Below are 42,403 nucleotides of genomic sequence, written 5' to 3'. Positions count from 1 at the left end.
CGAGGCCGCCGGGCCGCAGCCGACCCCTGCCCGTGAGCCGGCCGGGGCGACCGCGATCCGGCCGGTGGCCCCTCCGGCGGACCCGGCCGGTCGACGCCCGCCCCAGCCCCCGGCCGAGGAGGCCGTCCGTGCGGAGCTGGCTACCGATGACGAGGTGGTCCGCGGGGAGCCGGGCCCGCCGCCCGAGCCGGCCCGCGCCACGGCGGCGGGGACCCCACCGGAGCCGTTCGCCGAGCCGTCTGCCGAGGTCCCTGCCGAGCCGGCTGCCCCGATGTCGCCGGCCGCCGACGGGGCTGCTCCGGAGCGGACCTCTCGGCGAGCTGCACACGAGGTCCGCGAGACGCCCGCCTCCGCCATGCCGGCGGGGGAGCCCGCCGAGGAGGACGTCGAGGTCACCGACCTGCTGCTGGTCGTCGACCTGCACGACGAGGTGGTCGTCGTCGACGAGCACCCGCGCTACCACCTGGACGGCTGCCCGTACCTCGCGGGCCGGACGGCCGTCCCGCTGCCCATGTCGGAGGCGCGTATCGACGGGTTCACCCCCTGCGCGACCTGCCGACCGGTGCGACACCTGGCCGAGGTCGAACGCTCCCGCCGGCGGTCCGCGCGCGGCAACTGATGCGCCGGGCCGGCCCTCCTCTCGGCGCCGGCCACCCTCCGTGGCGCCCCCGAGGGCGCGAGGCGGCCCAGGAGGGGGTCCTGTCTCACCTGCCGGCGCGGGCCACCCAGAAGCGCGAGCCGGCCGGACCCTCGATCCCGTCGCCGTCACCGGCGGTGCCGGCGCCCACCCGGACGGCGAGCACCTCGTCGGCGACCTGGTCGCCGTGCTCGGTGAGCGCCTGTGCCATGGCGCCGTCCGCCGTCCACCGGAGCTCGATGCGGTCGCTGACCGCCAGCCCGGCGTTCTTGCGGGACTCCTGCACCAGCCGCACGAACTCACGTACCAGGCCCGCCCGCTCCAGCTCCGGGGTGAGCTCCAGGTCCAGGGCGACGGTCAACCCGCCGCCGCTGGCCACGGTCCAGCCCTCCCGCGGGGTCTCGGTCACCACCAGGTCGCCGTCCTGGAGGGGCACGGTGACGCCGTCCACCTCGACGGTCGCCGTCCCGGCGCGATAGGCGGCCACCAGCGCCGACGCGTCGGCCGCGGCGACGGCCCTGGCCACCGCCTGCACCTGGCCGCCCAGCCGGCGGCCCACCGCGCGGAAGTCGACCTTCACGCTGACGTCGACCAGGTCGCCGCCGACCGCGGAGAGGTCCGACAGCGCAGCCACGTTCAACTCGTCGGCGACCTCTGCCACGAGGTCGCGGGGCAGGTCCGCCCAGCCCGGCGCCGCCACGACCGCGCGGGCCAGCGGCTGGCGGGTGCGCACCTTGGCGGAGGTGCGGGCCGAGCGGCCCAGCTCGACCAGCCGGCGCACCAGCGCCACCTGTTCGACCAGTCCGGCGTCCCGGGCGTCCTCGTCCGTCTGCGGCCAGGAGGCGAGGTGCACGGAGTCGACCGGGTCGGGGAGCCCCGGCGCGACCGCTCGGCCCCACACCTCCTCGGTGACGAACGGCGTGAACGGCGCCATGAGCCGGGTCAGCACGTCGAGCACCTCGTGCAGCGTGGCCAGCGCCGCCGGGTCGCCGTCCCAGAACCGCCGCCTCGAGCGGCGCACGTACCAGTTGGACAGGTCGTCGACGAACTGCGCGATCAGCCGGCCGGCACCGGCGGTGTCGAAGTCCTCCATCGCCGCGGTGACGCCGTCGGTGACCTCGGCGAGGGTGGCCAGCGCCCAGCGGTCCAGCAACGGTCGCTCGGACCGCGGCGGAGCCGGCTCCGCTGTGCTGTCGGCCCGCCCACCCCAGCCGTTGGTCTCGGCGTAGAGGGTGAAGAAGCTGGCGGTGTTCCAGTAGGTGAGCAGCACCTTGCGGACCACCTCGGACAGCGTCTCGTGCCCGACCCGGCGGGCCGACCACGGCGAGCCGCCGGCCAGCATGAACCAGCGGACGGCGTCGGCGCCGTGCCGGTCCATGAGTGGGATGGGTTCGAGGATGTTGCCCAGGTGCTTGCTCATCTTCCGGCCGTCCTCGGCCAGGATGTGGCCCAGGCAGAGCACGTTCTCGTAGGAGCTGCGGCCGAACACGAGCGTGCCGACGGCCATGAGGGAGTAGAACCAGCCGCGGGTCTGGTCGATCGCCTCGCAGATGAACTGCGCCGGGTAGGCGGCCTCGAACTCCGCCTGGTTGCGGTACGGCGCGCCCCACTGGGCGAAGGGCATCGACCCGGAGTCGTACCAGGCGTCGATGACCTGCGGCACCCGGCGGTAGGTGCCCTCCTCACCGGGCAGCGTGAACGTCACCTCGTCGATGAACGGACGGTGCGGGTCGAGGCCGGCGAGGTCGCGGCCGGTGAGTTCCGACAGCTCGGCCAGCGAGCCGACCACGACCATCCGCTGCGGGTCGGCGTCGCTGCGCCAGATCGGCAGCGGTGTGCCCCAGTAGCGGTCGCGGGAGAGCGCCCAGTCGACGTTGTTGCGCAGCCAGTCGCCGTAGCGGCCCCACTGGATGGTCTCCGGGTACCAGTGCGTCCTCTCGTTCTCGGCGAGCAGCTGGTCCTTGACCGCCGACGTGCGGATGTACCAGGACGGCTGCGCGTAGTACATGAGCGGCGTGTGGCAGCGCCAGCAGTGCGGATAGCTGTGCTCGTAGCGCTGCTCGCGCCACAGCACGCCGCGGTTCTCCAGGTCCTCGACCAGCGCGGGGTCGGCCGCCTTGAAGAAGTGGCCACCGACCAGGCCGACCTCGGGCAGGAAGTGCCCGGTCGGGTCGATCGGGTTGACCACCGGCAGGCCGTAGGAACGGCAGACGGCGAGGTCGTCGGCGCCGAACGCGGGGGACTGGTGGACCAGCCCGGTGCCGTCGTCGGTCGTCACGTAATCGGCGAGGACGACGAAATGCGCGTCCTCGCCGGCCGGGAACTCGACCAGCTCGAACGGACGGCGGTAGTGCACCCGCTCCCAGTCCCGCCCGGGCGTGCGGGCCAGGACCTCCACGTCGTCGAGGTCGCCGAAGACGGCGCCGAGCAGGGGCTCGGCCACGACGAGGGTGTCCCCGCCGCGACGGGCCACGACGTAGGTGACGTCGGGGTGGACGGCGACCGCGGTGTTGCTCGGCAGCGTCCACGGCGTCGTCGTCCAGATCAGCAGGTCGGCCTTGCCGGCCCACTCGCCGCTGGTGACCGGCAGCCGGACGTACACCGACGGGTCGGTGATGGACTCGTAGCCCTGGGCGACCTCGTGGTCGGACAGCCCGGTGCCGCAGCGCGGACAGTAGGGCGCCACCCGGTGGTCCTCGACCAGCAGGCCCTTGTCGAAGACCTGCTTGAGCGACCACCAGACGCTCTCGATGTAGGCCGGGTCCATCGTCCAGTAGGCGGTGGACATGTCGACCCAGTAGCCCATCCGGCGGGTGAGGTCGCTGAAGGCGTCGACGTGACGCATCACCGACTCCCGGCAGCGGGCGTTGAACTCCGCGATGCCGTAGCGCTCGATGTCGGGCTTGCCGGCGAAACCCAGCTCCTGCTCGACGGCGATCTCCACCGGCAGGCCGTGGCAGTCCCACCCGGCGCGGCGGGGGACGTGCCAGCCCTGCATGGTCTTGAAGCGGGGGAAGACGTCCTTGAACGCGCGCGCCTCGATGTGGTGGGTCCCCGGGCGGCCGTTGGCGGTGGGGGGGCCCTCGTAGAAGTTCCACTGCGGGCGGCCGGCGGAGGCCTCCAGGGAGCGGGCGAAGACCTTGTCGGCCTCCCAGCGGCCCAGGATCTCCTGCTCCAGGGCGGGCAGGTCGACCTGAGGGGGCAGCGCGCGGAAGGGGCCGGGTGAGCTCACGATCCGATTCTCCCACCCGGCTCACCCTCACCCCCGAGGCCGCCGGCCGGTTCCGGCCGCCCGTCCCGGTGGGTGCCCCGGCCGGGTCGCGGGACGGCTCCGATGTGGCGGTACGGGAGACTGCGGAGGTGGACGGGCGCGCGCGGTGAACACGACGGTCACCCTCGCCCTCGCCGCGGGCGCCCTCGTGGTCCTCGTCGCCGCCGTCGCCCTGCGGCTGGCCGACCGCCTCGGCCTGCCCAGCCTGCTGCTGTACCTCGCCCTCGGGGTCGCGCTGGGGGAGAGCGGCCTGGGAGTGCAGTTCGAGGACGTCAAGCTCACCCAGACCCTCGGCGTCGCCGCGCTCGTGGTGATCCTCGCCGAGGGTGGCCTGACGACCCGCTGGGCCGACGTGCGGCGGGCGATCGGGCCTGGCCTCACCCTGGCCACCGTCGGGGTGCTGGTGAGCGTGGGGGTCACCGCCGCGATCACCGTCTGGCTGCTGGACCTCCCCTGGGGCCTGGCCCTCCTGCTGGCCGCGGTGATCGGTTCGACCGACGCGGCCGCGGTGTTCGCGACCCTGCGCCGGCTGCCCCTGCCCCGCCGGCTGGCCGCATCCATCGAGGCCGAGAGCGGGCTGAACGACGCGCCCGCCATCCTGCTGGTGACCGCGCTGGCGGCTCATCTCACCGAGCCCGAGCAGGGGGCGTGGTGGCTGGTCGGCGTGAACGTCGTCGTCCAGTTGCTGGGCGGGGCGGCGATCGGCGTCGCCGTCGGCTTCGCCGGCGCGGAACTGCTGCGCCGGGTGGCGCTGCCGCTGGCCGGCTTCTACCCGCTGGCGACCCTCGCGCTCTGCGTGCTGGCCTTCGCGACGGCGACCCTGGCCCTCACCTCCGGGATCGTGGCGGTCTACCTGGCCGGCGTGGTGCTCGGCAACGCCGCACTGCCGCACCGCTCGGCGTCCATCGGCTTCGCGGAGGGCATGGCCTCCCTCGCGCAGATCGGTCTGTTCGTCCTGCTGGGGCTCCTGGCCTCGCCCTCGCGGCTGGACGAGGCCCTGCTGCCCGCGCTGGTGGTCGGCGGGGCGCTGCTGCTGGTGGCCCGGCCGCTGTCGGTGCTGCTCAGCCTCGTGTGGTTCCGCATCCCGCCGCGGCAGCAGGCGTTCATCTCCTGGGCCGGGCTGCGCGGCGCCGTCCCGATCGTGCTCGCGACGTTCCCGGTCGCCGCAGGGGTGGCGGACGCGACCCGCGTCTTCGACACGGTCTTCGTGCTGGTCGTCGTCTTCACGCTGATCCAGGGCTGGTCGCTGCCCTGGGTGGCCCGGCGGCTGCGCATCGCCGCGCCGGTCACGCCGCGCGACGTCCAGGTGGAGGCTGCTCCGCTCGAGGAGCTGGGCGCCGAGCTGATGCAGCTGACCGTGCCGCAGGGCTCTCGCCTGCACGGCGTCTACCTGCCGGAGCTGCGGCTGCCCGAGGACGCGGCGGTGGTGCTCATCGTCCGCGACGGCAAGGCGTTCGTCCCCGACCGCACGACCCAGCTCAGGCGAGGCGACCAGGCGCTGCTGGTGTCGGCGCGGAGGTCGCGCACGGAGGCCGAGCGGCGGCTGCGGGCGGTCAGCCGCGCCGGCCGGCTGGCGGCCTGGCGCGGCGAGACCGGTGCCGTCTCCGAGACCGACTGAGCTCTGTGGCCGTGCACTTCCGCGGAAATGCACGGTGCATCTCCGCGGAAGTGCACAGGAAGCCAGGCCACGGGCGCCGTTGTGGACAGTGCCAGCGGGCACGCGCCCCGACCGGCCAGGATCCCCCGGTGCTGCTCAGACCCAGCGCCCCGGAAGGGGTGTTCATCGGCTCCCTCGCCATCGCCGAGGGACGGATCACCCGGCGTCAGCTCGCCGACGGCCCATACGTGCGGGTGCTGCACGGTGTGTACGCCGATGTCTCGCTCCCGCGTGACCACCTCCTGCGCTGCCGAGCAGCCGCCCTGCTCATGCCACCGGAGGCCGCCCTGGGCGGTCGGTCCGCGGCGGCCGTCCTCGGAGCGCCCGCGCCGACGTACGGCGACCCGGTCACCGTCGTGATCCCGTCTCCACACAAGTGGCGGGGACCTGGAGGCGTCCGCGTCCACCGGACGGACGTCAGCCCCTCCGACGTCGTGGACGACCGCCAGGGCATGCGCTGGACGACGTCGGTGCGGACGGCGTGGGACGTGGCCGCGTTGGAGACCACGGCGACTGCCGTCGGTGTCGTCGACGCGTTGCTCCGCAGCGGTCGGGTGCGGCCATCGGACCTGCGCGACCTGCTCCGGGACAGGACCGGCCGCCGCGACTCACGACGCGTCCGCGGCGTGTTCGACCTGACGGACCCGCGCAGTGAGTCCCCACCGGAGTCCTGGGTGCGGGTGGCGTGCGTCCTCGGGGGGCTGCCGACTCCGGTGCCGCAGTACGACGTCGTGGACGGTGGACGCTGGCTCGCCCGCGTCGACCTCGCGTGGCCGGAACACCGCCTGGTCGTCGAGTACGAGGGCGCCCACCACTTCGAGGACCTGCAGATCATGCGGGACGACGTCCGGCTGGCACTGCTGGTGGCTGCCGGCTGGCGTGTCATCCGGCTGGCTGCCACCGACCTGCGGTCCATGGACGCCGTCGTGGAGCGGATCCGCACAGCGCTCGCGGGAGCCCACCAGGGATGAGTGACCAGCTCGTGCACTTCCGCGGATGTGTACGGAGTACTTCCGCGGAAGTGCACGAAACGGCGTGGGTCAGCCGTTGAGCTCCAGGGTCTGCGTGGTCTCGGCGCGGACCTCGGCCAGCAGCGCGGGGTCGTCGTTGAGCCGGCGACCGTAGGAGGGGATCGCCTCCTGCAGCGCCGGGCGCCAGGCGGCGATCCGGTCGGGGAAGCAGCGCTCGAGCACGGTGAGCATCGCCGAGACCGCCGTCGACGCGCCCGGGGAGGCTCCCAGCAGGCCGGCGATGGTGCCCTCGGCGCCGACGACCAGCTCGGTGCCGAACTGCAGGACACCGCGGCCGGTCGCCGGGTCACGCTTGATCACCTGGACCCGCTGACCCGCGGTGATCATGTCCCAGTCCTGCTGCTCGGCCAGCGGCACGAAGTCGGTGAGCGTCCGGTGACGGTCGCCGCGCGACTGGAGCAGCTCGCCGATGAGGTAGCGGGTGAGCGCCATCTCGGTGCGGGCCACGCCGAGCATCGAGCCCAGGTTGCTCGGCTTGACGCTGCGCGGCAGGTCGAACAGCGAGCCTGCCTTGAGGAACTTCGGCGAGAAGCCCGCGTACGGGCCGAACAGCAACGAGTGGTCGCCGTCGATGAGCCGCAGGTCCAGGTGCGGCACCGACATCGGCGGGGCGCCGACGGCGGCCTGGCCGTAGACCTTGGCCTGGTGCGCCGAGACCAGCTCGGGCGAGCGGGTCCGCAGGAACTGGCCGCTCACCGGGAAGCCGCCGAATCCGCGGATCTCGGGGATGCCGGCCCTCTGCAGCAGCGGCAGGGCCCCGCCACCGGCGCCGACGAACAGGAAGCGGGTGCGGACGGTGCGCTCCTCCCCGCTGCGGGTGTCACGCACGGTCACCGCCCACCGGCCGTCGTCCCGGCGCTCGATGTCGGTGACCCGCTGGTTGACGTGCACGTGCACGCCCCGCTCCTCGGCGGCGTCGAGCAGCAGTCGGGTCAGCGACCCGAAGTCGACGTCGGTGCCGGCCGCCGACCGCGTCGCGGCGACCACCTGGTCGGCCGGGCGCCCGGCCATCATCAGCGGCACCCATCCGGCCAGCTCGGCGGCGCTGTCGGTGTACTCCAGCCCGGCGAACACCGGCTGCGCCGCCATGGCCTCGTGGCGGGTGCGCATGTACGAGCGGCCGGCCTCGCCGGTGACGAAGCTGATGTGCGGGACGGGAGTGATGAACTCCTTGGGTGCGCCGGTCAGCCCCGAGCGGACCAGGTGCGACCAGAACTGCCGCGAGACCTGGAACTGCTCGTTGATCGTCACGGCCTTGGTGACGTCGACCGCCCCGTCCGCGGTCGCGGGGGTGTAGTTGAGCTCGCAGAGGGCCGCATGACCGGTCCCGGCGTTGTTCCAGGCGTCGGAGCTCTCGCCGGCCACCGCTGGCGCGGACTCGAAGACGGTGACGCTCCAGTCGGGGGCTACGACGCCGAGCAGCGACGCGAGCGTCGCGCTCATGACGCCGCCGCCCACGAGGACTACGTCGGGGTCGGTGGCTGGGGCGAGATCGGTGGACACGACGGCCTTCCGTGCGAGGAGAGGAGCGGTGCTCCTCCAACTTCGACCACTTTCCGGCCGAACATGTCACTCGGCGTGGTGAGATGTGTCGCACACAGTCATGAGATGGATCACAACGCCTCCGAGTTGCGCGCCGTCCCGGACGGCGGCAGGGACGGTGTGCCCCCGCGGCTATCGTCGGTCGGGACGGCGGGACCGGCCGCCCCGGCACATCCACGCATCGACCGAGGAGCTCTCCTGTCCGAACCGAGCGATCCCCAGGACGGCGCGGTCACGGCCTCCCGCGCCACCGCCGGACGCCGTCCGCGCACCCGGCTGCTGTTCCTGCTCGCGCTGGCGGTGCTGCTGGTCGACCTGGGCACCAAGCTGCTCGTCGTCGCGACGATCGAGCGCGGCGAGAACATCCGGCTGCTCGGCGGGGCGTTGTACCTGACCCACACCCGCAACACCGGCGCGGCGTTCTCCTTCGCCGAGGGCTTCACCATCGTCTTCACCCTCATCGCGGTCGCCGTCGCGGTGGTCATCGTGCGCACCGCACGCCGGCTGTTCTCCACCGGCTGGGCCGTCGCCCTCGGGCTGGTGCTCGGCGGGGCGGTGGGCAACCTGGTCGACCGGGTCTTCCGCGACCCGGGCTTCCTGCGCGGCGGCGTCGTCGACTTCATCTCGGTCTTCGCGCCGAACGGCGAGTTCTACCCGATCTTCAACGTCGCCGACTCCGCCATCGTGTGCGGCGGCGTGCTCGGCGCCGTCCTCGCGCTGCGCGGCATCGAGTTCGACGGCACCCGCAGCTCCGGCAGCCGGAAGGCCGGGGACGACGGCTCCGCGCGCGACTGACGAAGGACCCCGCGTCCCCCCATCCCTCGGAGAAGGACCCCCCGCCACTCGCACGCTCGCGGCGGGACCCTGCAGGGGGCCTGCGGGTCCCGGGAGGGGGCCACGCTCGGGCGGCGGTGCGCCGTCCCGTCGCCGCCGGTGGTCACAATGGGGCCGTGACCAGCTCCGCGGGCCAACGCCGGGCCCTCCCGGTGCCCGACGGGCTGGAGGGCCAGCGCGTCGACCAGGCGCTGTCCCGGCTCTTCGGGCTCTCCCGCGGTGCCGCCGCCGACCTCGCCGACGCCGGTGCCGTGGTCGTCGACGGCCGGGTGCGCGGCAAGGGCGACCGGGTCAGTGGCGGCAGCTGGCTGGAGGTGGAGCTGCCGCCGCTACCGCACGCCCACCCATCCCAGCCCACCGCGCCGGAGCCGGTCGCCGGGCTCACCGTGGTCCACGACGACGACGACGTCGTGGTCGTCGACAAGCCCGTCGGCGTCGCCGCGCACCCCAGCCCCGGCTGGGAGGGGCCCACCGTCGTCGGCGGGCTGGCCGCGGCCGGCTACCGGATCGCCACCTCGGGTGCCGCCGAGCGGCAGGGCGTCGTCCACCGGCTGGACGCCGGGACGACGGGGCTGATGGTCGTGGCCAAGAGCGAGCGGGCCTACACCACGCTCAAGGCGGCGTTCAAGGAGCGGACGGTCGAGAAGGGCTACGCGGCCCTCGTCCAGGGCCACCCCGACCCCTCGCGCGGCACGATCGACGCGCCGATCGACCGGCACCCGAAGCACGACTGGAGGTTCGCCGTCGTCCAGGGCGGGCGCCCGTCGGTGACCCACTACGAGGTCGTCGAGGCATTCCCGGCCGCCAGCCTCGTCGACATCCGGCTGGAGACCGGCCGCACCCACCAGATCCGGGTCCACTTCTCCGCCCTCCGCCACCCCTGCGTCGGCGACACGACCTACGGCGCCGATCCGACCCTGGCCGCGCGGCTCGGCGTCTCGCGGCAGTGGCTGCACGCCGCACGGCTGGGCATCCCGCACCCCGCCGACGGGCGCTGGACGGAGTTCACCAGCCCGTTCCCGCCCGACCTGGCCGGCGCGCTCGACATCCTGCGCGCCGAGGCCTGACGCCGGTGCGAGCCAGCGTGCGAGCTCGGCCATGAGCACCGTCGGGCTGCCCGGCTCGCTCGCCGACTACGGCCCGGCCGCGCTGTCGGCGGTCGTGGTGGCGGGCTACCTGATCGTCGGCGAGCCGCTGGCCGGGCACGTGCTGCACCGCCGCTTCGAGGACCGGCTGCGCACCGACGACGGCGCCCGGCGGTCGTTCTACGGTCGGCTGCTGGTGCTGGAGTGGGGGCTGGCCGGGCTCGCCCTGGTCGTCTGGCTGGCCGCCCCCGGGGTGGACGCCGGGGCCGTGGGCCTGCGCTTGCCGCAGTCGTGGCCCGGCCCGCTGGCCACCGCGGCCACGGTCCTGGTGCTCGGCTTCGTCGCCGTCTCCACGCGGGTCCTGCGATCGGGGGCGCTGGCCCAGGCGGCGGACCAGCTGCACCGGCCGGGTCACTCCCCGCCCGTCCGCGGGCGCCACGCCGAGCCGTCGGTGCACGCGACCCTGGCGCTGCTGCCGCGCACCCGCGCCGAGCGACGGCTGTTCACCGTGGTGGGGATCACCGCCGGCGTGTGCGAGGAGTGGCTGTACCGCGGTTTCCTCCTCGCCGTCGTCGCCGCGGTGGGCGGCGGGCTGCCGACGTCGGTGCTGGTGGCCGTCGGCGCCGTGGCGTTCGGCCTGGCCCACGCCTACCAGGGGGTGGCCGGCATGGTGACCACCGGCGTCCTCGGCGGCGTGCTGGCCGGCCTCTACCTCGACACCGGCTCGCTGCTGCTCCCGGTCCTGCTGCACGCCGTCGTCGACCTGCGCTTCCTGCTCGTGCCGGCCTCCGCGCTGCCCGACGTCGTCCGGAGGCCGGCATGAGGGCCCGGCGTGCCACCGCGGCGGACTGGCCGGAGGTGGCCGCGCTGCGCACCCGCGTCTTCGTCGAGGAGCAGGGCGTGCCGGCCGACGTCGAGCGCGACGAGCACGACGCCACCGCGGTGCACGCCCTGGTTCGCGACGAGCGCGGGCGGGTGGTGGCGACCGGGCGGCTGCTGGTCCGCGACGGCCGCGCCGTCGTCGGCCGGATGGCCGTCGACACGGCGGTACGCGGGCGCGGGTACGGCGCCGCCGTCCTCGCCGAGCTGCACCGGCAGGCCGTCCTGCTAGGGCTGACCGAGGTCGAGCTGCACGCCCAGGTTCCGGCGCGGGGCTTCTACGAGCGGGCCGGCTACACGGCGGTCGGGGACGTCTACGAGGAGGCCGGCATCGCGCACGTCACGATGCGCCGTCCGCTGGCGGACGAGGTGTGACGGAGCGGTCCGCTGTGCCGAGACACATTCCTGTCGGTCCCCCGGAGTAGACCTCTGCGGTGCGAGGATCGGGTTCCCGCCGATCCCGTCCGGAGCACCGCCGCACCGCCCACCGGTCTTCCCCGCCGGTCGCCCGCCGGATCCCCGACGGCCGGGCACGCACGACCCGTGAGGAGCACCGACGCCCGTGAGCAACCCGTCGTCCGATCCGTTCGTGCACCTGCACGTACACACCGAGTACTCGATGCTCGACGGCGCGGCCAAGCTGCCGGAGGTCACCGCGGCCGCCGCCGAGTACGGGATGCCGGCGCTGGCGATGACCGACCACGGCAACGTCTTCGGCGCCTACGACTTCTACAAGCAGGCCAAGGGCGCCGGCGTGAAGCCGATCATCGGCATGGAGGGCTACTACACGCCCGGCTCGCGCTTCGACCGCGCGCCGTTCGACTTCGGCGACAACCTCATCGACGAGGACGGCGAGGGCGGGTCCTCTCGTGGCAAGGCCGCCTACACCCACATGACGCTGCTGGCCCGCACCACGGAGGGGATGCACAACCTCTTCCGCATCTCCTCGATGGCCAGCCTCGAGGGGCAGTACCGCAAGCCGCGGTTCGACCGCGACCTGCTGGAGCGCTACGGCACGGGCCTGATCGCCACCACCGGCTGCCCGTCGGGCGAGGTCAACATGTGGCTGCGCGCCGGCAAGTACGACCGCGCCCGCCAGGCCGCCGCCGACTTCCAGGACATCTTCGGGCGGGAGAACTTCTACGCCGAGCTGATGGACCACGGCCTGGCGATCGAGCAGAAGACCCGCCCGCAGCTGCTGCAGATCGCCGGCGAGCTGGGCATCCCGCTGCTGGCCACCAACGACCTGCACTACACGCACAAGGAGGACGCCGAGGCCCACGACGCACTGCTCTGCATCCAGACCGGATCGCGGCTGGGCGAGACCAACCGCTTCAAGTTCAACGGGGACGGCTACTACCTGAAGAGCGCCGCGGAGATGCGCGCGCTGTTCCCCGGCGAGCTCGCCTCCGCCTGCGACAACACACTGCTGGTCGCCGAGCAGTGCGAGGTGTCGTTCACCGAGGGCGCCGACCTCATGCCGCGCTTCCCGCTGCCGCCGGGGGAGGACGAGACCTCCTGGTTCGTCAAGGAGGTCGAGCGCGGGTTGCACAAGCGCTGGCCTGCCGGCATCCCCGACCACGTGCGCAAGCAGGCCGACTACGAGGTCGGGATCATCACCCAGATGGGCTTCCCGGGGTACTTCCTCGTGGTCGCCGACTTCATCAACTGGGCCAAGGACAACGGCATCCGGGTCGGCCCGGGCCGTGGCTCCGCGGCGGGCTCCCTGGCCGCCTACGCCATGGGCATCACCGACCTCGACCCGCTGGCGCACGGACTGATCTTCGAGCGCTTCCTCAACCCCGAGCGCGTCTCGATGCCCGACGTCGACATCGACTTCGACGACCGCCGCCGCGGTGAGGTCATCCAGTACGTCTCGCAGAAGTACGGCGAGGAGCGGGTCAGCCAGATCGTCACCTACGGCACGATCAAGGCCAAGGCCGCGATCAAGGACGCCGCACGCGTGCTCGACCGGCCCTACTCGGTGGGCGACGAGCTCACCAAGCTCATGCCGCCGTCGGTCATGGGCAAGGACATCCCGCTGTCGGGCATTTTCGACCCGGCCCACCCGCGCTACAAGGAGGCCACGGAGTTCCGCGCCCGCTACGAGGCCGACCCCGGGGCGGCCGAGGTCGTCGACCAGGCGCGCAAGCTCGAGGGGCTCAAGCGGCAGTGGGGCGTGCACGCCGCCGGCGTCATCATCGGCCGCTACCCGTTGATCGATAGCATCCCGATCATGCGCCGCGAGGCCGACGGCGCGGTCATCACGCAGTTCGACTACCCGACCTGCGAGACGCTCGGGCTGCTCAAGATGGACTTCCTGGGCCTGCGCAACCTCACGGTCATCGACGACGCGCTGCGCAACATCGTGACGAACGGCAAGGAACCGATCGACCTCGACGAGATCAGCAAGGACCTCACCGACCCGGCTACCTACGCGCTGCTGGCCCGCGGTGACACCCTCGGGGTCTTCCAGTTCGACGGCGGGCCGATGCGCTCGCTGCTGCGCCTGATGCGGCCGGACAACTTCGAGGACATCTCCGCCGTCGGCGCGCTCTACCGGCCCGGCCCGATGGGTGCCAACTCGCACACCAACTACGCGCTGCGCAAGAACGGCCAGCAGGAGATCACGCCGATCCACCCGGAGCTGGCCGAGCCGCTGGAGGACATCCTCGGCACGACCTACGGCCTGATCGTCTACCAGGAGCAGGTCATGGCGATCGCGCAGAAGGTCGCCGGGTACTCCCTCGGCAAGGCCGACCTGCTGCGCCGGGCGATGGGCAAGAAGAAGAAGTCGGTGCTGGACGCCGAGTTCGTCGGCTTCGAGGCGGGCATGAAGGAGCGCGGCTACTCCGCCGCGGCGATCAAGACGCTCTGGGACATCCTCGTCCCGTTCGCCGACTACGCGTTCAACAAGGCCCACTCGGCCGCCTACGGCCTGGTCTCGTACTGGACGGCGTACCTCAAGGCCAACTACCCGGCCGAGTACATGGCCGCGCTGCTCACCAGCGTCGGCGACGACAAGGACAAGCGGCCGATCTACCTGGCCGAGTGCCGCCGGATGGGCATCAAGGTGCTCCCGCCCGACGTCAACGAGTCGGCGGCGGACTTCACCCCGGTCGGCACCGACATCCGCTTCGGCCTGGCCTCGATCCGCAACGTCGGCCGCAACGTCGTCGACGGGATCGTGCGGTCCCGCGAGGAGCAGGGCGCCTTCCGGGACTTCGCCGACTTCCTGCGCAAGGTCGACGCCCTGGTGTGCAACAAGAAGGTCATCGAGTCGCTGTGCAAGGCCGGCGCCTTCGACTCCCTCGGCCACTCGCGGCAGGGCCTGGTCAGCGTGCACGCCAACGCGGTCGAGATGGCGATGGCGCTCAAGCGCAAGGAGGCCGAGGGGCAGTTCGACCTGTTCGGCGGCTTCGGCGGGGACGGCGCGGAGGAGGACCCGTTCGGCGGCGCGCTCGACGTCGCCATCCCCGCGGCGGACTGGTCGAAGTCCGAGCGGCTGGTCTTCGAGCGCGACATGCTCGGGCTCTACGTCTCCGACCACCCCCTGCACGGCGTCGAGCACGTCCTCACCGCGCACGCCGACACCCCGATCGCCGAGATCAACGCCGGGGGCGTGGAGGACGGCGCCAACGTGACGATCGCGGGCATCCTCACCGCGGTCGGCCCGCGCACCAACAAGCAAGGCGCGCCCTGGGCCATCGCCACCCTGGAGGACCTCGAATCCGGCATCGAGGTGCTGTTCTTCCCGAAGACCTGGCAGCAGGTGGCGGACAAGGTGGCCCGCGACCAGATCGTCGTCGTCAAGGGCCGGATCAGCCGGCGCGACGACCAGCCCTCGTTGTTCGGCGCCGAGGTCACCATCCCCGAGCTCACCGAGGGCCCGCGCGGCCCGGTGCTGGTCTCCATGCCCGCCGCCCGCTGCACCCCGCCGGTGGTCGAGCGGCTGCGCGAGGTGCTGGGCAGCCACCCGGGCACCACCGAGGTGCAGCTGAAGCTGGTCAACGGCAGCCGCGAGACCGTGCTGCGGTTGGACCAGGGGCTGCGGGTCCGGCCCAGCACGGCGCTCATGGGCGACATCAAGGCGCTGCTCGGTCCGACCAGCGTGGCGCTGCTGTGAAGAAGGACCATCCTTCCTTCCCACGCCTCCGGAAAGGACCCCGTCCTCCCCACCCCTCGCAGGCTCGGGACGGTGCCCGGGACGGGGCGGCCCGTGGGGCCCTGAAGGGTGGCCGTTCCAGTACGCCACCGGGCTCGCGGCGGGACCCTGCAGTAGATGGAGCGTCCCCCTCCCCGAGCCCTTCGCAAGCTCGGGGCACGCCAGGAGGGAGCCACGGGACGGGGCCGTGGGAGGAGCGCCGCCCGGCCGTCCGGCCGCCGGGGATGAGCCGCACAGCTGCGCGGGGTTGACTGGAGACGTGGACAGCACTCCCACCTCCGCTCCCGTCGGACCGCCGCCGCCCGTCCGCCCTGCGCGGTGGGGTGCCGGCGCCCCGTGGGCCGGCCGCGCCGAGCTGCGCGCCGACCTGCGCAGCTCGCTGGTGCTGGCCGGGGTGCTGCTGCTCGCCGGAGTGCCCGCCGGGTTGCTGTGGTGGGCGCTGGCGCCGCGGGCCCTCTTCGAGGTCACCGAGGAGGGCCCGATCGTGGTCGGGCGCCCGTCGGCCGAGCTGCTCGTCGCCGACGACGGCGTCTACACCCTCGTGCTGGCCGGCCTGGGGCTCCTGGCCGGGCTGGTCTCCTGGCGGCTGCGCCGCCGGCGCGGGGTCGCCACCGTGCTCGCCCTGGCCGGCGGGATGGTGATGGCCGCCCTCGTCGCCTGGCAACTGGGCGAGCTGCTCGGGGCCGGCCCCTCCGACGTGCAGCTGGCCGACATCGGCACCCGGATCGTCACCCCGCTGGTACTGGGCTCACCGGCAGCGCTGGCGGTCGGCCCGTTCCTCGCCGTCCTGACCTACGTGGTCGCCACGCTGTTCGCCGCCTCCGACGACCTCGACCGGCCTGACCCCGTGCCGGCCCCCACGGGCGCCGCGCCCCCGTCGCCCGGGGTGACGCCGCGCGAGAGCGGCCCCGCTGCAGGGTCCCGCCGCGAGTTCGCGAGTGGTGGGGGGCAGCGGGGTCCTGCTAGTTGACGCTGCGCGGGCCGGCGAAGCGCTGCAGCGGCGCCGGCACCGCGCCGACCGCCTCGAGCAGGGTCAGCTCGCGGCGCAGCAGCCGCGACTCCGTCTGCAGCCGCCGGCGGGTCGCGGACTCGGCGAGCAGCGCCTGCCGGTCCTCGGTGGTCAGCAGCGCCGCCGAGGCCACCAGGTAGGAGAGCGCCCGCGGGTCACCGGAGACCGCCCGGAGGAGGTCCGCGGTGTCGGGCTGCTCGCCGTCGGCCTCACCGGTCAGCGTGGTCACCGCAGCGACGTAGCGCGCGAACAGTCCGCCCACCCCGCGGACGAGCACCTCCATCGAGCCGCGCGCGACCTCGCTGACGAGATCCTCGTGCTCGGCGTCGGGTGCCGCGCCGCCGGGCACGACCAGTCCGTCCTGGTCGCCGGCGGCCTCCTCGGCGGCCTCCTCCTCGGCCAGCCACTCGATCTCGGCCTGCAGGTACGGCGGGTCGTCCGCGACGACGACGTCGAGCAGGCGGAACCGGTCGCCGCCAGCGGTGACGATGCGGAAGCCGCCGTCGGACTGGGGCCGCACGGTCTGCAGGCGCGCGGTGCAGCCCACGTCGTAGAGGGCCTCTGCCGGGGCGACCTCCTCGACCTCCCAGCCCTGCCGGATGGCGACCACACCGAAGCAGCGGGCCCCGCTCTCCGGCAGCTCCAGCAGGTCGCGGACCAGCCGCCGGTAGCGCGGCTCGAAGACCTGCAGCGGCAGGACCACCCCGGGGAACAGCGGTGTCCCCAGCGGGAAGAGTGGGATCAGGTCCACGGCAGGCGAGCCTACGGGTGGCCGTGGTTGCGGACCGGGCAGGACGCCGACCCGCCCACCCCCGGCGGCTATCCTGAGGTGTTCCGTCCCCGCCCCGGAGGTCCGCCCGTGCTCGCCCGCATCGACCTGCGTGGCTCCGCCCTGCCGGGGGTGCGTGAGCTCGCCGGCCTACTGCCCCGCGCCGCCACCGACATCGACTCGGTGCTCGCCACGGTCCGGCCGCTGTGCGAGGACGTCCGGCTGCGCGGCGCCCAGGCCGTCCGCGAGATCACCGCCCGCCTCGACGGCGTCGACCTGGCGGACTTCGCCGTCCCGCAGGAGGCGATCGAGGCCGCGCTCGCCGGGATCGACCCGGCCGTCCGGGCCGCCCTCGAGGAGGCCATCGCCCGCGTCCGCCGGGTGCACGCCGACCAGCGCCGCACCGACGTCACCACCCAGGTGGTCCGCGGCGGCACGGTCACCGAGCGCTGGGTGCCGGTGCGCCGCGTCGGCCTCTACGTGCCCGGCGGCCTGGCTCCCCTGCTGTCCAGCGTGGTCATGAACGTCGTCCCGGCGCAGATCGCCGGGGTGGAGTCGATCGCGGTGGCCTCCCCGCCGCAGCGCGACCACGGCGGGCTACCGGACCCCGGCGTCCTGGCCGCGTGCGCGCTGCTCGGCGTTCGCGAGGTCTACGCCGTCGGCGGGGCGCAGGCCATCGCCGTCTTCGGCTACGGCGCCGGCTCCTGCGAGCCGGTCGACATGGTCACCGGCCCGGGCAACGTCTACGTGACGGCGGCCAAGCGGCTGCTGCGCGGCCTCATCGGCATCGACTCCGAGGCCGGCCCCACCGAGGTGGCGATCCTCGCCGACGAGACCGCCGATGCGGTGCACGTCGCCGCCGACCTGATCAGCCAGGCCGAGCACGACCCGCTGGCCGGCGCGGTGCTGGTCACCACCAGCGAGGCCCTCGCCGACGCCGTCCTCGACCTGATGCCCGGGCAGGTGGCCGCCACCAAGCACTCCGACCGGATCCTCGCCGCGCTGGACGGCAGCCAGTCCGGCGTCGTCCTGGTGGACGACGTCGAGGCCGGCCTGCGGGTGGTCGACGCCTACGCCGCCGAGCACCTGGAGATCCAGACCCGGAACGCCCGCGAGGTCGCGCTGCGGGTGCGCAACGCCGGGGCGGTGTTCGTCGGCGCCTGGTCGCCGGTGTCGCTGGGTGACTACATCGCCGGCTCCAACCACGTGCTTCCCACCGGTGGCTGCGCCCGGCACTCCAGCGGCCTGTCGGTGCAGTCGTTCCTGCGCGGCATCCACGTCGTCGAGTACGACGAGCAGGCCCTCGCCGAGGTCGCCGGGCACATCGACGCCCTGGCCGGCGCGGAGGACCTGCCCGCGCACGCCGCCGCTGTCCGGGCCCGGCAGCGCGCATGACCCACGTCGTCGCCAGCAGCATGGACGAGCTCCCGCTGCGGCCGGAGCTGCGCGGCCGCACGCCCTACGGCGCCCCGCAGCTGCAGGTCAAGCACCGGCTCAACACCAACGAGAACCCGCACCCGCTGCCGGCGGAGCTGCTCGCCGACCTCGGCGCGGCGCTCGGGCACGCGGCGCTGGAGCTGAACCGCTACCCCGACCGGGACGCGCTCGACCTCCGCCGCGACCTGGCCGCCTACCTGACCCGCACCAGCGGGGAGACCGTGCAGCCGGCACAGGTGTGGGCGGCCAACGGGTCCAACGAGGTGCTCCAGCAGATCCTGCAGGCATTCGGTGGAGCGGGGCGGACGGCGCTGGGCTTCACGCCGTCCTACTCGATGCACCCGATCATCGCGGCGGGCACCGGCACCGCCTGGGTCGACGGGCACCGCCGCGACGACTTCACCATCGACGCGGCGCAGGCCGCGGCGCAGGTGCGCGAGGTGCGCCCGGACGTCGTGTTCGTGACCAGCCCCAACAACCCGACCGGCACCGCGGTGGCGCTGGAGACGATCGCCACGGTCTACGACGCCACCACCGGCGTGGTCGTCGTCGACGAGGCCTACACCGAGTTCGCCCGCACCGGCACCCGCTCGGCGCTGACCCTGCTGCCCGGCCGGCCGCGGCTGCTGGTCAGCCGGACGATGAGCAAGGCGTTCGGGATGGCCGGCCTGCGGCTGGGCTACCTGGCCGCCGACCCGGCCGTCGTCGACGCGCTGCAGCTGGTCCGGCTGCCGTACCACCTGTCGTCCCTGACCCAGGCGGCCGCGCGGACGGCGCTGGCGCACACCGACGCGCTGCTGGCGACCGTCGACGCGGTCAAGGCACAGCGGGACCGCATCGTCGCCGCGCTGCCGGGCCTGGGGCTGACCAGCGTGCCCAGCGACGCGAACTTCGTGCTCTTCGGGCACTTCGCCGACGCCCCCGGCGTCTGGAAGGCACTGCTCGAGCACGACGTCCTCGTGCGCGACGTCGGACTGCCCGGTTGGCTGCGGGTGACCGCCGGGACGCCGGAGGAGACCGATGCCTTTCTCACCGCGCTGGGTGAGGTCGTTCGTGAGCAGGGTGCGTCCTGATGGGTCCGTGGCCGGGAACCTCCCGAACCCTCCTGGGTGAGGTCGTCCGGGAGCAGCACCTGGGAGACTCGGGGTCATGAGCCGCACCGCACGCGTCGAGCGCGAGACCAGCGAGACCAAGCTCGTCGTCGAGCTGGACCTCGACGGCACCGGGAAGAGCTCGATCAGTACCGGAGTGGGCTTCTACGACCACATGCTGACCGCCCTGTCCAAGCACAGCGGCATCGACCTCACCGTGCAGGCCGACGGCGACCTGCACATCGACGCCCACCACACCGTGGAGGACGTCGCCATCGCCCTCGGCCAGGCGTTCGCCCAGGCGCTGGGGGACAAGAAGGGGATCACCCGCTACGGCGACGCCACGATCCCCATGGACGAGGTGCTGGCGCAGGCGGCGGTCGACCTCTCCGGTCGGCCGTACTTCGTGCACGCCGAGCCCGAGGACATGACGCCGATGATCGGGCCGGACTACCCGACGTCGCTCACCAAGCACGTGCTGGAGTCCTTCGCCTTCAACGCGCGGATCAGCCTGCACGTGCGGGTGCTCTACGCCGGCCGCGACGCCCACCACATCGTCGAGGGCCAGTTCAAGGCGCTGGCCCGGGCGCTGCGGGCGGCGGTCGCGATCGACCCGCGGGTGACCGACGTCCCCTCCACCAAGGGCGCCCTGTAGGTGGGCTTCGGCGTCGTCCTCCTGGTCCTCGGCGGGTTCCTGCTCGGCGGGGCCTACAGCATCTGGAAGGCCGACTCCGACACCCGCGGGCGGACCGGCCCGCAGGTCGGCTTCGCCGTCGTCCTGCTCGTGGGCGCGGTACTGGCCACCGCGTCAGGCATCCTGCGCCTGGTGTGAGCGACGAGGCCCGCTTCCTGGACGCCGTCCTCGCCGACTCCACGGTGGCGGCGGTTCTGGAACGCGCCCCGGAGCTGGGCGTGGGGGACTTGTGGCTCACCGCCGGTGTGCTGTTCCAGGCGGTGTGGAACGAGTTGACCGGGCGTCCGACGGGCACCGGGGTCCGGGACGCCGACCTGTTCTACTTCGACTCCGACACCTCCTGGGACGCCGAGGACGCCGTCATCCGCCGCGGCGCCGAGCTGTTCGGCGACCTCCCCGTGCCGGTGGAGATCCGCAACGAGGCCCGGGTGCACCTGTGGTACGCCGACCGTTTCGGCACCCCGGCCCCGCCGTTCCGGGACTGCGCCGACGCCATCGACTCGTTCGCCGCCGTGTGCTGCTGCTACGGCGTCACCGTCGACTCCGACGGCCGACCCCGCGTCTACGCGCCGTACGGCTACGACGACCTTTTCGGGCTCGTGGTTCGGCGGAACCGGCGCGGCCCCGCCCCGCGACACGTGTACGAGGCCAAGGCGGCGCGCTGGACGAGCGTCTGGCCGGAGCTCACCGTGCTGCCCTGGGAGGACGGCCACGGGCCCCGGTGATGGGCGGCGGCCCCCGATTCCCGTCCTCGCACACGCGGATAGCCGGCAGCCGACCGAGGCCCGTGGGTGGGCGTCGGTCGACTGCCGGCCCACCGTTGACGCGCGCCGGCGTGCACGCACGCCGAGCCGCACGACCTCGAGGATCGTGCGGCTCGGCGTGGAGTGGGTTCGGGTCAAGCGGCTGTGTCGAGAAATGATGGCCCGGTGATGATCTCGGTGCCGTCGGGTCGCCAGGTCCGCCATCGGCCGTCGGGTTGGCGCTCCACCCGGAACCCGTGGTGGACCTTGGTGTGATGGCGCTCGCACAGCAGAGCGGCGTTGTCCAGGTTGGTCTCGCCGCCGTGGATCCACTCCAGCTGGTGGTGCATGTCGCACCACCAGGTCGGTGCTCCGCAGCCGGCGAACACGCAGCCGCCGTCGCGGACCTCCGCAGCCCGGCGCACGTGCGCCGGGAACAGCCGGACAGTGCGGGAGTAGTCCAGCGGCACCCCGTCGGGCCCCATCACGATCCGGCTGACCTGCCCGTCGCAGGCCACCCACCGGGCCCGGGCGGCGGAGATCGTGGCCCCGAAACCCATGTCCGCCGCCCCGGGGTTGGTGGCCGGGTCGGCCAGGTCCTCGAGGACGACCTTGACGATCACGTGGGGCTTCACGCCGCGCAGGATCGGCAGGTTCCCCGAAGCCAGCTGGTTGTCGCACAGCTGCACCAGCGCGTCGGCCTGCTGCTGGGCGCGGGTGCGCTCATCGCCGGCGCAGCGGCCGGCCTGCACCAGCGACTCCAGCGCCGCCTGCAGCTTCTCCCCACCCACCGCATCCAGGTCGAACTGGCCGGAGATCGACCCGTCGGCGTGCTTGGTGATCACCAGCCGCCGCCCTTCGGTGGGGTCGGGCTCGGGCCCGTCGGCGTCCAGCCGGTCGAGGTAGTGGTGCACCGCCTTGGCCACCTCGGCGTGCGGACAAGTCACCGCCACCTCGGTCAGCACGGCGTCGACCGCGCCCAGGTCCACGCCCTGCTCGGCGGCCATCGCGAGGTGCTCCGGCTCGGCGACCCGGCCGATCACCGCCGCCTGCTCACCGGTCACCTGCCCGGCCGCGAAGGCCGAAGCGAGAGCCGGCAGGTGTTCCAGCGCCCGCCCGGCGCGCACCACCCGCGCCGCTTCCGCGGTCGACAGGTGCCCGTGCCCGCGCAGCCAGGACGGCATGGTCTTCAGCCCGTCGACCTCCGCGGCGCCGGACACCTCGCACGCGCGCACCGTACGGGCGATCTCCGCGGCCAACCGGTTCTGCGCCACCAGCAGCGGGCGCAGCCGGTCGAGCAGCTGCGGACCGAACATCGGCGTGAGGTCGTCAGCGGCGAGGGTGTCCAGAGCGGCCAGCAGCTCCTCCACGACACCTCCCACTTGACTCGAACGTTTGTACGAAGCCTACCGCGGCCGTTGCGACTTGACAACACGTATTGGCAGGTCAGACGCCTGTCCACAGATGTCCCGAGGCCCTTGACGTCGGTGACCGCGCTCGTCGCACCGGCGGCTGCGCCGTCCTCGGTCGGGCGGTGCGACGGCCACCACCGCGCCTGCGGGAATCCGGTCAGGCGCGCGATCGCTCCCACGTACCGTGGCAACCGTGAAGAAGGTCCGTAGGAAGGTGGCGGTCCTCGACTACGGCTCGGGCAACCTCCGCTCGGCCGAACGCGCACTGACCCGCGTCGGTGCCGACGTCACGGTGACCGCCGACCCCCATGCCGCCCTGGAGGCCGACGGCCTCGTCGTCCCCGGGGTCGGTGCCTTCGCCGCGTGCATGGCCGGCCTCAGGGCCGTCGACGGCCCGCGGGTGATCGGCCGCCGGCTGGCCGGCGGCCGTCCGGTGCTGGGGGTCTGCGTGGGCATGCAGGTGCTCTTCGAGCGCGGCGTCGAGCACGGTCACGACGCCGAGGGCTGCGGCGAGTGGCCCGGCGTGGTGGAGCAGCTGCAGGCGCCGGTGCTACCGCACATGGGCTGGAACACCGTGCACGTGCCGCAGAAGACGGTGCTGTTCGACGGGCTCGAGGACCAGCGCTTCTACTTCGTGCACTCCTACGGGGTGCGCAACTTCCCGCTCGGATCCGACGGCCCGCCGTCCCCGCTGGCCGCCCCGCTGGTGACCTGGGCCGAGCACGGCGACCGGTTCGTCGCCGGGGTGGAGAACGGCGCGCTGTCGGCCACCCAGTTCCACCCGGAGAAGTCCGGGGACGCCGGGGCCCAGCTGCTCACCAACTGGCTGCACACGCTCTGACCCACCCCGGTCACTGGAGCGGGAACGGCGACTGCAGCCACCACGGCGCGTCGACGACCTCGACCCGCGCCACCCACTTGACCCACCAGAAGCCCCGCCGGCCCGGGGCCACCAGCCGCACCGGTGCCCCGTGTCCCGGGAAGAGCGGTCGGCCCGCCGCGTGCGTGGCCAGCAGCAGCCGCCCGGCGTCGTGCAGCGGCAGCCGGCGGCGGAAGCCGGTGACAGAGACGACGTCGATGCTGCCGTCGGCCGGCAGGTCCGGGCCCAGGTGCTCCCCGAGCAGCCGGTCGAGGCGGACGCCGCGCCAGTCCTGGGTCGCGTACCAGCCGCCGGTGCAGTCCAGCACCGCGCGGACGGCGTCCCCGCGGTCCAGGTCGGCCACCGGCACCCGCACCCGGCGGCCGGCGCCGACCAGCTCCAGCGTCGCCGGGACGTCCTCCGGGACGGTGTCGGTGAACCACTGGGTGACCGGCATGGCAGCCGGCTCGTCGGTGCCGCGCTCGAAGGACCCCGTGGCCCGCCGCTCGGCGCCCGGTGCGCCGGTCAGCCGGATCAGGCCCTCGCCGGCGACCCACAGGGCGGCCGCGCCGGCAGCCAGCCCGCCGGCCCGCAGCAGCCCGCGGCGGTCGAGGTCGGTGGCCCGCGGCCGCTGACGCCGTCCCCACGCGTGGACGACGACCAGGGCGAGGGTCGCCACCCCGGCGGCCACGTGCAGGTGCAGCACCGGGACGCCGGCCGACCAGGACCACGGCCCGGTGACCCCGACGGCGTGCAGCACGCCGGTGAGCAGGGTGACCAGCGTGGCCACGCCGAGGGCGACCCCGCCGCTGCCCCGTCTCCCGGCCGGACGGCGCCGTGCCCGGCGCACCACGACGGCCTTCCAGGGGACGAGGAGCAGCAGCCCGAGCCCGGCGGCGCCGTGGGCCGCGACGACCAGCCGCGCGGGGCCGGGCGATCCGACGGCGAAGGCGAGGACGCCGGTCCCGCCGGCCAGCAGGAGCAGCGCGAGCAGGCCCACGTTGGTGCGCCGTCCCGCACGGCGGGGGAGCCGGGGCGAGGGCAGGGCCATGCTCCGAGTGTCCCCGCGCGGCGCGGTCAGCTGCGCAGGTACGAGGCGCCGTTCACGTCGATGATCGTCCCGGTGGAGAACCGTGCGCCGGGCGAGGCCAGCCACAGCACCGCCGAGGCGACCTCTTCCGGCCGGGCCACCCGGCCGTAGGGCGACTGCGCTCGGACGGCGTCCCCGCCGGGACCGTCGAGCACCTCCCGGGCCATCTCGGTCTGCACGAAGCCCGGGGCCACGGTGCCGACGGAGATGCCGTGCGGGGCCAGCGCGATCGCCATCGACTGGCCGAACGCGTTGAGCCCCGCCTTCGACGCACCGTACGCCGGGGTGTCCGGCTCACCGCGGAACGCGCCGCGGCTGGAGACGTTGACCACCGCGCCGCCACCCGCCGCGACGAGGTGCGGCACCGCGCGGAAGGTCGCGTTCGCCGCGCCGAGCAGGTTGACCGCCAGCGTCCGCGACCACGCGGCCTGCCACTCTTCGTAGGAGACCGACAGCGGCGGGTGCGCGGTGAACACCCCGGCGTTGTTGACCAGCACCTCCAGCCCGCCCAGTGCTGCGGCGGCCTCGTCGACCATCCGGCCCACCTCGTCGGCGTCGGCGAGGTCGGCCTGCACCAGGACGTGCCCGTTCCCGGGCAGTTCGGCGAGGACCCGCGCGGCACGTTCGCGGGAGGCGCCCCAGTGCACCGCGACGCGGTCGCCCGCGGCGGCGAAGGCATGCGCGGTCGCCCGGCCGATGCCGCGCGAGCCGCCGGTGACCAGCACCGCGCGGGAGGAGGGGGCGCCGGCCGTGTCGATCGTCACGAGCGGGCAGTCAACCAGCCGCCGGGCAGCACCTCTGCCGGGTGGGTCAGAGCGCGGCCAGGCCCCGCACCACAGCCGCGACCCCACCGGCCAACGCGACGGCGATCACCAGGCGCAGCCCACGGGCGGCGCCCAGGCGGGAGCCCACCGCCTCGCCGGCGACGATGCCCGCGACCAGGGCCACCCCGCTGACCACCCATCCCACGACGCCGAGCGACGGCAGGCCCTTGCCGGCGAGCGAGGCGACGTTGACCAGGAGCAGGGTCGCCTGCGCGGTCGGGATGAACACCGGCAGCGGCCAGTGCCGCGACACCGCGTAGGCGGTCACCATGGGCCCGCCGACCCCGGCGGTGGCGTTCATGAACCCGGAGAGGGCGCCGGCCACGGCCGCCGACCCGCGACCGGGCAGGAGCTCGCGGCGGCGGCCGACCGCGACGACCAGGACGGCGGCGACGGACAACGTCCCGACGGCGATCAGCAGGGGCCCCTCGGGCAGGCTGCGGACGACCAGCACGCCCAGCGGGACCGCCAGCAGCGCCGGCACCGCGAGGAGGGCGACCTGTCGCCACAGCGCCTGCCGCCAGGTCCGGGCCAGGACCAGGGCACACAGCGTCCCGGACAGCGCGTTGCTGAGCGCGACCCCGGCCGTGGGTCCGGCCACGAGGACGAGGAAGGGGGCGGCCACCAGGGCGAAGCCCAGCCCGGTGGCCCGCTGGGTCAGCGCGCCGAGCAGGACGGCGGCGGCCAGCAGGCCGGTCTCGAGTCCGCTCACCAGTGGCCGCGGTGGACGACGTCGTCGAGCCCCCGCCGTCCGCGCCGCAGGGACGGCGACCGGCGGTCCTCACCGCCCGGGTAGCCGACCGACAGGCAGCCGACCGGGCGGTGGGTGTCCGGCACGCCGAACGCCGCCCGGAAGGCGTCCACCCGCTCGGCCGGGACGCCGAAGAGGCACGCCCCCAGCCCCTCGTCGACCGCGGTCAGCAACATCAGCAGCGCCGCCATGCCGGTGTCGACGTCCCAGTAGGGGACCGGCCAGCGCGCCTCGTCCCGGTCGGTCCAGCCCTTGTCCGGCTCGGCGTAGCGGTCCAGGTAGGCCGCCTTGGACGACAGCGGCACCACGAGCAGCGGCGCCCGGCGCATCCGGGTGAGCCACCCGTCGGGAGCGCCGGCGGACGCCGTCACCGACCAGAACAGGTCGCGCTCCCCGGGCGTCTCGAGCACGAGGAACGCCCAGCCCTGGGTGAACCCGGCCGACGGCGCGCGCAACGCGTGCTCGAGCAGCCGCTCGCGCACCTCGGGCGGCACCGGCCGGTCGGGGTCGTAGTCGCGCACCATGCGCCGCCGGCGGACGACGTCGGAGAACTCCACGGCAGGCACCCTGCCGGAACGGTCGGAACCCCGCCGAGAGGGGCCTCGCGTGTGGCAGCTCGTCCACGGCGACGCCGGTGCGTACGGTTTCTTGTACGCGACAAGAGAGGTCCGACTCATGCGAACGATGACGTACTCGGAGTCCCGCGCCAGGTACGCGGAGACCTTGAACGCGGTCGTCGACGACCGGGAAGAGGTGATCATCACGCGCGCCGGCCGTGACCCCGTGGTCATGGTCGCGCTCGAGGACTACGAAGCGCTCAAGGAGACGGCCTACCTGCTGCGCAACCCGGCCAACGCCCGGCGGCTGCTCGCCTCCATCGAGCGCCTGGAGGCAGGTTCAGGGGTTCCGCGAGACCTCGCTGAGTGAAGCTGGTGTGGGACGAGTCGGCCTGGGACGACTACGTCTGGTGGCAGACCCAGGACCGGCGCGTCCTCCGGCGCATCAACGCCCTGGTCAAGGACATCGAGGGCAACGGCGATGCCGGAATCGGGAAGCCCGGACCGCTGAAGCACGGCTCCTCCGGCTACTGGTCGCGCCGCATCACCGCGGAGCACCGACTGGTCTACAAGTACGGCGGGGACGAGATCCGGATCGCCGCCTGCCGGTACCACTACGAGGACTGATCGAGCCGGCACCGGCCGGCCCGGGTGGCGGTCGAGGACCGGCCGGTGCCGGCGGACGACATCAGCGAGCTCCAGGGCACGGCTCCGTGGCGCCACCCCTGTCACCCGGCGAACGAGCGGCGCTTCGGCCCCCTCCCGGGTACCGCCCCGAGCTCGCGAGGGGTGGGGAGGAGGGGGTCCTCTTTCAGGCCGAGCGGCCGAGCCGGGCCAGGACGCGCGTCTGCCGGTCGGCGTCATCCGGCACGTCGACGGCCGGCTCGCAGATGCCCTCCATGTACAGCGCCTCGCCGTCGAGCTCTGCGGCCGCCTCGATCCGGTCCAGCTCGTCGTCGGTGAACCGGTCGGCGGCGCCGACCGCCCGGGCGAGGTCCCAGCGGTGCACGAGCATGTCCCAGACGTAGAACTGCTCGATCGCCGCGCCGACCGTGGTGCGCCCGAAGAAGCCGTCGAACTCCGTCGCCGCGAGAGCGTCGTCGGCCAACGCGTCGGCGACGCGCTTCGCGTGTCTCCGCCACGCGCCGGCCGGGTCGGCGGCGACGTCCGGCGCCTCGCCCAGGTCCACGCCGTGGGTGGTGAGGAATTCCCGTTGTGTCTCGATCATGTGCCCGATGACGTCCGCGGCTGACCATCCCTCGCAGGGCGACGGGTTGGTCCAGCCGGACGGGGGCACGGCGTCGAGGACGTCGATGAGCGGCCGGTCGGCCGCGGCGTACTGCGTCGCTGTCGTGTTCACGGGCCGACCGTAGGAACGTGGGGCAGGCTCGGTCTTGATGAAACCCGACGAAGACCGGCCGGAGGACGCACCGGCTGCGCTGGACGTGATCGAGCGTGCCCACCTCAAGGAGCCGGGGGACGCATCGCACGTCCTGTACCGGTACGAGGCCGCCGCGGAGTTCGACGGGCTGCTGCAGCGGTTCTGGATCCCCGTGTGGTCGGTACCGCCCGGGCGGGAGTCGGTCCAGCGGGTGCTTCAGTACCCCGTGTCGCTGGTCGTCGTCTCCGCCGAGTACGCGCGCTTCTACGGCGTCGTCTCCGGGCTGTCCACGACCACGCTGACCGGCACCGGCTGGGCGGCCGGCGTGATGTGCGCGCCGGCCGCGGGCAGCCTCGTCGCCGGAGGCCCGATGAGCCAGTACACCAACCGGTACGTCGACGTGGCCGACGTCCTCGGCGCCGCGGGGGAGCGGCTGACCGTGCGGGTCCGGGAAGCGATGGCCTCCGACCCGCACGCACCGACTGCCCACGGCGCCGCCATGGCGGCGTTCGGCGACGCGCTGCGCCCGCTCCTGCGGGTCGACGCCGAGGGCACCCTGGTCAACCGGATCGTGGCCTTCGTCGAGGGGAACCGCGAGGTCACCCGGGTGGCCCAGGTCTGCGCCCGGTTCGAGCTGTCCGAGCGGACGCTGCAGCGGCTGGTCCACCGCCGGCTCGGTCTGACGCCGAAGTGGCTCATCCAGCGCCGGCGGCTGCAGGAGGCCGCCGAGCGGCTGCGCGCCCGCCCGTCGAGCCTCGGCGAGGTGGCGGCGCTGCTCGGCTACGCTGATCAGGCCCACTTCACCCGCGACTTCGCCCGGGTCACCGACCTGACCCCGGGGCGGTTCGCCGCCCGGTACGCGCCCGGGAGCTGACGCGGGCCACCGCGCGGAGGTCCCTAGGCTGTCGGGCGTGCCGAAGCTCCAACTCCTCCCCGCCGTCGACGTCGCCGACGGCCAGGCCGTCCGCCTCGTGCAAGGGGAGGCCGGCAGCGAGACCTCCTACGGCGACCCGTTGGACGCCGCGCTGCAGTGGCAGCGGGACGGCGCGCAATGGGTGCACCTGGTCGATCTCGACGCCGCGTTCGGCCGGGGCAGCAACCGTGACCTGCTGGCTCGCGTGGTCGGTGAGCTGGACGTCGACGTCGAGCTCTCCGGCGGCATCCGGGACGACGAGTCGCTGGCCGCGGCCCTGGCCACCGGTTGCCGCCGGGTCAACCTCGGCACCGCCGCGCTCGAGTCGCCCGAGTGGTGCGCCCGCGCGATCGCCGAGCACGGCGACCGGATCGCCGTCGGCCTCGACGTCCGCGGCACCCGACTGGCCGCCCGCGGCTGGACCCGCGAGGGCGGCGAGCTCTACGACACCCTCGCCCGCCTCGACGCCGAGGGCTGCGCCCGCTACGTGCTCACCGACATCACCAAGGACGGCACGCTGCGCGGTCCCAACCTGGACCTGCTGCGGGAGGTCTGCGCCGCCACGCCGCGCCCGGTGGTCGCCTCCGGCGGGGTCAGCTCGCTCGACGACATCCGCGCGCTGGCCGGGCTGACCCCCGTCGGCGTCGAGGGCGCGATCGTCGGCAAGGCCCTCTACGCCGGCGCCTTCACGCTGCCCGAGGCGCTGCACGTGACCGAGCTCGCGAGGTCACGCCTGAGCACAGCACCGCCGGGCACGGGCCCGACGAGCGCCAGCGAGGAGGACGCGTGATCGGGGAGCTGGCCTCGTGAGGATCGTCCGGTCCGGCTCCGACACCCCCTGGGAGGCGATCGTCGGCTACAGCCGCGTGGTGGTGCACGGCGACATGGCCTGGGTGAGCGGCACGACCGCCACGGTGGACGGCGAGGTGGTCCACCCGGGGGACGCGGCGGCACAGACCCGCCAGGCGCTGGCCAACCTGGCCGCCGCCCTGGAGCGGGTCGGGTTCTCCGTCGCCGACGTCGTCCGCACCCGGCTGTTCGTCACCGACATCTCCCGCTGGGAGGACGTCGGCCGCGCCCACGGCGAGGTGTTCGGCGACGTCCGGCCGGCCACCTCGATGGTCCAGGTCGCCGCGCTGATCGACCCCGCGATGCTGGTGGAGATCGAGGCCGATGCGGTCCGGAGGACGGGAGCATGAGCCTGGCCGTGCGCGTGATCCCGTGCCTGGACGTCGACGCCGGCCGGGTGGTCAAGGGCGTCAACTTCGTCGACCTGCGCGACGCCGGCGACCCGGTGGAGATGGCCCGCGTGTACGACGCGGAGGGCGCCGACGAGCTGACCTTCCTCGACATCACCGCGAGCTCCGGCGACCGGGAGACCACCTACGCCGTGGTCCGCCGGACCGCGGAGAGCGTGTTCATCCCGCTGACCGTCGGTGGCGGCGTCCGGTCGGTCATCGACGTCGACCGGTTGCTGCGGGCCGGCGCGGACAAGGTCGCGGTCAACACCGCGGCCGTGGCCCGGCCGGAGCTGATCAGCGAGATCAGCGACCGCTTCGGCAACCAGGTCCTGGTGCTCTCCCTCGACGCACGCCGCTGCCGGGACGGCGCGGTCACCGACTCCGGCTTCGAGATCACCACGCACGGCGGGCGGCGCGGCACCGGCCGGGACGCCGTGGAGTGGGTGGTGCAGGCCGCCGCGCTCGGGGTGGGTGAGGTGCTGCTCAACTCGATGGACGCCGACGGCACGGAGGCCGGCTTCGACCTCGAGCTGATCCGCGCCGTGCGCCGCGAGGTCACCGTGCCGGTCATCGCCAGCGGCGGCGCGGGAGAGCCCGCACACTTCCCGCCCGCGGTGGAGGCCGGCGCGGACGCCGTCCTCGCCGCAACCGTCTTCCACTTCGGCAAGCTGCGCGTCGGCGACGTCAAGGGCGCCCTCGGCGACGCCGGCGTCCCGATCCGCCGGGAGACCGACCATCCGCTGCCGTAGCGGAGCGCACGCGCACCCCGGCACTGCAGCCGGTGACGGCCACGCGGGCAGTCGCCGGGGCGTGGGACCAAGGTCCGTCCTCGAGTCCCCGCTCCGGTGCGAGCATCGCCGGACCCGCTCTCCGCAGGAGGCAGCGATGGCCACCCCGACCGTGCAGTCCGGCATCCGCGGCTTCCGGGGGGAGGTGCTCCGGCCCGGCGACCCCGGTTACGACGACGCGCGCCGCGTCTTCAACGGCATGGTCGACCGGTCGCCGGCCCTGATCGCCCGCTGCACGGACACCGACGACGTCGTGGCCGCGGTCGGGCACGCGCGGGACGCCGGCCTGCCGCTGGCGGTGCACGGCGGCGGGCACGGGGTCGTGGGGCACGCGGTGTGCGAGGCCGGGCTGATGCTCGACCTGCGGCCGATGAACCGGGTGCAGGTCCGGGTGTCGGACCGTTCGGTGCGCGCGGAGGGCGGCGCCACGTGGGGACAGTTCGACGCGGCCACCCAGGAACACGGGCTCGCGGTGACCGGCGGCCGGGTGTCCTCGACGGGAGTCGGTGGGCTCGCGCTCGGCAGCGGCAGCGGCTGGTTGGAGCGCAAGCTCGGCTACACCTGCGACAGCCTCACCGGTGCCCAGGTGGTCACCGCAACGGGCGAGGTGCTCGAGGTCGGCGCCGACCAGGAGCCCGACCTGTTCTGGGCGCTGCGCGGTGGCGGCGGCAACTTCGGCGTGGTCACCCGCTTCGACTTCCGCGCCTCTCCGATGGGGCCGGTCCTCCTCGGCGGCATGCTCATGTACCCCCACGACGACACCGTGGACGTCGTCCGGCACTACCGCGACTTCATGAACCAGGCGCCGGACGAGGTCGGCGGCGCGGCCGCGTTCATCTCCGCCCCGCCGGAGCCGTTCGTGCCCGAGCCGGTGCGGGGCCGCCCGGTCCTGGGGATCGTCGTCGTGTACGCCGGCGACGTGGAGGAGGGACGGACGGTCCTGCGCCCGCTGATCGAGTACGGCTTCCCGATGGTGACGATGGTCCAGCCGATGCCCTACACGGCGATCCAGCAGATGCTCGACCTGGCCTGCCCGCGGGGCATGCGCAACTGGTGGACGGCGGACTTCCTCCGCGAGCTGCCCGACGAGGGCATCGAGGGGATCGCCGAGCGGACCGGCCGGGTCCCGTCGCCGATGACCCAGGTCATCCTCGCGCCCGGCGGCGGTGCGCTGTCGCGGGTGCCGAGGGAGGAGACGGCCTTCGACCTGCGGGACGCGCCATGGAACGTCCACTTCCTGAGCATGTGGCCCGACCCGTCCGACGACGAGCGCAACGTCGCCTGGACCCGCGAGCTGGCCGGGTCGGTGAAGCCGTACGCCGCCGCCGGCGCCTACCTGAACTTCCTGGGCGACGAGGGTGCCGACCGGGTCCGCGCCGCGTTCGGGCCGGAGAAGTACGCGCGCCTCGTCGCGCTCAAGGACCGCTACGACCCGGACAACCTGTTCTGCCTCAACCAGAACATCGCCCCGTCCGGGCGCCTGCCGCGTCCGCGCTCCGGCTGACCCCGTTGACCCCCTGCAGGTATGAGGACCCCGTCCTCCTCACCGCTCGCAAGCTCGCGGCGAGCCTCTGGACGGGGCCTGGCGCGCGCGTGGCGGGGGGCAGACGGTCCTCCTACTCGACGCGGGCGACGTCGCGGCGGCCGGACACCCACAGCAGCAGTTCGAGCGGCTCGCCGGTCACCGTGCGCCCGCCGGCGCCGATCCGCTTCTCGACGCCCGTGGCGTCGCTGCGCCGGAGCACCAGCCCGCGGCGGCCGGCGGCCCGCCGCGCGAACACCGTCGCGGCCGGCCACAGCGCGTCCTGGTCGGCGACCGAGAGGGCGCGCGGCTTCCAGTCCGGCTGCGCGCGACGGACGTCCTCGTGGTGGATGGCGTACTCCGTGGTGTTGAGCGCCTGCGCCACGGGCGGCCAGCCCAGCGGCGCCCACGGCGGCGGGCCCGAGCGCAGGCGGGCGACGACCTCCGGATAGGACGTCGTGCTCCGCAGCCGGTCCTCCACCCGGTGCGACCACGCCGACAGCGGTCCGGCGACCCCCAGCTGCTCGACCCCGTAGCCGGGCAGCGTGTCGGGGCGCCGCTCGCGGGCGACGAGGTGCGCGGCCAGATGGGCCGTCGTCCAGCCGGCGCAGCACGTGGGCGCCCCGGGACCGAGCTCCTCGAGGAGGTCGGCGAGCGCCGCGCGCTCACGCTCGGCCAGCGGCGGGGAAGAGGCGGTCATCGACGGGGGTTACCGACCAGGCGGGTTCCGGAAACGGCGCGCGACCCCTTAGCGCTCCTAAGTACAGTCGCAGGCGCCGCCCGCACGACCACCGAGGAGAGCTGTGCCCCGCCGCCGAGACGCCGTGGTGCGGCGAGGGATGCGCCACGTGGGGCGCGCGATCGCCGAGCAGCCGGGCATGTTCGCCCTGGCCTTCCTGGCAAGCAGCCTCTACGGCGGGATGACGGTGGCCAGCGCCTACGTGCTCGGCGAGGTCACCGACCGCGTCGTCCTGCCGGCCCTGAGGGACGGCGTCGCCTCCGCCGGCGCGCTGACCCTGGCCTCGGTCGCCATCCTCGGCGTCGCCGTCCTCAAGATCCTCGGCATCCTCGGCCGGCGGCTGTTCGCCGGGATCATGAGCTACCGGCTGCAGGCCGACTACCGCCGCCGGGTCACCGGCCAGTACCTGCGCCTGCCGCTGTCGTGGCACCAGCGTCACCCGACCGGTCAGCTGCTGTCCAACGCCAACTCCGACGTCGAGGCGGCCTGGTTCTTCGTCGCGCCGCTGCCCTTCGCCTGCGGCGCCGTGGTGATGATCGGGATCACCGTCGCCGCGCTGGTCGCCACCGACCCGTGGCTGGCACTGGTCGGCCTGGTCGTCTTCCCGCTGGTGTTCGTCGTCAACGCGGTCTACTCGCAGGCGATGAGCCCGCGGATGCGGCGGGCCCAGCAGCTGCGCGCCGAGGTCAGCGAGATCGCCCACGAGAGCTTCGACGCCGCCCTGGTGGTCAAGACCCTCGGCCGGGAGGACGTCGAGACCCGCCGGTTCGCCGACCGCGCCGACGAGCTGCGTGACAGCCTGGTCGCGGTCGGCCGGGTGCGCGGGCTGTTCGACCCGCTCATGGAGGCGCTGCCCAACCTCGGCACCCTGGCCGTGCTGCTCATCGGCGCCACCCGGGTCAGCGACGGCGCGACCGACGCCGGCGACCTGGTCTCCATCGCCTACCTGTTCACCTTGCTGGCCCTGCCGATCCGCGCGATCGGCTGGGTGCTGGCCGACCTGCCGCGCGCGCTGGCCGGCTTCGACCGCGTGACGCCGGTGCTCGACGCGACCGGCGAGACGCCGCACGGCACCGCGGTCGCGGCCGCGGGCACCGGGGGCGCCGGCGTGGGGCTGCGCGGGGTCGACTACGGCTTCGACGGGGCGGCGCGGCCGACGCTGTCCGGTATCACCTTCGACGTCGCGGCCGGCAGCACGGTCGCCGTCGTCGGGCCGACCGGGTCGGGCAAGTCCACCCTGGCCGGCCTGCTCGTCCGGCTGGTCGACCCGGGCAGCGGCGAGGTCCTGCTCGACGGGGTCGACCTGCGCAGGCTCCGGGAGGGCGAGGTCAGCGCCCAGGCCGCGTTCGTCCCGCAGGGCACCTTCCTCTTCGACGACACGGTCCGCGGCAACGTGACCCTCGGCGCGGATCTCTCCGACGACGAGGTGGAGGCGGCGCTGCGGATCGCCGCCGTCGACGACGTGGTGCACCGGCTGCCCGAGGGCCTGGACACCCGGGTGGGGGAGCGCGGCGCCACGCTGTCCGGCGGGCAGCGGCAGCGGATCGCGCTGGCCCGTGCCGTGGTCCGCCGTCCCCGGCTGCTGGTGCTCGACGACGCGACCAGCGCCGTCGACCCCGCCGTCGAGGCGCGCATCCTCGACGCCCTGCGCGACGCCGACCGGCCCTCGACCGTGGTCGTGGTCGCCTACCGGCAGGCCACCATCGCGCTGGCCGACGAGGTCGTGTGGCTCGAGGGGGGCCGGGTGCTCGCCCGCGGCAGCCACGAGCAGCTGCTGGCCGAGGTCCCCGGCTACGCCGCGCTGGTGCGCGCGTACGCGCAGACGGAGGTGGCGGCGTGAGCGAGCTCGCGAGGTCACCGATGGGCACAGCAGCACCGCGAACGCGGCCGACGAGCGCCAGCGAGGAGGGCTCGTGAGCACCACGGCGGCCGGTCTCGCCGAGCGGCACCGCGAGGAGGGCGCCTTCGCCACTCTGCGCCGGGGCCTGGCGATGATGCCGGAGTTCCGCCGCGGCCTGCCGGCCACCTTCGCCCTCGCCCTGGTCGCCACCGCCGGGCGGGTGGTCGTCCCGATCGCCGTCCAGCAGGTCATCGACCGCGGCCTGGCCGGCTCCGGCGGCCCGGACCTGGAGCTGGTCCGGAACGTGGTGCTGGTCAGCGCCGTCGTCGTGCTGCTGACCGTGGTCGCGGTCTACCGGATGAACGTCCGGCTGTTCCGGACGACGGAGACCGCCCTGGCCGGGCTGCGCTCGCGGGCGTTCCGCCACGTGCACGACCTGTCGGTGCTGCACCAGCAGGGGCAGCGCCGCGGCTCGCTGGTCTCCCGGGTGACCAGCGACGTCGACCAGCTCTCCACCTTCATGCAGTGGGGCGGGGTGCTCGGCGTGGTGAGCCTGGGCCAGCTGCTCGTGGCCACCGTCGTCATGGCGGTCTACTCGTGGCAGCTGACCCTGGTGGTGCTCGTCTGCTTCGTCCCGCTGGCGATCGCCGTCCGCTTCTTCGCCGCGCGGCTGGCGATCGTCTACGGCTTCGTCCGCGAGCGGGTGGGCGACGTCCTGGCCGCGGTCTCCGAGTCCGTGGTCGGCGCCTCCACGGTGCGCGCCTACGGCATCCGCGAGCGCACCGCCGCCCGCCTGGACCAGGCCGTCGGCCGGCACTACCGGGCGCAGGTGCGCGCGCAGCGGGTCACCGCGGCGGTCTTCGTCAGCGGCGAGTTCGTCGCCGCGCTGGCCAACGTCGCCGTGGTCGTCGTCGGCGTCCTGCTCGGCCTGGACGGCGACATCACCCCCGGCACCCTGATCGCTTTCCTCTTCCTCGTCACCCTCTTCGTCGCGCCGGTGCAGACCGCGAGCGAGGTGCTCAACGAGGCGCAGAACGCGATCGCCGGGTTCCGCCGGGTGCTCGACGTGCTGGAGACCGAGCCCGACGTCCGCGACCCTGCTGGGGCCGGCAGCCCCTCCGATGACGTGGCGACGGACCGCGAGCTGCCGCACACGCCGCTGGGGGTGCGCTTCGAGCACGTGACCTTCCGCTACGCGCCGGGGGCGCGCCCGGCGCTGGAGGACGTCGACCTGGAGATCGCGCCGCGCCGCCGGGTGGCCATCGTCGGCGAGACCGGATCGGGCAAGACGACGTTCGCCAAGCTGGTCACCCGGCTGATGGACCCGACCGAGGGGCGGGTGCTGCTCGGCGACGACGCCGCCGGGTGGGTGCCGCTCCAGGAGGTCGCGTTCGCCTCGCTCCGGCAGCGGGTGGTGATGGTGCCGCAGGACGGCTTCCTCTTCGACTCCACCGTCGCCGACAACGTCCGCTACGGCCGCCCCGGGCTCACCGACGACGACGTGCGCGCCGCCTTCGGGAAGCTCGGCCTGGCCGCGTGGGTGGCCGGGCTGCCCGACGGGGTCGCCACGCCGGTCGGCCAGCGCGGCGAGTCGCTGTCGGCGGGGGAGCGGCAGCTGGTCGCGCTCGCCCGTGCCTACGTGGCCGACCCCGACCTGCTGGTCCTCGACGAGGCCACCAGCGCCGTCGACCCGGCGACCGAGCGCCGGCTCACCCACGCCCTCGACCGGCTCACCGACGGGCGGACGACGCTCACCATCGCCCACCGCCTCTCCACCGCCGAGCGGGCCGACGAGGTGCTCGTCGTCGACGCCGGCCGGGTGGTCCAGCGCGGTACCCATGCCGACCTGGTGGACGCCGAGGGTGTCTACGCGCGCCTGCACGCCTCCTGGCGCCGCTCCGCGGCCGGCGAACCCCAGCCGGCGGGCTGAGCTGCCCCCAGGCGCCAGGCCGCCACTCACAGGGCCCGTAGGGAGCCGCGGAGGCCCGACGCATGCTCCCGTCAGGTTTCGCGTGCTGTGCGATGCACTGGCCTCGACAGAATACGGACAACGGCTCGGGGAGACCGGATCGGAGCTGGTACGTACTCGACCTCCATCGCCGTGACGACAAGTGACGTCCTTCATGTCGTAGGCCGCCACAGCCGGGGACAGCGTCGTCCCCGGCGCGGTCCGCAACGAGTCCGGGGACCGCGGACGTCGAGACCGACCGGGTGGCCGCCGAGGAGATCGTCGTGCACGACGCCACCCGGGAGGACCCACATACGCCCTTGCGCTGTGTCGGCTGTGCAGTCAGGACCTCCGCTGCACGCCGATGGTGTCTCCCGGTCGGCGCAGAAGCCGGCCTACGACCGGATGATGGCCGAACAGGTCGAGGAGGCCCGGACCTCCTCGCCGGTGGACCTGGACGCGCTGCTCGCCGCAGCGACACACCGAGCGCTCCCGGTCGCGCGGTTCGACGGCCTCTTCGCTGTGGATCACGAGGGTGCCGGGTTCGGCTCCCGCATCCTCGAGCCGCCAGATCGGTTCCCCGACGTGCCGTCGGAATCGCTGCCATCCGCCCTCCGGGCGGGTTGCGCCCCCGTCAAGCTCTCGGTGCTCCCCGAACGCCCGCAGGGATGCCTTCTCAGCCCGCCCGGAGCGTCATGAGGTCGTGGCCGGACAGTTCCACGCTGCACGTCGCATCGGGGGTCGTGCCGTGACCGCAAGGAGGCGATCCACTCCCTCTGCCCATCACCGAAGAGGGCGCCGCCGATCACGTCCGTGCTGCTCCACGAACGGGGCGGTGGCGATGGCGGCGCCGGCGCGCCATCCCCCGGCGCGGGGGGCGGTCCCATCATGCTCCCCCCGTCACGCGCGCCCGGAGGCGTTCGCTGAACTCCACGTCGTAGGGCAGCCCTCGGAGCTCCTCGGCGGCTGCATCGATCCCCTGGGTGCGCAGCAGGTCGGAGAGCCACTCCCACGGGTGCTCCTCCCCCGTCTCCTCGGCGTCGTCGGGCAGGACCGTGGCGCGCACATCTGATTCGAGGCTCTCGAGGGTCACGTGCTGCCACGGGTCGACCCCCGCGAGGCCTCCCAACCCGAACCCGCGGTCGGCATGCAGCCGGAGACGCCGGCCGTCGGCCAGGACAGCGAACTCCTCGACACGGAAGGACAGCCCGAGAGCATCGCGCTCCTCGGCTGACGGCCAGTCGGGACCCGGCACGAACAACGCCGGCTGCGGCTCCCCACCGGAACCGGCGTCCTCCGGCTGATCATCGGCAGCATCCGCCCCGGCCAGCAACCGGTCCCGGTACTCCTCCACGGTCTCCATGTCGCACCACGCGCCCAGCCGCACGACTTCGATACCCACGAACGGACCGTAGCGCCGGTCCGGGACCGGCCGCGTCGAGAAGACCCGCGGACGACCTGCGGCAACGGTCCTACGGCAGCCTGCGGTGGCTCAGCAGCCTTCGATCAGCAGATGCTCGACGAAGTCCGGCGCGGAGACCAACAGAAAGCCGGCGACGGCGGCGACCGCCGTCAGCCCGAGCGTGAGCGCAGGGCGCCGGTTGGCCCGGGGCGCGACCGCGAAGACCGCGGCCGCGGCGAGCCTGAAGAGCACCGGGGGGCATGATCAAGCGTTCACCTCAGCCAGCCAGCACACCGGCGGGCAGTTCGTCCCGTTGGGCTGCACACTCTCGAAGTCGACGTCTCCCTCGTGCTCACTGACAACCCTGCCCTCAGCGTCACGTACCGCCAGCGTTGCGACGTGGGTTCCGCTCCAGTCCCGCTCGTCGGGAAGTGCGAGGTAGATGATGTCCCTGTCGGTCTGGAGTCCGAGGTCGCCGACCTCCGTAACCGGGAGCGCCCCGTCGCGGTCCTCTGGGACCTCGAGAGTCTGCGTGCGACAGAAGTCGTCGACGCACACCTCCACGAGGTAGAGGTCTCCGGCCTCGAGGTCGTACTCCAGATCGAAGGTGACCTGGCTGCCGCATCCCACCTCGGTGCACGCCGTTGCTGAGGAGCATGCGGAGAGCCCTGCTGCCACCGCCACCAGGAGCACGACGGTAGCCACGGCCGCAGGTACGGCCCTCAGGCGTCTGGCGCCCGCTCGCGGTTGGCTGTCCTGCCGGACCATTCCCGGTCACCCTTCGTCAGTCGCGACGGGTTCTGCAACTGGTGGTCGCACCCCGGCGGTGCCCGGTTCCTCCCGATGTCCTCATCTTGTCGCGAAGACTGACTCGCCGGTCGTCCCGTAGGAGGAACTCTTTCCGGGCGTTGCTGCAGGCTCGCTCCGGTGGCAGGAAGGGGTTTCTCGCAAGACCCGCCCGCTGATCTGTGGTTCCGCCAGTACGCGGATCTGTGACCGGCACCGACGATGGCGCGCGGCACCTGCTCAGGTGACTGCTCGGGAGCAAGCCATACGGTTGGGTCCCCTGGTCGACAGCCTCCTCTGTACATGGCCGGCGAGGTCCGGCCGGGGTCCACGATCAGGCATGAGCCCTAACCTGCGGGCATGGCCTCATCCTCCGACATGGCCTCATCCTCCGGCGTGGGCCGGCGCCGCGACGTCCCTTCGCCCGACGCGCGCATGCCGCCGCTCGCGCTCGCCGCCGGCGTCCTCGGCCTCGTGGGGGCTCTGCCCACGACCTTCCTCGCCGTCGTCGCCGTCGCGCTGGGCGGGCTGAGCGCGGCGGCCGGGCCGGACCCGTGGACCTACCTGTTGCTCGCCGCGCCGCTGCTGCAGGTGCTGGGCGCGACGTGGCTGCTGGCCCGGCGCAGCTGGCTGCTGCTCGTGCTCGCCGTCGTCCCGGTGGCGCTGCTGACCGCCGCGGTCATCTGGGCTGCCTCCACCACCGAGGAGGCCGGAGGACTGGGCTGGCCGCTGCTGCTCCTGGTGGTCCCGGTGCTCGCGGCGGTGCTGGCCGCGACCCCGCGGGTGCGCCACTGGGTGGCCACGCGGCCGCGCCGCGCCCGCTGACGCCTCGCAGCGGCCGACCTACGCTGCCGGTCATGGCGTCGTCCTCCTCGCGCAGCCGGGCGGCGACGCGGCGATCGCCCAGGGCGGCACCCCGCCTCCCGGCCGCTCCGCAGCCCCCGGCCGGGCGCCCGGTGCTCGTCCCGTTCGCCGCTGCGTTCGGCGTGCTCGTCGCCGCCGAGGACCTCTACCTCGGCTACCTGCTCCGGGGGCCAGAGCCCGGCTGGCGCTGGTTCCTGCTGGCGCCGCTGCTGCTGGCGGTGTGGGCGGTGGTCGGGGCGGCCACGGTATGGCTGGGCCGGGCCCGCGGCTGGCTGGTGCTGGCCACCGCGAGCGTGCTGCCGCTGCTGGCCCTGCTCGCGCTGGCGGGGCTGTTCGGCGTCCTCGGCGACGGCCGGGCCGCGGGATGGGCGCTGCTGCTGCTCGCCGGGCCGGTCGGGTGCCTGGTGCTCGCCGTCCGCCGCCCGGTGCGGGAGTGGACGCGCCCCGGCCGGGCGACGCGGCCCCCCGACCAGAACCGCCGGACGGTGCGCACCCGCTAGCGTGCGGGCCGTGACCGACACTGACGTCGTCGTGGTGGGTGCGGGGCTGGCCGGGCTGGTCGCCGCCGCGGAGCTGGCCGATGCCGGCAAGCGGGTGGTGCTGCTCGAGCAGGAGCCCGAGGCATCCCTCGGCGGGCAGGCCTGGTGGTCCTTCGGTGGGCTCTTCCTCGTCGACTCGCCCGAACAGCGCCGGCTGCGGGTGCGCGACTCGCTCGAGCTGGCCCGGCAGGACTGGCTCGGCACCGCGGCCTTCGACCGCGCGGAGGACCACTGGCCGCGCCGGTGGGCCGAGGCCTACCTGCAGTTCGCGGCGGGGGAGAAGCGGGCGTGGCTGCGCGAGCAGGGCATCGGGTTCTTCCCGGTGGTCGGCTGGGCCGAGCGCGGCGGGTACACCGCCACCGGCCACGGCAACTCCGTGCCGCGCTTCCACATCGTCTGGGGCACCGGCCCCGGGATCGTCGAGCCGTTCGCCCGCCGCGTCCGGGCCGCCGCCGACCGGGGCCTGCTGGAGCTGCGGTTCCGCCATCGCGTCGACGAGCTCGTCGTCAACGGCGGCGCGGTGACCGGCGTCCGCGGCGCCGTGCTGGAGCCCAGCGACGCCCCGCGGGGGGAGGCCAGCTCGCGCACCGAGGTCGAGCCGTTCGAGATCGCCGCGCAGGCCGTCGTCGTCACCTCCGGCGGCATCGGGGGCAACCACGACCTGGTCCGGCAGAACTGGCCGGCCCGCCTCGGCCCGGCGCCGCAGCGGCTGCTCTCCGGCGTCCCGGCGCACGTCGACGGCCGGATGCTGCAGGCCACCGAGGCCGCCGGGGCGAACCTCATCAACCGCGACCGGATGTGGCACTACACCGAGGGCATCGCCAACCACTCGCCGGTGTGGCAGCGGCACGGCATCCGAATCCTGCCCGGCCCGTCGTCGCTCTGGCTCGACGCCACGGGCAAGCGGCTGCCGGTGCCCCTGTTCCCCGGCTTCGACACCCTCGGGACCCTCGCCCACATCGGACAGACCGGGTACGAGCACACCTGGTTCGTCGCCACGCACAAGATCGTGGAGAAGGAGTTCGCGCTGTCGGGCTCCGAGCAGAACCCCGACCTCACCGGCAGGGACGTCAAGCTGCTGCTGGGCCGGGTCAAGGCCGGCGTCGCCGCCCCGGTGCAGGCGTTCCTCGACAAGGGGAAGGACTTCGTCGTCGCGCGGACGCTGCCCGAGCTGGTCGCCGGGATGAACCGGGTCACCGGCGGCACCCCCGAGCTGCGGCTGGCCGACGTCGAACGGGAGGTCGTGGCCCGCGATCGCGAGGTCGCCCACCCCTTCACCAAGGACCTGCAGGTCACCGCGATCCGCGGCGCCCGCACCTACCTCGGCGACAAGCTGATCCGGGTGGCCCCGCCGCACCGGCTGCTCGACCCGGAGGCCGGTCCGCTGGTCGCCGTCCGGCTCAATCTGCTGACCCGCAAGACGCTCGGCGGCCTGGAGACCGACCTCTCCGGCCGGGTGCTGCAGCCCGGCGGCGAGGTCTTCCCCGGTCTCTACGCCGCCGGTGAGGCGTCGGGCTTCGGCGGCGGCGGGATGCACGGCTACCGCTCGCTGGAGGGCACCTTCCTCGGCGGCTGCCTGTTCTCCGGCCGTGTCGCGGGCCGGGCCCTGGCGGCCGCGCTGTGAGCGCCGACCAGACAGCGGCGTGAGCATCCCGCGCGACCCGTGGTCGGACCCGGCCACGGAGACCGACCCCGGCACGCCCTACGCCGGGCCGCCCCCGACGACGCCGTACCGGGGTGCGCCCGGCGGCTGGCCGTACCCGGCGGTCCCGCATCCCGCCGCTCCGCACCCCTACGGCTCCGCGCCGTACGGGGCGCCGTGGCCGGCGCCCTGGCCGGCGCCCCCGTCCCGGTCTCGGCGGCCCGGCCAGGTCATCGCCGCGGCGGTGCTGGCCTTCGTGCAGGCCGCCGTGGTCGCTCTGGCCACCGCCTACGTCCAGCTGCTCGGTTCGCTGTTCTCCCTCGCCTCGGGAGAGCCCGGCTTCCCGGCCGACGGCGCCGCCCTGGCGACCGAGGCCGGCGTGGTGGCCGCGGTGCAGCTCGGGTCGGTGGTCGCGCTGGTCGCCGGCGGGGTGCTGGCGCTCACCCGCCGCACCGCGGCCG

Annotated in this window: 42 protein-coding genes; 29 read left to right on the top strand and 13 right to left on the bottom strand. The window is 74.0% G+C overall.

What is annotated here, in order from left to right; all coding sequences use genetic code 11:
- A partial coding sequence (locus E4P41_RS22660) for a hypothetical protein (protein WP_209307634.1) occupies window positions 1–619 on the top strand: 619 nt, incomplete at its 5' end.
- 85 nt (window positions 620–704) lie between these two features.
- Here the strand turns inward: E4P41_RS22660 and ileS are convergent.
- A complete protein-coding gene (ileS, locus tag E4P41_RS09915) occupies window positions 705–3,869 on the bottom strand; it encodes an isoleucine--tRNA ligase (RefSeq protein WP_209307633.1) in 3,165 nt (1,054 codons plus the stop codon).
- A gap of 145 nt (window positions 3,870–4,014) precedes the next feature.
- Between ileS and E4P41_RS09910 the strand changes: the two genes are divergently transcribed.
- The gene (locus E4P41_RS09910) at window positions 4,015–5,526 is read left to right on the top strand and encodes a potassium/proton antiporter (protein ID WP_135141038.1); all 1,512 of its coding nucleotides are present in this window, start codon (window positions 4,015–4,017) and stop codon (window positions 5,524–5,526) included.
- Between the two features lie 128 nt (window positions 5,527–5,654).
- Window positions 5,655–6,536 carry a DUF559 domain-containing protein gene (locus E4P41_RS09905; protein ID WP_135141036.1) on the top strand — a complete coding sequence of 294 codons (882 nt, stop codon included), beginning with the start codon at window positions 5,655–5,657 and terminating at the stop codon, window positions 6,534–6,536.
- A 69-nt stretch (window positions 6,537–6,605) separates the two neighbouring features.
- Here the strand turns inward: E4P41_RS09905 and mqo are convergent, their stop codons facing one another.
- A complete protein-coding gene (gene mqo, locus E4P41_RS09900; protein ID WP_135141034.1) occupies window positions 6,606–8,099 on the bottom strand; it encodes a malate dehydrogenase (quinone) in 1,494 nt (497 codons plus the stop codon).
- Between the two features lie 105 nt (window positions 8,100–8,204).
- On the opposite strand from mqo, the gene lspA reads away from it, so the two are divergent.
- The 6 genes from lspA to E4P41_RS09870 all read left to right on the top strand — a co-directional run bounded on the left by lspA (window position 8,205) and on the right by E4P41_RS09870 (window position 16,071).
- Entirely contained in the window at window positions 8,205–8,933 is a 729-nt protein-coding gene (lspA, locus tag E4P41_RS09895) for a signal peptidase II (protein WP_245177233.1), read from the top strand.
- Window positions 8,934–9,088: 155 nt separating this feature from the next.
- Entirely contained in the window at window positions 9,089–10,039 is a 951-nt protein-coding gene (locus E4P41_RS09890; RefSeq protein ID WP_135141032.1) for an RluA family pseudouridine synthase, read from the top strand.
- A 31-nt stretch (window positions 10,040–10,070) separates the two neighbouring features.
- The gene (locus E4P41_RS09885; RefSeq protein ID WP_135141030.1) at window positions 10,071–10,880 is read left to right on the top strand and encodes a CPBP family intramembrane glutamic endopeptidase; all 810 of its coding nucleotides are present in this window, start codon (window positions 10,071–10,073) and stop codon (window positions 10,878–10,880) included.
- Window positions 10,877–11,311, top strand: coding sequence for a GNAT family N-acetyltransferase (locus E4P41_RS09880; protein ID WP_135141028.1), 435 nt, complete (start codon window positions 10,877–10,879; stop codon window positions 11,309–11,311). Before E4P41_RS09885 ends, E4P41_RS09880 begins: the two co-directional genes overlap by 4 nt.
- A gap of 187 nt (window positions 11,312–11,498) precedes the next feature.
- The gene (gene dnaE, locus E4P41_RS09875; RefSeq protein ID WP_209307632.1) at window positions 11,499–15,062 is read left to right on the top strand and encodes a DNA polymerase III subunit alpha; all 3,564 of its coding nucleotides are present in this window, start codon (window positions 11,499–11,501) and stop codon (window positions 15,060–15,062) included.
- Window positions 15,063–15,360: 298 nt separating this feature from the next.
- Window positions 15,361–16,071, top strand: a complete 711-nt coding sequence (locus tag E4P41_RS09870; RefSeq protein WP_135141026.1) for a hypothetical protein — start codon at window positions 15,361–15,363, stop codon at window positions 16,069–16,071.
- On the opposite strand, the gene E4P41_RS09865 is transcribed toward E4P41_RS09870, so the two are convergent.
- Entirely contained in the window at window positions 16,064–16,861 is a 798-nt protein-coding gene (locus E4P41_RS09865; protein WP_135141024.1) for an LON peptidase substrate-binding domain-containing protein, read from the bottom strand. The two genes, E4P41_RS09870 and E4P41_RS09865, sit on opposite strands and share 8 nt — an antisense overlap.
- A 108-nt stretch (window positions 16,862–16,969) precedes the next feature.
- On the opposite strand from E4P41_RS09865, the gene hisD reads away from it, so the two are divergent.
- From hisD to E4P41_RS09845, 5 genes are all read left to right on the top strand, one after another.
- A complete protein-coding gene (gene hisD / locus E4P41_RS09860) occupies window positions 16,970–18,274 on the top strand; it encodes a histidinol dehydrogenase (RefSeq protein WP_135141022.1) in 1,305 nt (434 codons plus the stop codon).
- The gene (locus E4P41_RS09855; RefSeq protein ID WP_135141020.1) at window positions 18,271–19,389 is read left to right on the top strand and encodes a histidinol-phosphate transaminase; all 1,119 of its coding nucleotides are present in this window, start codon (window positions 18,271–18,273) and stop codon (window positions 19,387–19,389) included. The genes hisD and E4P41_RS09855 overlap by 4 nt, the downstream gene beginning before the upstream one ends.
- Window positions 19,390–19,465: 76 nt before the next feature.
- Complete coding sequence (gene hisB, locus E4P41_RS09850; protein ID WP_135141018.1) at window positions 19,466–20,062, top strand: imidazoleglycerol-phosphate dehydratase HisB; 597 nt, start codon at window positions 19,466–19,468, stop codon at window positions 20,060–20,062.
- Window positions 20,063–20,239, top strand: coding sequence for a hypothetical protein (locus E4P41_RS22045; protein ID WP_167761011.1), 177 nt, complete (start codon window positions 20,063–20,065; stop codon window positions 20,237–20,239).
- Window positions 20,236–20,826: a nucleotidyltransferase family protein gene (locus E4P41_RS09845; protein ID WP_135141016.1), complete on the top strand. Its 591-nt coding sequence runs from the start codon at window positions 20,236–20,238 to the stop codon at window positions 20,824–20,826. Before E4P41_RS22045 ends, E4P41_RS09845 begins: the two co-directional genes overlap by 4 nt.
- A gap of 173 nt (window positions 20,827–20,999) precedes the next feature.
- Here the strand turns inward: E4P41_RS09845 and E4P41_RS09840 are convergent, their stop codons facing one another.
- Window positions 21,000–22,214: an HNH endonuclease signature motif containing protein gene (locus tag E4P41_RS09840; RefSeq protein WP_135141014.1), complete on the bottom strand. Its 1,215-nt coding sequence runs from the start codon at window positions 22,212–22,214 to the stop codon at window positions 21,000–21,002.
- A gap of 235 nt (window positions 22,215–22,449) precedes the next feature.
- On the opposite strand from E4P41_RS09840, the gene hisH reads away from it, so the two are divergent.
- Entirely contained in the window at window positions 22,450–23,097 is a 648-nt protein-coding gene (gene hisH / locus E4P41_RS09835) for an imidazole glycerol phosphate synthase subunit HisH (protein ID WP_135141012.1), read from the top strand.
- A gap of 10 nt (window positions 23,098–23,107) precedes the next feature.
- On the opposite strand, the gene E4P41_RS09830 is transcribed toward hisH, so the two are convergent.
- Genes E4P41_RS09830 through E4P41_RS09815 form a run of 4 tightly spaced genes read right to left on the bottom strand, consistent with a single transcriptional unit; the run spans window position 23,108 to window position 26,337 of the window.
- Window positions 23,108–24,166, bottom strand: a complete 1,059-nt coding sequence (locus E4P41_RS09830; RefSeq protein ID WP_135141010.1) for a molybdopterin-dependent oxidoreductase — start codon at window positions 24,164–24,166, stop codon at window positions 23,108–23,110.
- Window positions 24,167–24,192: 26 nt separating this feature from the next.
- Window positions 24,193–24,969, bottom strand: a complete 777-nt coding sequence (locus E4P41_RS09825) for an SDR family oxidoreductase (RefSeq protein ID WP_245177232.1) — start codon at window positions 24,967–24,969, stop codon at window positions 24,193–24,195.
- A 46-nt stretch (window positions 24,970–25,015) separates the two neighbouring features.
- Window positions 25,016–25,741, bottom strand: coding sequence for a TSUP family transporter (locus E4P41_RS09820; protein ID WP_167761010.1), 726 nt, complete (start codon window positions 25,739–25,741; stop codon window positions 25,016–25,018).
- Window positions 25,738–26,337 carry a nitroreductase family protein gene (locus E4P41_RS09815; protein ID WP_135141007.1) on the bottom strand — a complete coding sequence of 200 codons (600 nt, stop codon included), beginning with the start codon at window positions 26,335–26,337 and terminating at the stop codon, window positions 25,738–25,740. Before E4P41_RS09815 ends, E4P41_RS09820 begins: the two co-directional genes overlap by 4 nt.
- A 49-nt stretch (window positions 26,338–26,386) precedes the next feature.
- Here E4P41_RS09815 and E4P41_RS09810 point away from each other — a divergent pair, with 49 nt between their 5' ends.
- Window positions 26,387–26,707 (top strand): type II toxin-antitoxin system prevent-host-death family antitoxin, encoded by a 321-nt coding sequence (locus E4P41_RS09810; protein ID WP_245177231.1) that lies wholly within the window; start codon window positions 26,387–26,389, stop codon window positions 26,705–26,707.
- A complete protein-coding gene (locus E4P41_RS09805) occupies window positions 26,704–26,964 on the top strand; it encodes a Txe/YoeB family addiction module toxin (protein ID WP_135141003.1) in 261 nt (86 codons plus the stop codon). Before E4P41_RS09810 ends, E4P41_RS09805 begins: the two co-directional genes overlap by 4 nt.
- Before the next feature lie 184 nt (window positions 26,965–27,148).
- Here E4P41_RS09805 and E4P41_RS09800 read toward each other — a convergent pair whose 3' ends face one another.
- The gene (locus tag E4P41_RS09800) at window positions 27,149–27,697 is read right to left on the bottom strand and encodes a TIGR03086 family metal-binding protein (RefSeq protein ID WP_135141001.1); all 549 of its coding nucleotides are present in this window, start codon (window positions 27,695–27,697) and stop codon (window positions 27,149–27,151) included.
- A 37-nt stretch (window positions 27,698–27,734) separates the two neighbouring features.
- On the opposite strand from E4P41_RS09800, the gene E4P41_RS09795 reads away from it, so the two are divergent.
- The 5 genes from E4P41_RS09795 to E4P41_RS09775 all read left to right on the top strand — a co-directional run bounded on the left by E4P41_RS09795 (window position 27,735) and on the right by E4P41_RS09775 (window position 32,164).
- Window positions 27,735–28,592, top strand: a complete 858-nt coding sequence (locus tag E4P41_RS09795) for a helix-turn-helix domain-containing protein (RefSeq protein WP_135140999.1) — start codon at window positions 27,735–27,737, stop codon at window positions 28,590–28,592.
- 37 nt (window positions 28,593–28,629) lie between these two features.
- On the top strand, window positions 28,630–29,421 hold the full coding sequence (gene priA / locus E4P41_RS09790; RefSeq protein ID WP_135140997.1) for a bifunctional 1-(5-phosphoribosyl)-5-((5-phosphoribosylamino)methylideneamino)imidazole-4-carboxamide isomerase/phosphoribosylanthranilate isomerase PriA: 792 nt from the start codon (window positions 28,630–28,632) through the stop codon (window positions 29,419–29,421).
- Between the two features lie 16 nt (window positions 29,422–29,437).
- A complete protein-coding gene (locus tag E4P41_RS09785; protein WP_135140995.1) occupies window positions 29,438–29,830 on the top strand; it encodes a RidA family protein in 393 nt (130 codons plus the stop codon).
- The gene (hisF, locus tag E4P41_RS09780) at window positions 29,827–30,621 is read left to right on the top strand and encodes an imidazole glycerol phosphate synthase subunit HisF (protein WP_135140993.1); all 795 of its coding nucleotides are present in this window, start codon (window positions 29,827–29,829) and stop codon (window positions 30,619–30,621) included. The genes E4P41_RS09785 and hisF overlap by 4 nt, the downstream gene beginning before the upstream one ends.
- A 136-nt stretch (window positions 30,622–30,757) precedes the next feature.
- A complete protein-coding gene (locus tag E4P41_RS09775; RefSeq protein WP_135140991.1) occupies window positions 30,758–32,164 on the top strand; it encodes an FAD-binding oxidoreductase in 1,407 nt (468 codons plus the stop codon).
- A 112-nt stretch (window positions 32,165–32,276) separates the two neighbouring features.
- Here E4P41_RS09775 and E4P41_RS09770 read toward each other — a convergent pair whose 3' ends face one another.
- A complete protein-coding gene (locus E4P41_RS09770) occupies window positions 32,277–32,882 on the bottom strand; it encodes a TIGR03085 family metal-binding protein (protein WP_135140989.1) in 606 nt (201 codons plus the stop codon).
- A 103-nt stretch (window positions 32,883–32,985) separates the two neighbouring features.
- Here E4P41_RS09770 and E4P41_RS09765 point away from each other — a divergent pair, with 103 nt between their 5' ends.
- The 3 genes from E4P41_RS09765 (at window position 32,986) to E4P41_RS23150 (ending at window position 37,408) form a co-directional block, all read left to right on the top strand.
- Entirely contained in the window at window positions 32,986–34,761 is a 1,776-nt protein-coding gene (locus tag E4P41_RS09765) for an ABC transporter ATP-binding protein (RefSeq protein ID WP_245177230.1), read from the top strand.
- A gap of 73 nt (window positions 34,762–34,834) precedes the next feature.
- Entirely contained in the window at window positions 34,835–36,691 is a 1,857-nt protein-coding gene (locus E4P41_RS09760) for an ABC transporter ATP-binding protein (protein ID WP_245177229.1), read from the top strand.
- Window positions 36,692–37,117: 426 nt separating this feature from the next.
- The gene (locus E4P41_RS23150) at window positions 37,118–37,408 is read left to right on the top strand and encodes a hypothetical protein (protein WP_245177228.1); all 291 of its coding nucleotides are present in this window, start codon (window positions 37,118–37,120) and stop codon (window positions 37,406–37,408) included.
- A gap of 187 nt (window positions 37,409–37,595) precedes the next feature.
- Here the strand turns inward: E4P41_RS23150 and E4P41_RS09750 are convergent, their stop codons facing one another.
- The 3 genes from E4P41_RS09750 to E4P41_RS09745 form a co-directional block, all read right to left on the bottom strand.
- The gene (locus tag E4P41_RS09750) at window positions 37,596–38,111 is read right to left on the bottom strand and encodes a hypothetical protein (protein WP_135140987.1); all 516 of its coding nucleotides are present in this window, start codon (window positions 38,109–38,111) and stop codon (window positions 37,596–37,598) included.
- A gap of 90 nt (window positions 38,112–38,201) precedes the next feature.
- Window positions 38,202–38,363 carry a hypothetical protein gene (locus tag E4P41_RS22040; RefSeq protein ID WP_167761009.1) on the bottom strand — a complete coding sequence of 54 codons (162 nt, stop codon included), beginning with the start codon at window positions 38,361–38,363 and terminating at the stop codon, window positions 38,202–38,204.
- Between the two features lie 12 nt (window positions 38,364–38,375).
- Window positions 38,376–38,816, bottom strand: a complete 441-nt coding sequence (locus E4P41_RS09745; RefSeq protein ID WP_135140985.1) for a hypothetical protein — start codon at window positions 38,814–38,816, stop codon at window positions 38,376–38,378.
- Window positions 38,817–39,257: 441 nt separating this feature from the next.
- On the opposite strand from E4P41_RS09745, the gene E4P41_RS09740 reads away from it, so the two are divergent.
- The 4 genes from E4P41_RS09740 to E4P41_RS22035 all read left to right on the top strand — a co-directional run.
- The gene (locus E4P41_RS09740; RefSeq protein WP_135140983.1) at window positions 39,258–39,722 is read left to right on the top strand and encodes a hypothetical protein; all 465 of its coding nucleotides are present in this window, start codon (window positions 39,258–39,260) and stop codon (window positions 39,720–39,722) included.
- A 32-nt stretch (window positions 39,723–39,754) separates the two neighbouring features.
- A complete protein-coding gene (locus tag E4P41_RS09735) occupies window positions 39,755–40,261 on the top strand; it encodes a hypothetical protein (protein ID WP_135140981.1) in 507 nt (168 codons plus the stop codon).
- A 10-nt stretch (window positions 40,262–40,271) separates the two neighbouring features.
- Window positions 40,272–41,924, top strand: coding sequence for an FAD-binding dehydrogenase (locus E4P41_RS09730; RefSeq protein WP_135140979.1), 1,653 nt, complete (start codon window positions 40,272–40,274; stop codon window positions 41,922–41,924).
- A 19-nt stretch (window positions 41,925–41,943) separates the two neighbouring features.
- Window positions 41,944–42,403, top strand: a 460-nt coding sequence (locus E4P41_RS22035) for a hypothetical protein (protein ID WP_209307630.1), incomplete at its 3' end; no start/stop codon positions are given.

Source organism: Geodermatophilus sp. DF01-2 (assembly GCF_004571065.1).
In the GTDB taxonomy this organism is placed as follows: domain Bacteria; phylum Actinomycetota; class Actinomycetes; order Mycobacteriales; family Geodermatophilaceae; genus Geodermatophilus.
The sequence above is the reverse complement of the archived record's forward strand: the minus strand, read 5'-3'. Positions and strand labels throughout refer to the sequence as shown.

Bases quoted from the DNA above. Each gene is read 5' to 3' on its own strand.
- E4P41_RS09830 (WP_135141010.1), bottom strand. From the start codon at position 24,166: ATGGCCCTGCCCTCGCCCCGGCTCCCCCGCCGTGCGGGACGGCGCACC.
- E4P41_RS09740 (WP_135140983.1), top strand. From the start codon at position 39,258: ATGGCCTCATCCTCCGACATGGCCTCATCCTCCGGCGTGGGCCGGCGC.
- E4P41_RS09735 (WP_135140981.1), top strand. From the start codon at position 39,755: ATGGCGTCGTCCTCCTCGCGCAGCCGGGCGGCGACGCGGCGATCGCCC.
- E4P41_RS09795 (WP_135140999.1), top strand. From the start codon at position 27,735: ATGAAACCCGACGAAGACCGGCCGGAGGACGCACCGGCTGCGCTGGAC.
- E4P41_RS09770 (WP_135140989.1), bottom strand. From the start codon at position 32,882: ATGACCGCCTCTTCCCCGCCGCTGGCCGAGCGTGAGCGCGCGGCGCTC.
- E4P41_RS23150 (WP_245177228.1), top strand. From the start codon at position 37,118: ATGGCCGAACAGGTCGAGGAGGCCCGGACCTCCTCGCCGGTGGACCTG.
- E4P41_RS09775 (WP_135140991.1), top strand. From the start codon at position 30,758: ATGGCCACCCCGACCGTGCAGTCCGGCATCCGCGGCTTCCGGGGGGAG.
- E4P41_RS09880 (WP_135141028.1), top strand. From the start codon at position 10,877: ATGAGGGCCCGGCGTGCCACCGCGGCGGACTGGCCGGAGGTGGCCGCG.
- hisF (WP_135140993.1), top strand. From the start codon at position 29,827: ATGAGCCTGGCCGTGCGCGTGATCCCGTGCCTGGACGTCGACGCCGGC.
- hisB (WP_135141018.1), top strand. From the start codon at position 19,466: ATGAGCCGCACCGCACGCGTCGAGCGCGAGACCAGCGAGACCAAGCTC.
- lspA (WP_245177233.1), top strand. From the start codon at position 8,205: ATGGATCACAACGCCTCCGAGTTGCGCGCCGTCCCGGACGGCGGCAGG.
- E4P41_RS09885 (WP_135141030.1), top strand. From the start codon at position 10,071: ATGAGCACCGTCGGGCTGCCCGGCTCGCTCGCCGACTACGGCCCGGCC.
- E4P41_RS09855 (WP_135141020.1), top strand. From the start codon at position 18,271: ATGACCCACGTCGTCGCCAGCAGCATGGACGAGCTCCCGCTGCGGCCG.